Annotated in this window: 58 protein-coding genes, 2 tRNA genes and 1 other RNA gene (1 of these 61 cut by a window edge); 35 read left to right on the top strand and 26 right to left on the bottom strand. The window is 44.3% G+C overall.

Going from position 1 to position 56,908, the window contains the following annotated elements; genetic code table 11:
- The 11 genes in view from rpsQ to rpsJ are tightly spaced (at most 10 nt apart) and all read right to left on the bottom strand, a layout consistent with a single transcriptional unit that may run on beyond the window.
- Positions 1-221: the 5' portion of a 30S ribosomal protein S17 gene (rpsQ, locus tag PHI47_RS13475; RefSeq protein WP_299938473.1), read on the bottom strand. 31 nt of this gene lie to the left of the window's left edge; only the first 221 of its 252 coding nucleotides appear in the window; it begins with the start codon at positions 219-221; its stop codon lies off the left edge, out of view.
- Between the two features lie 10 nt (positions 222-231).
- Positions 232-417, bottom strand: coding sequence for a 50S ribosomal protein L29 (rpmC, locus tag PHI47_RS13470; RefSeq protein WP_015652601.1), 186 nt, complete (start codon positions 415-417; stop codon positions 232-234).
- Complete coding sequence (rplP, locus tag PHI47_RS13465; RefSeq protein ID WP_015652600.1) at positions 404-829, bottom strand: 50S ribosomal protein L16; 426 nt, start codon at positions 827-829, stop codon at positions 404-406. Before rplP ends, rpmC begins: the two co-directional genes overlap by 14 nt.
- Before the next feature lie 2 nt (positions 830-831).
- Complete coding sequence (rpsC, locus tag PHI47_RS13460) at positions 832-1,542, bottom strand: 30S ribosomal protein S3 (RefSeq protein WP_299938470.1); 711 nt, start codon at positions 1,540-1,542, stop codon at positions 832-834.
- A gap of 2 nt (positions 1,543-1,544) precedes the next feature.
- On the bottom strand, positions 1,545-1,862 hold the full coding sequence (gene rplV, locus PHI47_RS13455) for a 50S ribosomal protein L22 (protein WP_295012830.1): 318 nt from the start codon (positions 1,860-1,862) through the stop codon (positions 1,545-1,547).
- 9 nt (positions 1,863-1,871) lie between these two features.
- Positions 1,872-2,153 carry a 30S ribosomal protein S19 gene (rpsS, locus tag PHI47_RS13450; protein WP_295062901.1) on the bottom strand — a complete coding sequence of 94 codons (282 nt, stop codon included), beginning with the start codon at positions 2,151-2,153 and terminating at the stop codon, positions 1,872-1,874.
- A 3-nt stretch (positions 2,154-2,156) separates the two neighbouring features.
- Positions 2,157-2,996, bottom strand: coding sequence for a 50S ribosomal protein L2 (gene rplB, locus PHI47_RS13445; RefSeq protein WP_299938467.1), 840 nt, complete (start codon positions 2,994-2,996; stop codon positions 2,157-2,159).
- Between the two features lies 1 nt (position 2,997).
- The gene (locus PHI47_RS13440; RefSeq protein WP_015652595.1) at positions 2,998-3,279 is read right to left on the bottom strand and encodes a 50S ribosomal protein L23; all 282 of its coding nucleotides are present in this window, start codon (positions 3,277-3,279) and stop codon (positions 2,998-3,000) included.
- 1 nt (position 3,280) lies between these two features.
- Positions 3,281-3,895 (bottom strand): 50S ribosomal protein L4, encoded by a 615-nt coding sequence (rplD, locus tag PHI47_RS13435; RefSeq protein WP_299938477.1) that lies wholly within the window; start codon positions 3,893-3,895, stop codon positions 3,281-3,283.
- Complete coding sequence (rplC, locus tag PHI47_RS13430; RefSeq protein WP_299938456.1) at positions 3,892-4,467, bottom strand: 50S ribosomal protein L3; 576 nt, start codon at positions 4,465-4,467, stop codon at positions 3,892-3,894. The genes rplD and rplC overlap by 4 nt, the downstream gene beginning before the upstream one ends.
- 10 nt (positions 4,468-4,477) lie before the next feature.
- Positions 4,478-4,789, bottom strand: coding sequence for a 30S ribosomal protein S10 (rpsJ, locus tag PHI47_RS13425; protein WP_013459053.1), 312 nt, complete (start codon positions 4,787-4,789; stop codon positions 4,478-4,480).
- Positions 4,790-4,963: 174 nt separating this feature from the next.
- On the opposite strand from rpsJ, the gene PHI47_RS13420 reads away from it, so the two are divergent.
- The gene (locus PHI47_RS13420) at positions 4,964-6,031 is read left to right on the top strand and encodes an ATP-binding protein (RefSeq protein WP_299938454.1); all 1,068 of its coding nucleotides are present in this window, start codon (positions 4,964-4,966) and stop codon (positions 6,029-6,031) included.
- Here PHI47_RS13420 and PHI47_RS13415 read toward each other — a convergent pair.
- Complete coding sequence (locus PHI47_RS13415) at positions 6,028-6,690, bottom strand: TIGR04219 family outer membrane beta-barrel protein (protein WP_299938451.1); 663 nt, start codon at positions 6,688-6,690, stop codon at positions 6,028-6,030. The genes PHI47_RS13420 and PHI47_RS13415 overlap by 4 nt on opposite strands.
- Positions 6,691-6,778: 88 nt before the next feature.
- On the opposite strand from PHI47_RS13415, the gene PHI47_RS13410 reads away from it, so the two are divergent.
- Positions 6,779-7,327, top strand: a complete 549-nt coding sequence (locus PHI47_RS13410; RefSeq protein WP_299938448.1) for a ribonuclease HII — start codon at positions 6,779-6,781, stop codon at positions 7,325-7,327.
- Positions 7,328-7,380: 53 nt separating this feature from the next.
- Here PHI47_RS13410 and PHI47_RS13405 read toward each other — a convergent pair whose 3' ends face one another.
- Positions 7,381-10,065, bottom strand: coding sequence for a M10 family metallopeptidase (locus PHI47_RS13405; RefSeq protein ID WP_299938446.1), 2,685 nt, complete (start codon positions 10,063-10,065; stop codon positions 7,381-7,383).
- A gap of 182 nt (positions 10,066-10,247) precedes the next feature.
- On the opposite strand from PHI47_RS13405, the gene PHI47_RS13400 reads away from it, so the two are divergent.
- Complete coding sequence (locus PHI47_RS13400) at positions 10,248-10,475, top strand: hypothetical protein (RefSeq protein WP_299938443.1); 228 nt, start codon at positions 10,248-10,250, stop codon at positions 10,473-10,475.
- 3 nt (positions 10,476-10,478) lie between these two features.
- On the opposite strand, the gene PHI47_RS13395 is transcribed toward PHI47_RS13400, so the two are convergent.
- Positions 10,479-11,291 carry an HDOD domain-containing protein gene (locus PHI47_RS13395; RefSeq protein ID WP_299938440.1) on the bottom strand — a complete coding sequence of 271 codons (813 nt, stop codon included), beginning with the start codon at positions 11,289-11,291 and terminating at the stop codon, positions 10,479-10,481.
- A gap of 134 nt (positions 11,292-11,425) precedes the next feature.
- An RNA gene (ffs, locus tag PHI47_RS13390) (signal recognition particle sRNA small type) lies at positions 11,426-11,523 on the bottom strand.
- 134 nt (positions 11,524-11,657) lie between these two features.
- Between ffs and fliD the strand changes: the two genes are divergently transcribed.
- From fliD to PHI47_RS13320, 14 genes are read left to right on the top strand one after another with little or no spacing between them, the layout of a single operon-like run.
- Positions 11,658-13,058 (top strand): flagellar filament capping protein FliD, encoded by a 1,401-nt coding sequence (gene fliD / locus PHI47_RS13385; protein WP_299938438.1) that lies wholly within the window; start codon positions 11,658-11,660, stop codon positions 13,056-13,058.
- Between the two features lie 51 nt (positions 13,059-13,109).
- A complete protein-coding gene (gene pseB, locus PHI47_RS13380) occupies positions 13,110-14,117 on the top strand; it encodes a UDP-N-acetylglucosamine 4,6-dehydratase (inverting) (RefSeq protein ID WP_299938435.1) in 1,008 nt (335 codons plus the stop codon).
- Positions 14,114-15,241 (top strand): UDP-4-amino-4,6-dideoxy-N-acetyl-beta-L-altrosamine transaminase, encoded by a 1,128-nt coding sequence (gene pseC / locus PHI47_RS13375; protein WP_299938432.1) that lies wholly within the window; start codon positions 14,114-14,116, stop codon positions 15,239-15,241. Before pseB ends, pseC begins: the two co-directional genes overlap by 4 nt.
- Positions 15,242-15,251: 10 nt before the next feature.
- Complete coding sequence (gene pseF / locus PHI47_RS13370) at positions 15,252-15,938, top strand: pseudaminic acid cytidylyltransferase (RefSeq protein ID WP_299938430.1); 687 nt, start codon at positions 15,252-15,254, stop codon at positions 15,936-15,938.
- Positions 15,935-16,798: a UDP-2,4-diacetamido-2,4,6-trideoxy-beta-L-altropyranose hydrolase gene (gene pseG / locus PHI47_RS13365; protein ID WP_299938428.1), complete on the top strand. Its 864-nt coding sequence runs from the start codon at positions 15,935-15,937 to the stop codon at positions 16,796-16,798. The genes pseF and pseG overlap by 4 nt, the downstream gene beginning before the upstream one ends.
- Positions 16,770-17,231 (top strand): UDP-4-amino-4,6-dideoxy-N-acetyl-beta-L-altrosamine N-acetyltransferase, encoded by a 462-nt coding sequence (gene pseH, locus PHI47_RS13360; RefSeq protein WP_299938426.1) that lies wholly within the window; start codon positions 16,770-16,772, stop codon positions 17,229-17,231. The genes pseG and pseH overlap by 29 nt, the downstream gene beginning before the upstream one ends.
- Positions 17,228-18,262: a pseudaminic acid synthase gene (gene pseI, locus PHI47_RS13355; protein ID WP_299938424.1), complete on the top strand. Its 1,035-nt coding sequence runs from the start codon at positions 17,228-17,230 to the stop codon at positions 18,260-18,262. Before pseH ends, pseI begins: the two co-directional genes overlap by 4 nt.
- Positions 18,244-19,263, top strand: coding sequence for a hypothetical protein (locus PHI47_RS13350; RefSeq protein ID WP_299938422.1), 1,020 nt, complete (start codon positions 18,244-18,246; stop codon positions 19,261-19,263). The genes pseI and PHI47_RS13350 overlap by 19 nt, the downstream gene beginning before the upstream one ends.
- Complete coding sequence (locus PHI47_RS13345; RefSeq protein WP_299938420.1) at positions 19,256-20,206, top strand: Gfo/Idh/MocA family oxidoreductase; 951 nt, start codon at positions 19,256-19,258, stop codon at positions 20,204-20,206. Before PHI47_RS13350 ends, PHI47_RS13345 begins: the two co-directional genes overlap by 8 nt.
- Positions 20,203-21,504, top strand: a complete 1,302-nt coding sequence (locus PHI47_RS13340; RefSeq protein ID WP_299938417.1) for a DegT/DnrJ/EryC1/StrS family aminotransferase — start codon at positions 20,203-20,205, stop codon at positions 21,502-21,504. Before PHI47_RS13345 ends, PHI47_RS13340 begins: the two co-directional genes overlap by 4 nt.
- Positions 21,501-22,040: a GNAT family protein gene (locus PHI47_RS13335; protein WP_299938415.1), complete on the top strand. Its 540-nt coding sequence runs from the start codon at positions 21,501-21,503 to the stop codon at positions 22,038-22,040. Before PHI47_RS13340 ends, PHI47_RS13335 begins: the two co-directional genes overlap by 4 nt.
- Positions 22,041-23,162, top strand: coding sequence for an N-acetyl sugar amidotransferase (locus PHI47_RS13330; RefSeq protein WP_299938413.1), 1,122 nt, complete (start codon positions 22,041-22,043; stop codon positions 23,160-23,162).
- The gene (locus PHI47_RS13325; RefSeq protein ID WP_299938410.1) at positions 23,159-24,496 is read left to right on the top strand and encodes an amidase; all 1,338 of its coding nucleotides are present in this window, start codon (positions 23,159-23,161) and stop codon (positions 24,494-24,496) included. Before PHI47_RS13330 ends, PHI47_RS13325 begins: the two co-directional genes overlap by 4 nt.
- Before the next feature lie 12 nt (positions 24,497-24,508).
- Positions 24,509-26,470, top strand: coding sequence for a 6-hydroxymethylpterin diphosphokinase MptE-like protein (locus PHI47_RS13320; protein ID WP_299938407.1), 1,962 nt, complete (start codon positions 24,509-24,511; stop codon positions 26,468-26,470).
- Positions 26,471-26,526: 56 nt separating this feature from the next.
- Here the strand turns inward: PHI47_RS13320 and PHI47_RS13315 are convergent, their stop codons facing one another.
- Both PHI47_RS13315 and PHI47_RS13310 read right to left on the bottom strand, forming a co-directional pair.
- Positions 26,527-27,978, bottom strand: a complete 1,452-nt coding sequence (locus PHI47_RS13315) for a flagellin B (RefSeq protein WP_299938404.1) — start codon at positions 27,976-27,978, stop codon at positions 26,527-26,529.
- 161 nt (positions 27,979-28,139) lie between these two features.
- On the bottom strand, positions 28,140-29,591 hold the full coding sequence (locus PHI47_RS13310) for a flagellin B (protein ID WP_299938402.1): 1,452 nt from the start codon (positions 29,589-29,591) through the stop codon (positions 28,140-28,142).
- Between the two features lie 156 nt (positions 29,592-29,747).
- Between PHI47_RS13310 and topA the strand changes: the two genes are divergently transcribed.
- Genes topA through PHI47_RS13290 form a run of 4 tightly spaced genes read left to right on the top strand, consistent with a single transcriptional unit; the run spans position 29,748 to position 33,732 of the window.
- Positions 29,748-31,970, top strand: coding sequence for a type I DNA topoisomerase (gene topA / locus PHI47_RS13305; RefSeq protein ID WP_299938400.1), 2,223 nt, complete (start codon positions 29,748-29,750; stop codon positions 31,968-31,970).
- Complete coding sequence (locus PHI47_RS13300; protein WP_299938395.1) at positions 31,967-32,482, top strand: metallophosphoesterase; 516 nt, start codon at positions 31,967-31,969, stop codon at positions 32,480-32,482. The genes topA and PHI47_RS13300 overlap by 4 nt, the downstream gene beginning before the upstream one ends.
- A 1-nt stretch (position 32,483) precedes the next feature.
- Entirely contained in the window at positions 32,484-33,335 is an 852-nt protein-coding gene (locus tag PHI47_RS13295; RefSeq protein ID WP_299938393.1) for a biotin synthase, read from the top strand.
- A gap of 43 nt (positions 33,336-33,378) precedes the next feature.
- Complete coding sequence (locus tag PHI47_RS13290) at positions 33,379-33,732, top strand: AMMECR1 domain-containing protein (protein ID WP_299938390.1); 354 nt, start codon at positions 33,379-33,381, stop codon at positions 33,730-33,732.
- Between the two features lies 1 nt (position 33,733).
- Here PHI47_RS13290 and PHI47_RS13285 read toward each other — a convergent pair whose 3' ends face one another.
- On the bottom strand, positions 33,734-34,681 hold the full coding sequence (locus PHI47_RS13285) for an NAD(P)-binding domain-containing protein (RefSeq protein ID WP_299938387.1): 948 nt from the start codon (positions 34,679-34,681) through the stop codon (positions 33,734-33,736).
- Between the two features lie 76 nt (positions 34,682-34,757).
- On the opposite strand from PHI47_RS13285, the gene PHI47_RS13280 reads away from it, so the two are divergent.
- The 3 genes from PHI47_RS13280 to PHI47_RS13270 all read left to right on the top strand — a co-directional run bounded on the left by PHI47_RS13280 (position 34,758) and on the right by PHI47_RS13270 (position 37,485).
- The gene (locus PHI47_RS13280) at positions 34,758-35,090 is read left to right on the top strand and encodes a hypothetical protein (protein ID WP_299938384.1); all 333 of its coding nucleotides are present in this window, start codon (positions 34,758-34,760) and stop codon (positions 35,088-35,090) included.
- Positions 35,091-35,167: 77 nt separating this feature from the next.
- A complete protein-coding gene (locus PHI47_RS13275; protein ID WP_299938381.1) occupies positions 35,168-36,244 on the top strand; it encodes an OmpA family protein in 1,077 nt (358 codons plus the stop codon).
- 188 nt (positions 36,245-36,432) lie between these two features.
- The gene (locus tag PHI47_RS13270) at positions 36,433-37,485 is read left to right on the top strand and encodes an OmpA family protein (RefSeq protein ID WP_299938379.1); all 1,053 of its coding nucleotides are present in this window, start codon (positions 36,433-36,435) and stop codon (positions 37,483-37,485) included.
- Positions 37,486-37,528: 43 nt separating this feature from the next.
- Here the strand turns inward: PHI47_RS13270 and msrA are convergent, their stop codons facing one another.
- Positions 37,529-38,062 carry a peptide-methionine (S)-S-oxide reductase MsrA gene (msrA, locus tag PHI47_RS13265; protein ID WP_299938377.1) on the bottom strand — a complete coding sequence of 178 codons (534 nt, stop codon included), beginning with the start codon at positions 38,060-38,062 and terminating at the stop codon, positions 37,529-37,531.
- A gap of 104 nt (positions 38,063-38,166) precedes the next feature.
- On the opposite strand from msrA, the gene PHI47_RS13260 reads away from it, so the two are divergent.
- The 4 genes from PHI47_RS13260 to PHI47_RS13245 all read left to right on the top strand — a co-directional run bounded on the left by PHI47_RS13260 (position 38,167) and on the right by PHI47_RS13245 (position 40,655).
- A complete protein-coding gene (locus PHI47_RS13260) occupies positions 38,167-38,292 on the top strand; it encodes a hypothetical protein (protein ID WP_299938375.1) in 126 nt (41 codons plus the stop codon).
- 182 nt (positions 38,293-38,474) lie between these two features.
- Positions 38,475-38,717 carry a hypothetical protein gene (locus PHI47_RS13255; RefSeq protein ID WP_299938372.1) on the top strand — a complete coding sequence of 81 codons (243 nt, stop codon included), beginning with the start codon at positions 38,475-38,477 and terminating at the stop codon, positions 38,715-38,717.
- Between the two features lie 12 nt (positions 38,718-38,729).
- Entirely contained in the window at positions 38,730-39,395 is a 666-nt protein-coding gene (locus PHI47_RS13250; protein WP_299938370.1) for a response regulator transcription factor, read from the top strand.
- A 3-nt stretch (positions 39,396-39,398) separates the two neighbouring features.
- Positions 39,399-40,655, top strand: a complete 1,257-nt coding sequence (locus tag PHI47_RS13245; RefSeq protein WP_299938368.1) for an ArsS family sensor histidine kinase — start codon at positions 39,399-39,401, stop codon at positions 40,653-40,655.
- Here the strand turns inward: PHI47_RS13245 and PHI47_RS13240 are convergent.
- Positions 40,576-43,173 carry an ABC transporter substrate-binding protein gene (locus tag PHI47_RS13240; RefSeq protein WP_299938366.1) on the bottom strand — a complete coding sequence of 866 codons (2,598 nt, stop codon included), beginning with the start codon at positions 43,171-43,173 and terminating at the stop codon, positions 40,576-40,578. The genes PHI47_RS13245 and PHI47_RS13240 overlap by 80 nt on opposite strands.
- Positions 43,174-43,273: 100 nt before the next feature.
- Here PHI47_RS13240 and metH point away from each other — a divergent pair, with 100 nt between their 5' ends.
- The gene (gene metH, locus PHI47_RS13235) at positions 43,274-46,771 is read left to right on the top strand and encodes a methionine synthase (protein ID WP_299938363.1); all 3,498 of its coding nucleotides are present in this window, start codon (positions 43,274-43,276) and stop codon (positions 46,769-46,771) included.
- Positions 46,749-47,534, top strand: a complete 786-nt coding sequence (locus PHI47_RS13230; RefSeq protein WP_299938361.1) for a response regulator transcription factor — start codon at positions 46,749-46,751, stop codon at positions 47,532-47,534. Before metH ends, PHI47_RS13230 begins: the two co-directional genes overlap by 23 nt.
- A 2-nt stretch (positions 47,535-47,536) precedes the next feature.
- Here the strand turns inward: PHI47_RS13230 and PHI47_RS13225 are convergent, their stop codons facing one another.
- From PHI47_RS13225 to PHI47_RS13210, 4 genes are read right to left on the bottom strand one after another with little or no spacing between them, the layout of a single operon-like run.
- Positions 47,537-48,709, bottom strand: coding sequence for a replication-associated recombination protein A (locus PHI47_RS13225; RefSeq protein WP_299938358.1), 1,173 nt, complete (start codon positions 48,707-48,709; stop codon positions 47,537-47,539).
- Between the two features lie 2 nt (positions 48,710-48,711).
- The gene (locus PHI47_RS13220; RefSeq protein ID WP_299938356.1) at positions 48,712-49,110 is read right to left on the bottom strand and encodes a secondary thiamine-phosphate synthase enzyme YjbQ; all 399 of its coding nucleotides are present in this window, start codon (positions 49,108-49,110) and stop codon (positions 48,712-48,714) included.
- A complete protein-coding gene (locus tag PHI47_RS13215) occupies positions 49,107-50,054 on the bottom strand; it encodes a pseudouridine synthase (RefSeq protein WP_299938353.1) in 948 nt (315 codons plus the stop codon). Before PHI47_RS13215 ends, PHI47_RS13220 begins: the two co-directional genes overlap by 4 nt.
- Positions 50,051-51,019, bottom strand: a complete 969-nt coding sequence (locus PHI47_RS13210; RefSeq protein ID WP_299938350.1) for a KpsF/GutQ family sugar-phosphate isomerase — start codon at positions 51,017-51,019, stop codon at positions 50,051-50,053. The genes PHI47_RS13215 and PHI47_RS13210 overlap by 4 nt, the downstream gene beginning before the upstream one ends.
- A 32-nt stretch (positions 51,020-51,051) precedes the next feature.
- On the opposite strand from PHI47_RS13210, the gene PHI47_RS13205 reads away from it, so the two are divergent.
- From PHI47_RS13205 to PHI47_RS13195, 3 genes are read left to right on the top strand one after another with little or no spacing between them, the layout of a single operon-like run.
- Positions 51,052-52,371 (top strand): NAD(P)H-hydrate dehydratase, encoded by a 1,320-nt coding sequence (locus PHI47_RS13205; RefSeq protein WP_299938347.1) that lies wholly within the window; start codon positions 51,052-51,054, stop codon positions 52,369-52,371.
- Positions 52,368-52,922 (top strand): phosphoribosylglycinamide formyltransferase, encoded by a 555-nt coding sequence (gene purN, locus PHI47_RS13200; protein ID WP_299938344.1) that lies wholly within the window; start codon positions 52,368-52,370, stop codon positions 52,920-52,922. Before PHI47_RS13205 ends, purN begins: the two co-directional genes overlap by 4 nt.
- Before the next feature lie 15 nt (positions 52,923-52,937).
- Positions 52,938-53,714, top strand: a complete 777-nt coding sequence (locus tag PHI47_RS13195) for a thiazole synthase (RefSeq protein ID WP_299938341.1) — start codon at positions 52,938-52,940, stop codon at positions 53,712-53,714.
- A gap of 69 nt (positions 53,715-53,783) precedes the next feature.
- Here PHI47_RS13195 and PHI47_RS13190 read toward each other — a convergent pair whose 3' ends face one another.
- Positions 53,784-55,010: an MFS transporter gene (locus PHI47_RS13190; RefSeq protein ID WP_299938339.1), complete on the bottom strand. Its 1,227-nt coding sequence runs from the start codon at positions 55,008-55,010 to the stop codon at positions 53,784-53,786.
- A complete protein-coding gene (locus tag PHI47_RS13185; protein WP_299938337.1) occupies positions 55,007-56,374 on the bottom strand; it encodes an amino acid permease in 1,368 nt (455 codons plus the stop codon). The genes PHI47_RS13190 and PHI47_RS13185 overlap by 4 nt, the downstream gene beginning before the upstream one ends.
- 219 nt (positions 56,375-56,593) lie before the next feature.
- Here PHI47_RS13185 and PHI47_RS13180 point away from each other — a divergent pair.
- Together PHI47_RS13180 and PHI47_RS13175 are read left to right on the top strand one after the other, a co-directional pair.
- Positions 56,594-56,671 (top strand) — tRNA-Pro (locus PHI47_RS13180).
- A 49-nt stretch (positions 56,672-56,720) separates the two neighbouring features.
- Positions 56,721-56,797, top strand: a tRNA-His gene (locus PHI47_RS13175).
- The last annotated feature ends 111 nt before the right edge of the window (positions 56,798-56,908 follow it).

Genomic DNA, 56,908 nt, shown 5'->3' with positions numbered 1-56,908 from the left:
AGGCGGAACGATTTACTTTTAGAAAGTGGACGACACTCGATCGCGATCACTTCATCACCAATGTTAAGTTGGTTGTTTTCGTCATGAATCATGTATTTTTTGAAACGTTTTACCGTTTTGTGGTAACGTGGGTGCATAACACGGCGCTCAACAACGATAGTTGCTGTTTTTTCGCCTGCTTTTGTAACTACGATACCTTGAATTTCACGTTTATGTGTCATAGCTCTGCCCTTACTTCACTGCGTTCATAGCAGTGTTAATGCGTGCAATGTCTTTTTTCGCCGTGCGAAGTTCGCTCGTGTTAGTCAATTGCATCATTTTTTGCTTAATTTTCAAAGTGAAAAGCTCAATTTTTTTCTCTTTGAGCATACCTTGAAGTTCAGCAGCTGTTTTGTCGTTCAAATCAGTATATTTCATTGCTCATCTCCGCAGTTACAATTTTGGTTTTGAACGGAAGTTTTTGCATCGCAAGCGCTAATGCTTCACGTGCAAGAGTCTCTTCAACACCACCCATTTCAAAAATGATACGGCCTGGTTTGATGTTCATTACCCATTGGTCAACAGAACCTTTACCTTTACCCATACGCACTTCAAGTGGTTTGGCAGTCAATGGTTTAGCCGGGAACACGCGGATCCAGATTTTACCTTGACGTTTGATATGACGGTTTGCTGCAATACGAGCCGCTTCGATTTGACGGGAGTTAATACGTCCCGCTTCCGTTGCTTTGAATCCGATAGAACCGAAATCAAGTTTGTTGGCATTAGTAGCGTAACCACGGTTACGCCCTTTCATCATTTTACGATATTTCGTACGTTTAGGCATCAACATGATTAGTTAGCCTTTCGTCGTGGACGACGTTGTTGATCTTCGCCACGCTCTTCTTTAGATTCTTTTGCTTCTGGTTGGATACCTTTAGTGAGAACTTCACCTTTGAATACCCAAACTTTAATACCGATAACACCGTAAGTAGTGTGCGCTTCAGCAAAACCGTAATCGATTTTTGCACGAAGCGTATGCAACGGTACGCGACCTTCAAGGTACCATTCAGTACGAGCGATCTCAGCACCGCCAAGACGACCTGCTACTGAAACTTTAATACCTTTAGCCCCTGCACGTTGTGCATTTTGCATAACTTTTTTCATCGCACGGCGGAAAGCAACACGTTTTTCAAGTTGAGTCGCAACGTTTTCTGCAACGAGTTGTGCAGACGCTTGTGCTTTTTTCTCTTCTTTGATGTTAACGGCTACCGGTTTACCGATAAGGGTTTGAAGAGATTCTTTGATTTTTTCAATGTCAGAACCTTTCTTACCGATGATGATACCAGGACGAGCCGCGATGATCGTAACGCGAAGACGTTTCGCAGTACGCTCGATCACGATGTTGCTCACACCCGCGTAGTAGAGTTCTTTTTTCAAATAGGTACGGATTTTATGATCTTCACCAAGTGAAACCGCAGCTGTTTTAAAGTTAGGGAACCAACGAGATTCCCAGTTGCGGTTAATACCAAGACGAAGTCCGATAGGATTAACTTTATGACCCATAATTATTTACCCTCTACTTCTACCAAAATGTGTGCTGTTGGCTTACGGATTCCAGAAGCGGTACCACGTGCACGTTGAGTGAAACGTTTAAGTACCGGACCGTTATCAACGCGGCATGATTTAACAATACAATCCTGCGCATCGATACCGCTATTAGCTACTGCTGACGCAACCACTTTAGCGATGATTTTAGCCGCTTTGTTTGGAGTAAACTCCAATGCAGCCATTGCTTGCTCTGCATTCATTCCTTGAACTTCGCGAGCGATCAAACGAGATTTAGTCGGAGATACGCGAACGAATTTTAATAGTGCTCTTGCCATATCTCTTCCTTATTTCCCGATTTTCTTTTGTACAGAACCTTTATGGCCCTTAAACGTACGTGTTGGTGCAAATTCACCAAGTTTGTAACCAATGTGGTTTTCCGTTACGAAAACCGGTACAAACTGACGGCCATTATGGACGGTAAACGTCAAACCGATCATATCTGGCAAAATCACACTACGGCGTGACCAAGTTTTGATAGGTTTGTTGCTTTTCGTCTCTTTGGCAGCAATCACTTTTTTCATAAGGTGTCCATCAACAAATGGTCCTTTTTTTACTGATCTAGCCATTATCTACCTCTTCGGATTGGATTTACGGCGAGTAATAATAAGTTTATCACTTGCTTTCTTCTTACGTGTTTTAGCACCTTTAGTCGGTTTACCCCATGGAGTAACCGGGTGACGTCCTGAATTCGTTTTACCTTCACCACCACCATGCGGGTGATCGATAGGGTTCATCGCAGAACCACGCGTTTGAGGACGGATACCCATATGACGTGTACGACCCGCTTTACCGAGAACGATGTTGATATACTCTTCGTTACCAACAGTACCGACAGTCGCCATACATTCACCAAGAACATAACGCATTTCGCTTGATGGAAGACGTACGGATACATACTTACCTTCACGACCCATGATTTGAGCAGATGTTCCAGCTGAACGGACGATTTGTCCGCCTTTACCCGGTTTAAGCTCAAGGTTATGAACAGTGGTTCCCACTGGGATATTCATCAATTTCATAGCGTTACCCGCTTTGATATCCAATCCGCTCTCAGCAGCCATAACGCTGTCACCGACAACCATACCTTTTGGTTGAAGGATATAACGTTTGTCACCGTCAACGTAGTTAATCAATGCGATACGACAGTTACGATATGGATCGTATTCAATCGCTGCAACAGTTCCGGCAACACCGAATTTGTTACGTTTGAAATCGATGATACGGTAAAGCTTTTTAGCTCCCGCTTCTTTATGACGTGATGTGATACGACCATTGTTGTTACGTCCAGCAGCTGCCGGAAGTTTAATCAACAAAGAACGAACAGACGCTTTTGCCGTGATGTCCGAGTTGTCAACGTTAGTATAAAAACGTCGGCTCGGGGTGGTTGGTTTATACGTTTTGATCGCCATATTACACCGCCAAACTATCGATTTGTGCGCCTTCTGGCAATTTCACATAGAACTTTTTAAAGTCATTTTGTTTGCCAGCAAGACCACGGAAACGTTTAACTTTTCCGCTTTGGTTTAATGAGTTTACGCGAGCCGGAACGATTCCGAAATACTCTCTAAACACCTCTTTAAGAGCGTTCTTTGTCATACGTGGAGACGTTTGAACAACGATAACACCCTCTTCTTGAAGACCAAGGGTCTTCTCTGTATACAGGATTGATTTGATATCAGTAATATCTGCCATCTTAGCTCTCTTTAGTCAGATTTTCCCATACCGCTTTTTCGATAACCACCGAACGGTATGTCGCAGCCAAAAAGGCGTTGAGTTCATTCTCTTCTACAACGTATGTAGAAGCAATGTTACGGAATGCAAGATAGGTATTCTCATCGAGAATCTTTTTCACCAACAACGCATCACGAACATTCAATGCATTGAACAACGCCAATGCGTCTTTTGTTTTACCAGTTGGAACTTCAATCGAATCAACGATGAACAATTTTCCAGCTGTAGCCAAAGCATCCAATGCACATTTAAGTGCAAGTTTCTTTTGCTTTTTATTGATTTTTTGATCGTAGTTACGACCTGTGTTTGGACCATGTGCAATCGCACCGCCAACAAAGATTGGTGAACGACGTGAACCGGCACGTGCGCCACCTTTACCTTTTTGAGCCCATGGTTTTTTACCACCACCGTTAATAGTCGAGCGAGTTTTTACAGACGCTGTATTAGAACGGATACTTGCTTGATACGATTTAACGTACAAGTATAGGTTGTGGGTATTGATACCGCTGAAGCTCTCAGGCAATGCCAATTCAGAGGCTTTTTCGAATTTTTCGTTCAGTACAATCGCGCTCATTATTTAACAACCTTTACTCGACCTAGTGCACCGTTAGCGCCTGGGATTGAACCCACAACAACCAACACACCGTTTTCTGCGTCGTATGACATTACTTCATTTTTAACAGTAACTTGCTCGTTACCGTAGTGACCTGACATTTTACGCCCTTTTTGGACTTTACCAGGCCATTCGCGGTTACCGATAGATCCACCAGTACGGTGAAAACGGTGACCGTGTGCGCCAGGTCCGCCGGCAAAATTCCAACGTTTCATAACGCCGGTAAAACCGCGACCTTTAGTGTTGAAAGACGATTTAACCGTTTTAGCGTCTGCCAAAGGAGCCATATCCAAATCACCGGCTTCGGTGTTTGCAACTTCCAATGTAGCGAATTTGTTGAATTCAGCAGAAAGATTATATTTCTTTTGTTGACCTTCAACCGGTTTGTTCATCGATTTGCCTTGGCTGTATGCAACAAGTGCAACGCCATCATTCACTTCACAAACTTTCATCTCTTTTACTTTTAAAAGAGTTACTACTTTGCTCGGAACGCTGATAGTTCGGCTCATGCCGATTTTTTCTACAATGTATTCCACACCCTACTCCTTACTTGTCCATAGAGCGAACTTCTACGTCCACTTCCGGAGCCAAGTCAAGCTTCATCAACGAATCAACTGTATCTGGCGTAGCCGACACGATGTCGATCAAACGTGCGTGCATACGAATCTCAAATTGCTCACGAGAGTCTTTATTGACGTGCGGAGATTTAAGAACCGTATATTTACGAATCTTGGTTGGCAAAGGGATTGGGCCGCGAATTTCCGCACCCGTTCGCTTTACAGCTTCAACGATAGAGGCAACTGAACGATCAAGTACACGATGATCGTAGGCTCTAAGTTTTAAACGAATTTTTTCCATAATGTTTTCCTTAGATAAAAGAACTCGTCAGATCTTGTCTGACTATATAAGGCGGCGAAATTATACTGACATATCCGCTCAGGGTCAAGGATTTTAGGGGTAAAAAACATATCAAGCGTTAAATTTACTTCCTTATAACAAGGAAGCTATATTTTTTAGGGTATCATTTCAGGTATGAATACCTTATTAGACGAGTACTATCGCTATGATTTGCACAATAGTGGATTTATTGAACGCAAGCAATCGATTCATGAAGAAAATACCCTTATATGCGGTATAGCACAATCCGGCAAAACCGCTCTCATTAAAAGCTATCTCCTCACGCATAAGAAATCAATCTACCTATATCTTGACTGCCGGGACTGCCGTCTCGATGTCAAAGAGCTAAATGCCTCCTTAAAAGTATTTTGTCGAGAGAATAAGATTTCTATCCTCGCGCTGGACAACTACTATGATGCCATAGACCTTTTTGAGATCGATCAAATTATCCTCTCATGCGAAGAGCCGCTCGAATTTCCTTATCGTATTATTAACCTTGGATTGCTCGATTATGAAGAGTTTTTGGCGTTTGAAACCAAATTCGACGGTACAGCACTCAACCATTTTTTTCAGCTGGGTGGATTTCCGGCAATGCACAAAATAGCAAGTGAAGATCGAGTTCTTTACCTCCAAAGTATTTTAAACCGTGCATTGGAACCAATCGAGTTCTCTATTCTTTCACAAGCTTCCAAAATGGTAACGCAAAAAGTATCTGCATTTAACCTGTACGAACGACTCAAGGGTGAGCGTAAAATTTCCAAGGACAAACTCTATATCCACCTGCAATCACTCTTTGATCGCGGCTACCTAAAATCACTGGGTAAATTCAACCATCCCAGTGCCGTTAAAAAACTCTACTTGTGCGATATCGCCATCAAACATGCCCTCGTCATACAAAAACATTTCGGACGTATTTTTGAGAATCTCGTTTTCTCAGAACTTGATAAACACCATCTTGAGTGTTATTACGATGAAGGGATCGATTTTTACCTTCCGCAGCGGGGGCAAATCATTATAGCCTCGCCGTTTGCAAATGAGCATGCACTCTTTAAGAAGGTAGAATCATTGGAGGGATTTATCGTCTCGAACCGCGTTCGTGAAGTGATCGTCGTGACGATGAATCTAGAGAGTACCCTCTCTCATCCGGTCTCACGCATTGAGATGATCCCGTTTGAGCGATGGGCATTGGGAGAAGATACTTAGAAACGATAATTCAAACCGACGAACGGTCCTTGAAAGGTTGTATCGGCATTTATATTAAAATGATCGCTGATTTGAAGAGATTCATAGCGATACCCAGCTTGAGCAGCAAATCCTTGCGCAATCTTCCAACTGGCTTTAATCCGCGCATCGGTCAATGAATCCCCATTGTATTCCATATATTTCATACTCCCTTCCAATGAAAGAGGAGAGAGTGGAGGGGTGATACCCACACCCAAGTAACCCATCGGGATCACCTCTTTGAAGGATTGATTGTCGGTTCCTTCAATTTTCCCCTCCAGAACTTTAAATGTCATACCGATATCCAGATCGATTACATTATCCACAAGTTCATAATATGGCGTAATATCAACTTGATCCAGCGACACTTTACTAACCGTAGCACCATCCAAACCGCTAAATGAGATTTCAGGGGTTAGATCAACCCGTAAATTTGGAATCAACGGGGCAGGATGTTCAAAATAAATTCCCACTTGATACCCTGATTCTTCATCGCTTCCAAAATGAGTCTGGGTTGTTTTATAGTTAAAATCTCCACTTGCGGTAGGGTTATAATAATCAACCTCTGCACCAAAACCCAAAATGGTGGCGGCTGATGCCGTAACTGATGCCAAACACAGCGCTAAAAATACTGATCTCATCCTTGTAAAATCCTTTTTTTGAGAATGATACCCTATTTAGTATGAACGCTTTCGCTACAATATCAATAATTTTAACGATGGACGGATTATGAATCTTTGCGGAATCGATGAAGCAGGACGCGGACCTCTGGCTGGACCGCTTACCATCGCCGGAGTTATTTTACATCAACCGATAGCCGGTCTGAATGACTCTAAAAAGCTCACTGAGAGAAAAAGGGAAGCCCTCTATGATCTTATTTGTGAAAACTCTACCTATCATATTGCAAGGTTCACTGCGGAACAGATTGATGAACTGGGGCTATCGGCATGTTTGGCAGCAGGACTGCGTGAAATTATGGCAACAATCGGGAAAGCCGATTATCTGTACGATGGAAATTCAAAATTCGGGGTAAGCGGGATTCGGACGATGGTAAAAGCCGATGCCACTATTCCCGAAGTCAGCGCCGCATCGATTTTGGCCAAAGTAACACGTGACCGTGAAATGGTGAAATTAAGCACCCTCTACCCTCAATTTGGATTTGAAGGACACAAAGGGTACGGCAGTGCAGCCCATATCGAAGCAATTCGTCAATATGGGTATTGTGAAATCCATCGTAAAACATTTAAATTAAAAGCGCTGCAGCCTTCGTTGTTTTAAGAAAGTTATTATCACAATTTACATTTCCCTTCTTTGCGTAGGCATATCCTTAATCACGAAACCATAAAATCGGCATTGCTGATAGAAGAGTGTGAGAGTGTACCTAGTATAGCGAATTGAAGGGCAGCAATGCTTCCGATTCCATCAGCATCATAGTACAAGGCACCGGTAGAGGTATTGTATAGGATGTAATCATTGGCATCAACAGCGGCACCTGAAGCACTAGCGACAAAGTTGCTTGCCGAGAGTGTACCTGTAGAGGTTAACGCAGTGAAGATTGCATTTTCCAATTGGATCGTATCATCAACTGCTGAGAAGTCGGTGATGGTGTCTTTATTGGTAGTTGCATTTAAGGTCGTGGTAAAGATAAAAATATCTTGCCCTGAGCCACCAATGAACGTATCATTGCCTAAACCGCCGTTGATAGTATCGTTACCGTTGAGTCCTCGAATTGAGTTGGATCCGCTATTGCCCAACAGCGTGTCGTTATGGTTTGAACCATCAAGGTTTTCAATCCCGACAATGGTATCGGTTCCGGCACCGACAGTGTTTTGGGCGGATGTTGTAGAAAGATCAACAGTGACACCTGAAGTATTGTAATAGTACGAGAGTCTATCTGCTCCACTTCCTCCATCGTAGAAGTCATTAACCGCTCCGCCACCTGCTAAGAGGTAGTCATTGCCATTCAATCCGTTTATTACATTACTAAAGCCATTGTCCCGAAGGGTGTCATTGTAATTAGAACCGTCAAGGTTTTCAATACTGACAATGGTATCGGTTCCGGCTCCGACGGTATTTTGGGCAGAGCTTAGGTAGAGGTTGACGGTTACACTGGCTGTCGAATAAATATAAGAGAGTGTATCGATTCCACCTCCAGCATCGTAACTGTCGTTGACTACACCACTGCCGGCTAGGAGTGTGTCATTGCCGCCTAGACTGCGAATAATATTGGAAGAACTATCGTCCCGGAGTGTGTCGTTATAGTTTGAACCATCAAGGTTTTCAATCCCGACAATGGTATCGGTTCCGGCACCGACAGTGTTTTGAGCAGATGTTGTAGAAAGATCAACAGTGACACCGGCTGTTGAATAGAGATAGGAGAGCTTATCCATTCCGCTTCCACCATCGTAACTGTCGTTGACTACACCGCTTCCGGCAAGGAGAATATCATCGCCATTGAGCCCTTTGACAACATTGGCTCCTCCATTGTCCCGAAGGGTATCATTATAATTGGAGCCATCAAGGTTTTCAATACCGACAATGGTATCGGTTCCGGCTCCGACGGTATTTTGTGCAGAGCTTAGCCAAAGATTAACTGATACACCGGTTGTAGCTGATGCAAATGATACAGTATCAATTCCTGTCCCTCCGTTAAGGGTATCATTACCCAATCCACCGTCAATAATATCGTTACCGTCTCCGCCGTTTAAAGTATCGTTGCCTATTCCGCCGTTGAGCATATTATTTCCATTATTCCCCGTAAGCGTGTCATTGTAGCTTGAGCCGATAATATTTTCAAAGTTTATAATCGTGTCCGTTCCTGCCCCTCCGGTAGCTTGAGCCGTGGTTAGGGCAAGATTTATAGTGATTCCTGAAGTTGTACCGGCGTAAGAGAGGTTATCATTTCCCAAACCGCCATCCATAGTATCATTACCTGCACCACCGTAGAGGGTATCATTACCGTCTCCGCCATCAAGGGTATCATTGCCTTCATTACCAGTCAACGTATTATTGACATTGTTACCGATAAGAATGTCCGCGCCAGAACCTCCAGTAGCATTTTCAATAATTGCTCCATACGCGATACCAAGATTATAGGATCCGTCAACCGTACTACTAATACCGTTTTGACTATAAAAACGAGTGGTTTGGATACTTGATAAACTCCCCTCATTGAGGTTAATCAGTGATCCACGGGTGGAATTAAAGACTGAAATGGTATCCGTGCCGCCGGCATCCCAAATAGTTGTTAAAAATGGCGCATAGGTATCAAAGGTATATATATCATCCGTTACATGGTAGGTAGTATTGGCTCCGTACATATACTGAATCGCTGCGATGTCATATATCATAGGTGTACTAGCAAATGGTTTAACCCAAGAAGAAGTTTGTGTGTCATACCACCAGTTGTTAGTTGGCTCGTTATACGACATAATAGAATATAGATTATTATCTAATGCACTCGGTAAAAAAGGACCTGTCTCTGATCCACTATAATTGCCAGGATGTTTTAATCCTAAACCGTGCCCTAGCTCATGTATTAATGCAGAAAAACCATATCCCTGCACAGAAAAATCCATATTGGTGCCTGATAAATTTGTAGAGATCCACACATCACCTCCATCAGCCCAATAAGCATTAGGATAGTAGCACCACCCCCACGTACCGGGAGAGGCTGCTACTTCCGATGAAAAACCAAATCGAATATCACCAACTTCTGTCCCAGTTTCAGCGATTTGCGTAAACTGAATGTTCGCAACATTCGCCCAGATTTTAAGTGCGGCGATTGCCGCTGTCTGCTGAGTTGCATTGAAACCATAATGGGTTGTTGCGGTAGGTTCTGAATACCCATAATCCCATAGTGCCGTCGTATTGGTTGTCCATGGAAAGCTAAATGTCAAAGAAACGCCATTTCCAATACTTCCTCCCCATTTTGTGCCACTAAGAAGCGCGTTTAGATTGGCATTACCCGATGCACCAACCGAAGAGACAGAAAAACCAGACAGATAACTGCTCATAGAACTATTCCTAAATAAAAAGAGATGTAATTCATAAGGAGTTATTTTATCACAAAGAGTGAAAAATAAATATTATTTAACACTTAAAATTTAAAATATAACCAAAAATATTTCAACTTAGATCATTTCAGCCAAGTTTATTTTAGAACCTCATTGTTATAATGGTTTAAAAAGAGAATAGTATGGTTTCCCTCACTCATATAGAAGCGGCTCTTGCTGCCGTCGATGCCGAAGTTAAAGTACTGCTGTACAATCAATCCCTATCGCTCAGTGAAAAAGATGAAAAGATGTTGCCCTTATTACGAGAAAGCAAGGTATTGAAACAAGCACATGAAGACTTATGTTATTTACGGGATAATCCGCCCAGCAGCCCAACTGGCTGCAAAGCGGGAAGTTATAGAGAAGATTGATTTTTAAGCGGCACTGCGGATTTTATCCACCGCTTCATCAAAGAGGTTCTGATTCATTCCATACTCTTCGATCAATTCACGGGCGTTTTTAAGTGTCGCGTCTGTGATCGTTCCTTCCAAACTGATCGCTTCTTTCGCTACTTTAAGGAATTTTGCCATCTCCTGAGTTTCAGGGTCTGATGCATCTTCAGGCTCATTCGCGAAACGGATCAAATGAACCAAATCAGGATCAAAATTCCAGCGGAAAAACAATGTCGCCGTCACATCTTCCGATTTGCTTCCGCAGGCGGCAATTTCAGATTTTTTTATGGATGTACCCTGTTGTAAATTATCACTCAACAGTGCACTTTGTTTTGACTCGATCAAATAACGGCTTATGACCACTTTGCCCAATTCTAATAAAAAAGAGGCCAAGGAGAGATGTCCTAACATGGAGCGATCTACTTTAGATACCCATCGGCTCACCAACGCATTTTGCAGTTGTGAACGTGCCAAATAGGTCTCTTTGGTCATTCCGTACGGAGAGAGATCAATATCCATACATGAATTTGCCGCAGACGCAATCGTAAATGTACGCACCGCTTCTTTTCCCAAAAGAGAAATCGCATGTGCAACATCCGTCACCGTTCGACTTAGCCCGTACATCGGCGAGTTAGCTGTTTTCAAAATATACGCAGTGATGATCGGATCATTTTTAATCGCATTTGCCATATCATCCACCCCGCCCTCAGGATCATTAAAAACGGCTTCCACCTTTTTAACCGTTTCGGGCAGCATCGGGACATGCTCAATTTGTTCCATTAATTCAGATCTCATACGCTTCTCCAAAAATAAAAGTTTGTGACTATATTGAGATTATTATAGGGTAATGTACGCTAAATTTATTCTTTAAGTAGTCAATTTAAAATAGAATGTGATGAAAGTGTGAGAAAAAGGGGTAAAAAAAGGACTCCCCCCCAGATACCTGCGGCACAAAGCACATATAGGTGTGCTGCTGTATTCCTACCCTGACACGATGTCTGCATGCACTCTTGCACAGGTCTAGAGGAGAGAGGCGGAATTATACCAAACTGCGGACTTAAATGCAAGATGGTATCTTTTTTGCTTTTTACTATGAACCACTAAAACTTTAACAATTTCAGTCGATATTGTGTGTACCTAATAGAAGTAAAAGGATTTACTATGTCAGTTAGCTCATTGGGAGCGGGGTCTGGTGTACTTACAGCTACAGTTATTGATCAGCTTAAAGCTGCCGATACAAAAGCAATCATCACTCCAATCGACAATAAAATTACTTTGCAAAAACAAAAAGACAGTGCCCTAAGCCTCTTAAGTAGCCTCTTAACAACGTTTAAATCGAGTGCCAGCAGTTTAGGAGACACCGCACTTTATCAAGAGCGCAGTGTAAGCGGGAATACTTCATCGGTGAGTGTTACGGCTAACTCAGGGGTAGCGGTACAATCATTTTCGGTTTCTAATACTCTAATGGCTTTAAACAATGTCAAAGAGTCAGGGCAATTTAGTTCTGGAAGCAACGCTATTGCGACAGGAACAGGAACTATGGCCCTTTCTGCGGGAGGGGTATCTTATTCAATCAATTATACTGCTTCAACCACCTTGGATTCTCTCAAAGATTCTATAAACAGTGTTGCCGGAGGGAGTGTAAAAGCATCCACATTGCAAGTGGGTGCCAATGATTATCGTCTCGTTCTGACATCGGTAAAAACAGGAGCAGATCAAACCATCAGCCTTACTGACTCCGTAGGTGGAGCGCTCGATACAAAATTGCTCGCCTACGATGTAACAACCAATCCAACAGGAATGCAAGAGATACAAGCTGCACGCGATGCAACGTTTAAATATAATGGTATCAGTATGACAAGAAGTAGCAATACTATTACCGATATTGTCCCGGGTATGACACTCAACCTGCTCGAAGACAGCGGGAGTGCCAATATTTCTATCGATCAGGATACGCAAGCGATCAGTGATGCATTGAGCTCATTTGTTTCCAGTTACAATACATTGACATCGCAGTTAACCAGCATGACAACTACCGATGTAGAAGCCGGAACCGTTGGTATCTTTAACGGGGATAATTCCATTAACACTATTACCCGTGAAATCAATCGGGTTGTTACCTCTGTCAGCAGCAGTGGGTTATCTCTCCCGCAATTTGGAATCGATCTGAGTGAAACGGGAACCATGAGTTTTAACTCCAGTACTTTTCTGACAAAATTCAAAGCAGACTCATCTGCATCAGAAGCTTTTTTCGCCGGTACCACTACAGTCGATAGCTATAATAACACGAACACCACGGATGGCGTTTTCACAAGTATGAATAATTTAATAGCACGATATACAGATTCGAACGGTATTATTAGCACACTAACAACCGGGTCAGCTACTGAGCTCAAAGCACTCAATACTAATAGAACACGTTCACAAGCGCTATTAGATGCACGATATGAAGCAATGACCGCGCGATTTGTTCAATACGACACCATCATGACTAAATTAACCAATCAATTTGCATCGCTAAAAACACAAATCAATATGGCAATCAACGGTACCAATAGTTAAAACTGGTATTAATTTTGCTTAGTTCTATCATCTAGGTTGATAGGACATGCAATGCTTAATGGGAAAAATATCCTCATCACCGGTGGAACCGGTAGTTTCGGCAAACAATTCGTCAAAACAATTTTAAAACACTATTCCCCCAATAAAATCATAATTTATTCCCGTGACGAACTGAAACAATATGAAATGGCGCAACGCTTTAACGATCCTTGTATGCGCTATTTTATTGGGGATGTTCGCGACCTCTCACGGCTAGAAAGTGCTATGAATGGAGTTGATTATGTCGTCCATGCCGCTGCACTTAAACATGTACCTATCGCCGAATATAACCCTATGGAATGTATCAAAACCAATATCAATGGCGCTCAAAATGTCATTGAAGCGTCGTTGCATTGCGGTGTCAGCAAAGTAATAGCCCTCTCCACCGATAAAGCCGCAAGCCCGATCAATCTCTATGGAGCTACAAAACTCGCATCCGATAAGCTCTTTGTCGCAGCCAATAACATCCGTGGAGGCAAAGACATCCGTTTTGCGGTCGTCCGTTACGGTAATGTTTTAGGCTCTCGCGGGTCTGTCGTCCCATTTTTCCAGAAACTGATTGAGCAAGGTGCGACTGAACTCCCGATCACCGATGATCGGATGACAAGGTTTTGGATTACCCTCCAAGAAGGGGTCGATTTTGTCCTCAAAAATTTCGAGCGTATGCATGGGGGAGAAATTTTTATCCCAAAAATCCCCTCCATGAAAGTAGTGGATGTCGCCAAAGCAATTGCTCCGCATCTGCCTCATAAAAATGTGGGGATTCGTCCGGGAGAAAAAATGCATGAAGTGATGTGTCCACGGGATGATTCCCATCTCACCCTCGAATTTCACGACCATTACGTCATTAAACCCTCTATCCAATTTACCGAAAATGCTGATTTTTCCAAAAATAATTGTGAAGAGATTGGAAAACTTGTGGAGTATGGATTCAAATACAGTTCCGAAACCAATCTCGATTGGCTGACTCCCGAAGCATTACTGGAAAAAATTGCTCTCACTCAAAGCGAAGAGAAATGATCCCCTACTCGACTCAATTTATCGAAGAGGATGATATTACCGCCGTTGTTGAAATTCTAAAAGGTTCTCATTTGACACAGGGTGCCAAAGTCGAGGAGTTTGAGGAAGCAATAGCCCATTATGTAGGAGCTCGATACTGTATCACTTTTAATTCGGCAACGTCCGCTTTATTAGGCGCGTATGCTGTCGCGGATCTCAAAGAAAACAATGAAATCATCACCACCCCGATCAGTTTCGTCGCTACCTCCAATATGGCCGTTGCATTGGCGGCAAAACCAATCTTTTGTGATGTAAAAATGGATGGAAATATCGATGAGACCCTCATCGAATCGCTCATTACTCCACAAACCCGTGCTATCGTTCCTGTTGATTTTGCCGGTAAACCGGTTGCGGTAGAGTCGATTAAAAGTATTGCAAAAAAACACGGACTTCTTGTCATTGAAGATGCTTCACATGCGCTGGGAAGCGACATCAACCACCAAAAAATCGGTTCGTTTGCCGATATGACCATTTTTAGTTTTCATGCGATCAAACCGATCACTACCGGTGAAGGTGGGGCAGTCGTTACAAATGACGAAACGTTTGCGTCGCGACTAAAACTCTTTCGTTCTCACGGTATTATCAAAAAGCAGTTATGGAACTCCGATATGGTCAGTCTTGGGCATAACTTCCGCCTAACCGAGTTCGCCGCAGCATTGGGGCTATCACAACTTCAGAAACTCGATCGCTTCATAAACGTACGGGAGCATATCGCTCGCTATTACGATGAACGATTCGAAAAGCATCCCCTTTTCACAACAATTACAATCCCTGATAACGAACAAAGTGCACGCCACCTCTATCCACTACTGCTAAACCCTGAACTTCACTGTGTCAAAGAGGAAATATTTACGGAGTTACAAACGCGTGGATTAGGGGTACAGGTTCACTATAAACCGATTTATCAAAACAGTTTTTATAAAGAGCGGTTTGGAGAGATCAGACTTCCCACTACCGAACTTTTTTACAAAAGCGAACTCTCCATCCCCTGCCATCAGAAAATGTCAATGGACGATGCTGTGAATGTCGCTGATATCGTACTCAATGTGATTGAAAAATATTCCTATCGCGGATGCAGTTTTTAAAGGAGAATAGATGCGTGTAGCTATCATCCCTGCTAGAGGCGGGAGCAAACGGATACCCCGTAAAAATATCAAACCTTTTGCCGGTTTGCCTATTATTGCACACAGTATCAAAGCAGCTCAGGAATCGGGGCTGTTTGATCGTATCATCGTAACGACGGATGATGAAGAGATCGTTGAGGTTGCCAGATCATTTGGCGCAGAAGTTCCTTTTATCCGTCCTAAAGAATTAAGCGACGATCACACTGCGACTATTCCCGTTATTGCTCACGCCATCCAAACACTTCAAAACGATTCGGTTATCAATTACGCTTGTTGTATCTATGCAACAGCGCCATTTATCCGCGCAGAAGACATTCTTGATGCCTATAACGCCCTTATCACTCATAACAAACAGTATGCTTTTCCTGTTACGACGTTCCCTTTTCCGATTCAGCGTGCGGTTATGCGTGACGAGCAAGGGAATATAGCGATGTTTTATCCGGAACATTTCGCAACGCGTTCTCAAGATCTCGAAGAAGCGTATCACGATGTGGGGCAATTTTACTGGGGAACGGCGGATGCATGGCTGGAGGGAAAACCTATTTTCTCTGATGCGGCGACAACGATTGTATTACCGCGTCATCTGGTGCAGGACATCGATACGTTAGAGGACTGGACGCGCGCCGAGTTGATGCACAAAGTGCTCCAAGCGCTATGAATCTCCTTATCCGTGCCGACTCTTCGAGCACTATCGGATTGGGTCACATTATGCGGGATTTGGTGTTAGCCCAGCAATACAGCGATGATAACGTAATGTTTGCATGCCAAGCATTGAGCGGGAATATCATCGATCAGATCCCCTATCCCGTCCATCTCCTCAGCTCCAACGATCCCGAAGAACTGATTGATCTTATCCGCACCTGCTCTATTGATTTGCTTATCATCGACCATTATGATATCAATGCAACCATGGAGAAGCAGATCAAAGAGCAAACGGGTGTTAGTCTCTTGTGTTTGGATGATACCTACGAAAAACACTACTGCAACATTCTCCTAAACCACAACATTTCGGCGGATAAAAGCCGCTATACTGGATTAGTTCCAGAGTATTGTGAACTTCGATGCGGCGCGGAGTATACGCTGATTCGAGATGAGTTTAAAACCGAAAAACAGATCAAACGAGAAAAGCTCTACGATCTTTTTATCTCCATGGGGGGAACCGATCCTACCAATATGACACTTCGTATTCTTAAAACATTGAGTAATAAGTTAGATATCTGTATTGTAACAACATCGGGAAACCCCCATCTGAGTGAACTGGAAACCTTTGTGCAAGAGAAAAAGAATATCTCGTTGCAGGTAAACTCAAGTCTCATCGCTCAACTGCTCAACCAAAGCCGCTTAGCAATTATCACCCCCAGTGTTATGGTACATGAGGTTCTTTTTATGGAAATCCCCTTTATCGCCATCCAAACAGCTTCTAATCAAAAAGATATGTTTGAGTATTTGCAAAAAAAGAACTATGTCGTTTTAAAGGAGTGGGATGCCGATGCAATTAGTCGATTTCACAACGCTTGACACGCAACTGCTAACATTAGTGTTATCGTGGCGTAACCATCCCGATATTCGTCATTGGATGCTAAATGACGATGTAATTTCGATGGAAAATCATCTGCAATTTATCGAATCGCTCAAACAACGATCCGATAGACGCTATTTTTTAGTTCAGCGAGAGGGTGAGTATATCGGTGTAATCGATTTGACTGATATAACACAAACCTCAGCCGAAATCGGGATTTATACGAATCCCGATATACGCGGTGTCGGGGAGTCCCTAATGTGTGTGCTGATCGAGTATGCGTTCTCAACGCTCAAACTGATGACCCTGATAGCCAGTGTTTTTGCCGACAATGATAGGGCTAAACATTTATACGAAAAATTCGATTTTACCGAGACGAACCGAACTCTCTATAACGGGAGAGAAATGATCACAATGGAGCTGCACAAATGATAATAGGTAACCATAATACAAGTGAAAAGGTCTTTATCATCGCCGAACTCTCCGCCAATCACAATGGCTCTTTGGATATCGCACTCGAAACGATAAAAGCAATGAAAGAATCCGGTGCCGATGCTATAAAGCTCCAAACCTATACACCCGATACGATTACTCTCGATTGTGACAGTGACATGTTTACGATTTCACAGGGGACCCTCTGGGACAAACGAAAATTTCACGATCTCTACGCAGAGGCAATGACACCGTGGGAGTGGCACCCTATCCTTTTTGAGCATGCTAAAAGCCTTGGAATGGAAGCTTTTTCTTCTCCATTCGATACAACAGCCGTCGATTTTTTATCCGAGTTGGAGGTTCCGGCGTATAAAATTGCGAGCTTTGAGATCACCGATATTCCTCTCATCGAGTATACAGCTGCAAAGGGGAAACCGATCATCATCTCCACCGGTATCGCGACATTGATAGATATTGAAGAGGCACTCGATGCCTGCCGACGGGTTGGGAATGATCAGATTACTTTGCTCAAATGTACCTCCGCCTATCCTGCCGCGCTGGAGGAGATGAATCTCCTCACCATAGACGATATGAAAAATCGATTTGGGGTGAATGTGGGATTGAGCGACCACACCATGAGCCTTGCTGCACCTGTCACGGCTGTCGCTTTGGGCGCTCGCGTCATTGAGAAACATTTTATTTTAGATCGGGAAATGGGGGGTGCCGACAGTGTGTTTAGTTTGGAACCCCATGAGTTTAAAGCGATGGTGGATGCGGTGCGCGATACCGAAAAACTTTTGGGGCAAGTGACCTACGAGTTAAGTCCGAAAAGTTTGAAATCACGTGAATTTTCGCGCAGTCTATTTATCGCCGAAGATGTAAAAGCAGGTGGAATAATCAGTGCTACTAACGTCCGCTCTGTCCGCCCCGGATTTGGATTGTCGCCCAAACATCTCAAAGAGATTATAGGGAAAAGTTTTACAACTGATGTGAAAAAAGGAACCCCATTGTCATGGGATTATATCGGATGAACATCGCGGTCGTATCCCATGATGCGGGAAGTTCGGAGATACTCTGCGCGTTAATACGCAAATATTTCGAGCACGCTTCATGGCATATTTTTGCGATACCACAAAGCCCTATGGGGGATATTTGTAAGCGATATAATCTCCCATTCACCCCTATCGATGATCCTCAGAAACAACTTCCCTCTATCAAACCCGACATGCTGTTGTTCGGAACCGGATGGCAGGATAAAATTGAACGCCCGTACGTCACTTATTGTAAAAAACACACTATCCCTACGGTTGCCTTTTTGGATCATTGGAGCAATTATCGTGAACGGTTCGGATTTCCGGATGTCGGTTGGAAGGATAATCTAGGGGATTTTACGGCTGTTTCGGATGGAAAAGCACTCTCGCTTGCCCAGTCATTTAATCTCCCTAATCCAATAGCGCTTCCGAACTTTCATTTACGTGATATGATCAATCAAGCTCGTCAAAAAGAGCTTCACCCAAACAACAACCTCCTCTTTTTGAGCGAACCGACTGATGTGGTAGCCCTTCGAACCTATGGAGATAAAAATTACTGGGGATTTACCCAATACAGTGCCCTAGAGGATATTCTCAAAAATTTTGATCAATTCGAATGTGCAGCTCTCACGATTCGCCTCCATCCCAGTGACAACGGATCGGGGTATAAAAAGATTTTGAAATCCTATCCTCACATCCGCGTCCAAATCAATGAAGCGACAGTGTTTGATCTTAGCGATCAGCTTTTGAATGCAAAAATGATCATTGGATTCGATACGATGGCACTTTATATCGCCGCACTTTTAGAGCGGCCTGTCCTCTCGTACCTCCCTTCAAAAAACAGAGAATTTTTACTTCCCCTCCCTCGGGAGCGGCAAGTTCGCACGCTATCAAAAATTCCTTCAGAACTTCTCTCCCCTTCACCGTTGCACATAGATGATTTCGGTATGGATTTTGCTTTATTTTTAAAAACTATATATGTAAAAGAGCTAAATGTATAAAGCACTGATTATTGGCGCAGGCAGTATCGGCGGACTCATCGATTTTCCATCATCAAGCGCTATTGCCAGTCACGCTCATGCCTATGCATTATGCCCCGATACGCAGCTAAAAGCCATATGTGAGCCCTCCGAGCTCAATGTTTTCGCCTTTATGGAACGATGGGGTGAAATACAACGGTATTATTCGGTCGATGATATTGGAGAAGATGATCACTATGATATTGCTTCCATTTCCTCATCCACCTCAGCACATTTTCACGATCTCGCGACGTTGATTCAGCGGAGTGATTGTTCCATGATATTGTGCGAGAAACCGATTGTTGCTACCAAAGAGGAGTTTCATTCTCTCGTTAGCATGCTCCAACATACCCATAAAAAAGTTCTTATTCATCTCATGCGCCGATATAACAGTGCGTTTATTGCTCTCGCTTCACGAATAAAAAATGGGGAGTTTGGAAAAGCACTCGGCTTTCAAGGGGTATGCACCAAAGGATTGCTCCATAACGGCTCGCATCTGCTAGGAGTTTTGAGCCACTTTTTAGGAAGTTTGAATGCCATTAAACCGTTTGGAGCATCGCATTGCAACGGTGATCTGTGCGGTGAGTTCGGAATATCCTTGAAAGAGGGGAGCGGAACCATATCGGTTTTGCACTCTCCTGAATATTCGTTGTTTGAGCTCACTCTATGGTTTGAAAAAGGGGTTATCAAAATCCTTGATGGAGGTGAAAAAATCGAAATACACGCTCGTGTTCCATCAAGCGTATATGAGGGGTATTTTACCCTTGCTTTGCAAGAGGACATCACCACCGACCTTAGCCACTATGCACTCGATTCATTGGAATTTTTACTCCGTGAGAGCAACCAAACCTGCAGCGAAATTTTCAAAGAACACCTTCATATCCACAAATTGATTTTTCAAACTTTCACAAAGGTATACCGATGAAGAAACTCGCCATAAACGGCGGAGAAAAACTCCGTACGACTCCGTTTCCCGCGTATAATACTATCGGTGCCGAGGAAGAAGAGGCGGTTCTGCGTGTTTTACGCAGTGGAAAACTCTCTACGTTTTTAGGGACATGGCATGATGATTTTTACGGTGGACCCGAAGTACGCACGCTCGAAGCGGAGTGGTCAGAGTATTTCGGGGTCAAACACGCCATCAGTGTGAACTCCGCGACATCGGGGCTTTATGCCGCCGTCGGAGCCTGCGGAATCAGTCCGGGAGATGAGGTGATCGTCAGTGCGTATACTATGAGTGCATCGGCAACCGCTGCATTGGTGTACGGGGCTATCCCGATTTTCGCCGATATCGAAGAGGATTTTTATTGTTTGGATATCAAAAGCATCGAAGCTAAGATCACCTCCAAAACCAAAGCGATCATTGTCGTCGATATTTTCGGTCAACCTTATGATGCGGACGCGATTAATACCCTCGCTAAAAAACATAATCTTTTTGTCATCGAAGATACGGCGCAAGCCCCCGGAGCGATGTTGGACGGTAAATACGCAGGAACATTGGGGGATATCGGTGTGTACTCGCTAAACTACCATAAACATATCCACAGCGGTGAGGGGGGAATTATCGTCACCGATGATGATACCTTAGCCGATAAAATCCGTTTGATCCGAAACCATGCCGAAGCGGTTCTCTCCGCACGGGGAATAAAAGACAAATCAGAACTGATCAACATGGTCGGTTATAACTACCGGATGACTGAGATCGAAGCGGCCATTGCCCGTTGCCAGTTGAAGAAGCTCCCATCTTTGTTGAGCCAACGATTGGACAATACCACCTATCTGAATGAAAAATTAGCCCAAATCCCTTGCATGAAACCGACCAAAATCCGCGAGGGGGCAAAACACGCCTTTTACGTCCATCCGTTGCAATTTGATGCGGAGGTTGCACTAATGCACCGCAACCGTTTTATCGATGCAGTAAAAGCCGAACTCCCTCCGACACTGTTACGCGAAGAGTCGGTTGTACTGCTGGGCTACGGCTATGTCAAACCGCTCTACCTCCAGCCCCTTTATCAGGAGAAGATTGCATTCGGACGGGATGGATACCCGTTTACCCTCAGCGATGTTACCTACCCCAAAGGGCTCTGTCCGATAACCGAAGAGATGCATTTTAATCGTCTCGTTACCCATGAATTTATGCGTCCGGGGATGACTCGCAACGATATGGATGATGTTATCCGAGCCTTCGCCAAAGTATGGGAAAACAAAGCGGAGCTTTTATGAGATTAGAGGGGGAACGGATTTATTTACGACCGCTTGAACTGCGTGATGCAGACGGCGCATACCCTGCATGGCTGAATGATCCTGAAGTGTGCCTCTATAACTCACACGGTGATACTCTTTACACGCGTGAAATGGCACAATCTTATATCGAGAGTGTCACCGATAATCCGAGTTATGCCGTTTTTGCTATCTGTTTACGGGAAAATGACCGCCATATCGGCAATATTGCTCTTCAACAAATCTCAGCTAAAAACCGCAATGCCGAATTTGCCGTTTTGATCGGCGAACCTTCTGTTTTCGGCCAAGGAATTGGGTATGAAGCGGGAGCACTGTTGGTCGATTATGCGTTTAGCACATTAAAACTTCATCGCCTCTACTGCGGTACTCATGCGGAAAATATCAGCATGCAGCATCTTGCACTCAAACTTGGCATGAGCGAAGAGGGACGTCGGCGTGATGCTCTTTTCAAAAATGGACAATTTGCCGATATAGTGGAATATGGATTAATCAACTCTACTTCTAAAAAAGGAGCCTAAATGACCAAACAAATGACTTTTACCGATACGTATGGCGAACCTCTTTACAAAGATTATCTTCAATACTGTACCCGTTGCTGTATGCCAAGTTCCAACGAAGGGATGCAATTTGACGAACTTGGAATCTGTTTAGCCTGCCGCGCTCAAGAGCAAAAAATGCGAATCAATTGGAAAAAAAGTGAAGCGGTTTTACGCGAAACATTAGAAGGGTACAAAGAGAGAGCCGGGGACAATTACGACTGTATTATCCCTATCAGCGGAGGAAAAGACAGCGTTTTCCAGTTACATGTGCTCAAAAAAGTATACGGTATGAAACCCCTTGCCGTCACTTTCAATCACAACTGGTATTCGGAAACAGGCAAATACAACCTCGAAAATGCCCTCGAAAAACTTGAAATCGACCATATTATGTTCACCCCTAACAAGGCGTTGGTCAAAAAACTGTTTGTCAAATCATTTTACAAAATCGGAGATTCCTGCTGGCATTGTCACGCGGGTGTGGGCGCATTTCCCCTCCAAATTGCCGTAAAATTCAATATTCCGCTCCTCATTTGGGGAGAGTCGGTATGCGAAAGCAGCGGTCGTGCCGATTTTAGAGATAACGTCCAAAAATTCGATCGTGACTATTTCACAAAAGTCTCTGCGAAACTCTATCCCGAGCAAATGATTGATGACGAGATCACCCGCAAAGACCTCAAACCGTTTGAGCTCCCTAGCTTTGAAGATATCGAACGGGTCGGAGTGGTCGGTTTGCATCTGGGGGATTACCTCTTTTGGGATGATGAGCGGCAGATGGAATTTATCAAAAAAGAGTATGACTGGCGTGAAGAACACCGTCCGGGTCACTACAAAGGGTTCAAAGGAAACGAATGCAAATTCGAAACCCTCCACGATCATATGAAGTATGTTAAACGGGGATTCGGACGGGGAACCGATCAAGCCAGTGCCGATGTACGAGCAGGATTACTCACCCGCGAAGAGGGTTTTGAGATTGCCAAAAAATACGATCAACAGCGCCCTGCATACCTAGACGAATTTTTAGATATGGCCAACATCACCGAAGAAGAATACACCAATGTCCTCAAAGCGATGCGCCAAGGAAAATTTAGAGAGAGCCGATGAGATTGACCGATTGCACTGCGACCGAATTATTAGAACAACTCAAATCAAATGCCGTAACACCCGAAGAGATTGCTAAAGCTTGTATTCAACGAATCCGCGAGATTGATCCCCTCGTTAATGCTTGGGAGTATTTTGACGAAGAGGCGATTGAGGCACAGCTCACCAAAATCGCTACCTACAAGCAAGAAGATTATCCCCTTTTTGGTATCCCTATCGGGGTCAAAGATATCTATAATACCTTCGACATGCCGACGCAAATGGGCTCACCGTTGTGGAGTGATTTCACCCCCGGTAACGATGCCCGTCTAATCCATTATCTTCGCCGCTCGGGTGCCCTCATGTTAGGAAAAACGGTAACGGCGGAGTTTGCTGTCCATTATCAGGACAAAACACGCAATCCCCATGATCTTAGCCGATCTCCCGGAACCTCTTCGAGCGGTTCAGCCGTTGCTGTCGCTACGGGGATGGTTCCTCTGGCCTTGGGATCGCAAACCGCTGGATCGATCAGCAGACCTGCCAGCTATTGCGGTATTTACGGATTTAAACCGACATTCGGCGTATTGCCCCGTATCGGTGTTCTCAAAACAACCGATTCTCTGGATACCCTTGGATTTTTTAGCCGAAGTGTCGCCGATTTGGATTTGATGTTTGAGGCTTCGCGTGTTCACGGAGAGAATTACGAGTTTGTTCATCGCTATATTGATAATTACGTCTCTGTTCCCGATAAAGTTTACCGTATCGGTATTGTCAAACATCCGAGATGGGATGAAGCCTCCCCTTATGCCAAAGAGCAATTTACCCAATGGTGTAATCGTTTGCAAGACCCGAGATTCGTGATCGAAGAGGTCACCCTTCCACGATTTTGCGATACTATCCACGCAACCCACCAATGCATTTACGACAAATCCCTCGCCTACTATTTTAAAGAGGAATATGCCAAACATGAACTGATGAGTCCGATCTTTTACGACATTATCCAAGAGGGGCTGCATATATCCAAAGAGGAGTACCAAGAAGCTCTTGAAAAACAATCCCGCGAAACACGTGAATTTGACACATGGATGGATTCCTACGATATTTTAATCACCCTTGCTACTGCCGATGAAGCTCCTATCGGGCTAACCACTCCTGACATCCCGGACGCTAATCTGATTTGGACCTATTTGGGGCTGCCAATTGCAACTCTCCCGGTTTTAAAAGGTGCCCATGGATTGCCGATCGGAGTGAGTGCTGTTGCAGGTAAATACCAGGATAAACTTTTATTGGATTTTTTAACATATCTCGCTTCTTGTGAGATACTCCCTACCGTAGCTCCTAAAACGCCGAAACATTAACCAAGGATACTCATGAACGAATCTTCCCCTGAACTTAACCCCATTTTTGAAAAAAATTTACAGGCTCTTGCCAAAAATAATCCTCCGCTTGTCATAAAACTGTTTGCTATAACGACCAATCAGCGTTATGAAGTTTTTCAGGGAAAAGATCCTGTTGATATCAATTTTCTCGATACCGAAAAACAATGTTTCGTTTACTCAAAACCCGTTGAAGATGTCGTTGAAGCATCTAAAATGATCGAAGATCGTACCCATATTCCCTACCGCTATATGTTCGGAATCGGTAATGGTATTTTACTAACGATGCTGCTGCATGATCCGAAATTAAAACGTATTTTAGTCATTGAGCCCGAACTTGAGCTCCTTTATATTGTTCTCAATATGATTGATTTTTCATCTTATCTTGATTCAGGAAAACTACTGTTTGATACTACCTCTCAAATGGATTTACCCCGCGCTGTACACTACCTCTCCCACAGTGAAGGGAAAATTTATGCGAAACTCTTTGATATCGAAATAAACAACAGCTATTACGACCAATATTTTGCCGAAGAGATCTCTAAATTGTTTCAGCTTATGGCGGATTCGTTTCATTCCGTCATCATAGGACATGGGAATTGTTCTATCGATTCACTCATGGGAATCGAGCATCACGTTCGAAATCTACCGCGTATGGTAGCAGGTCCGAAAGTACGTGATTTACCCAAAAATGCCTACCCGGATACAGCGATCGTTGTCTCTACAGGTCCAAGCCTCACAAAACAACTTCCTTTACTGAAAAAAATCCAAGACTACGTCACTATCATCTGCGTGGATGCCAGCTTCCCTATTCTTGAGAAATACGGTATCAAACCTGATTTTGTTACGGCATTGGAACGGATCCCCGAAACAGCGAAATTTTTTGAAAACAACAGCCTCGATTTTCAAAAAGATGTTACCTTTGTATTCGTTTCTATTGTTCATCAGAAAGTGATCGATGCCGTGCGTGCCGGTACCCTCATGCTCTCCATGCGTCCTCATGGATATACCCAATTTTTTGATCTGGACCAGTACGGCTACATCGGAATGGGAATGAGTGCGGCGAACCTTGCGCATGAGCTGGCTATCGCTCTGCATTTCAAGCAGGTTTTTCTTATCGGACAAGATTTGGCTTTTGGAGATGATGATACCTCTCATGCCGAAGGACACGTTTATGGCGAAAACGAAGAAAATGCTTCCGGACACAAAATATACGTTGAACGCTGGGGAGGCAACGGCACTATTCGAACAACTGAATATTGGGTCTTGTTTAACAACTACATTCAACGTGCGATAGCCAACAGCCGCGATATCTCCACCATCAATTGTACCGAAGGCGGTGCTCGTATTCCCGGTGCAACAGAACTCACATTTCAAGAAGCAACGGATCGTTATGTCGATTTAACATCGCCAAAAACACCGTTTCATCCAACATTAACTTCTGATTCAGAGCTTGAAACTTTGTATGCATCCATTATCAAAAAAACGAATCTTTGGATTGCCGATTCTGTTCGAAAACAAGAGATCGTTGAAGAAGTTTTCATTAAAGTCCAAGAAGCTTCTGAAGAGTTTGTAGCATTAAAAGATGCTAACAACTTGCAAGATATATCATTAGAATGGCTATCAGAGTTAACGTCAGATATCGATAAAGTTAAAGCTTTTTTTGATGATGCGCTCTTTACCAATCTGTATGTTGATACGGTTCAGTCCTACATTCTACATTTTGAACTTGATTTGGCACAAATTCAAATTCGCCCGGTCTATTCAGAAGAAGAGAAAATTGCAAAACTTGTGGAGTGGGTGATGCAGCATCGTTATTGGCTATTTTCATTAGCAGGCGGATTAAACGCAATTCGTGACACTATTATCCGGGCAACCGAGGGGTGGCCTGATGAACTAAAAAATCAAATTGTAATACCTGAAAAAAAAGAATTTGAAGTCAATGTAATCGAATAAGCGCGTTTTCACAGAAACGTATTAGGCAACCAAAAGGTTGCTATACGATCTTGTTACTATTGTAACAATTTCAATACGTTTTGTTGTACCGCATTCGCTTGAGACATAGCATAAGAGCCAGACTGAGCAAGAATGTTGTATTTAGAGAAGTTAGCCGATTCTGCCGCAAAGTCAACATCACGGATGTTAGACTCAGCCGCTTTAACGTTAACCTGAGTAACTGAAATATTATTGATCGTTGATACCAATTGATTTTGTACCGAACCGAGGTCAGAACGGATACTATCCAATAGTTTTTGAGCCGATTCCGCAATATCCATAACAGCCATCGCACCTTTGAGAGTCGTAACCCCTACACCGATACCGCCCGCTACGTCCGCACCGTTACTCGAAACAGACAATGCTCCGATTGCTTCGGCTTGTGAACTCGTAATATTTGCCAATGAATCAGAAAGGTTCAATACTTCATTCACCGATGTTGATACGATTAAGGTAGCACCTGCACTGACTCTGATATCACCCGCATCCAAACGGCTCAATGTCAAACGACCGAAGTTATCGGCTGAAAGAGCTCCACCTTCTGAACTGATGTGAATCCCGCGTCCGTCAACTGACTTAAGAACCAATGCACCGTCTGAACCGATAGAAGCTTCAACTCCGGTTTCAGTTTTTTGCGCATTGATAGCCGCAACCAAACGACCGTCTGAATCCGCCGCTAAAACACCACTAACCGTACCGATGTTAACCCCGTTGATTGAAATCGCAGAGAAATCGCCGGCTGCTACTTCCGCAGCATATTTTTGCTCAACAACATAACTCGCACGTACACCGGTTACGTCTGAATTTTTGTTGATAACATCCGCCAATTTACCGATCCCGCTTCCTGCAGAATAATCCACTTGAACCGTCTCCAGCGTTATCGTACGTCCGGCAACACTGAAGGTCATTACGGCAGCACCCGCTTGAGTAAAGGTATTCGCTGTTTCATAACGTACGTTACCGATTTTCTCCGCATTGGTAGCACCGATTGACGCGGTTACGGTTTGGTTCGAATACGCACCGATTTGGAATTGTTTGTTGGTAAATGAACCTGCCAACATATTCTGACCGTTGAATGAGGTTGTATTTGCAATCGTATTCAAAGACTCAACCAAACGTGCAATGTCTTTTTGAATTGCTTGACGAGATTGTGTTGTTTGACCGTCTTGTGCCGCTTGTGTCGCTTTCGTTTTGATCGTGTCGAGAATTTTGAGTTGCTCATCCATCGCCTTATCGGCAGTTTGAATCATCCCAATCCCGTCATTCGCATTTGAAATCGCTTGTCCAAGCGCATTTGATTGTGAACGAAGACTATCCGCAATCGCCATTCCTGATGCATCGTCCGCCGCAGTATTAATACGAAGACCTGATGATAATTTGGAAAGTGAATTGTCCAAATTACGGTTATTTACATTCGCCGCAGTATGCGCGTTCATCGCTGCAATGTTTGTGTTAATTTTGAAACCCATGATAAATCCTTAGGAATTTTTTTGCATCCGTGCAATTCTAAAGATATATGAAAGCAAAAAATATTCCAAAAAAAATTATTTGTTATAAGAAAGAAATCAAATTAGGTGAAAAAAGAGTAAGAAAGACAATACCCGCCAAAAGGCGAGCATTAAGAGAGAGACTATTGAAGAAGTCTGAGAACGTTTTGTTGTACCGCATTCGCTTGAGACATAGCATAAGAGCCAGACTGAGCAAGAATGTTGTATTTAGAGAAGTTAGCCGATTCTGCCGCAAAGTCAACATCACGGATGTTAGACTCAGCCGCTTTAACGTTAACCTGAGTAACTGAAATATTATTGATCGTTGATACCAATTGATTTTGTACCGAACCGAGGTCAGAACGGATACTATCCAATAGTTTTTGAGCCGATTCCGCAATATCCATAACAGCCATCGCACCTTTGAGAGTCGTAACCCCTACACCGATACCGCCCGCTACGTCCGCACCGTTACTCGAAACAGACAATGCTCCGATTGCTTCGGCTTGTGAACTCGTAATATTTGCCAATGAATCAGAAAGGTTCAATACTTCATTCACCGATGTTGATACGATTAAGGTAGCACCTGCACTGACTCTGATATCACCCGCATCCAAACGGCTCAATGTCAAACGACCGAAGTTATCGGCTGAAAGAGCTCCACCTTCTGAACTGATGTGAATCCCGCGTCCGTCAACTGACTTAAGAACCAATGCACCGTCTGAACCGATAGAAGCTTCAACTCCGGTTTCAGTTTTTTGCGCATTGATAGCCGCAACCAAACGACCGTCTGAATCCGCCGCTAAAACACCACTAACCGTACCGATGTTAACCCCGTTGATTGAAATCGCAGAGAAATCGCCGGCTGCTACTTCCGCAGCATATTTTTGCTCAACAACATAACTCGCACGTACACCGGTTACGTCTGAATTTTTGTTGATAACATCCGCCAATTTACCGATCCCGCTTCCTGCAGAATAATCCACTTGAACCGTCTCCAGCGTTATCGTACGTCCGGCAACACTGAAGGTCATTACGGCAGCACCCGCTTGAGTAAAGGTATTCGCTGTTTCATAACGTACGTTACCGATTTTCTCCGCATTGGTAGCACCGATTGACGCGGTTACGGTTTGGTTCGAATACGCACCGATTTGGAATTGTTTGTTGGTAAATGAACCTGCCAACATATTCTGACCGTTGAATGAGGTTGTATTTGCAATCGTATTCAAAGACTCAACCAAACGTGCAATGTCTTTTTGAATTGCTTGACGAGATTGTGTTGTTTGACCGTCTTGTGCCGCTTGTGTCGCTTTCGTTTTGATCGTGTCGAGAATTTTGAGTTGCTCATCCATCGCCTTATCGGCAGTTTGAATCATCCCAATCCCGTCATTCGCATTTGAAATCGCTTGTCCAAGCGCATTTGATTGTGAACGAAGACTATCCGCAATCGCCATTCCTGATGCATCGTCCGCCGCAGTATTAATACGAAGACCTGATGATAATTTGGAAAGTGAATTGTCCAAATTACGGTTATTTACATTCGCCGCAGTATGCGCGTTCATCGCTGCAATGTTTGTGTTAATTTTGAAACCCATGATAAATCCTTTTATCGCAAGAGCTTTTGCTCTTAAGTTAGTTCAGCGTCCTTGCTGTTACAGACTATATCGGGACATAAACAAAAAACTTTAACGGTTTTGACAATTTTTTTGTTACACTTTCGAAATTCATCCATATATATAGGATACGCCCCTTTGAAATTAATTATTGTAGAGTCTCCGGCCAAAGCCAAGACCATCAAAAACTTCCTCTCTAAAGACTACGAAGTAATCGCCTCCAAAGGGCATATTCGTGATCTCCCTAAAAACCGCTTCGGTATTAAAATTGATGACGAGAAAATCGTTGCCGAATATCGCATCAGCGAAGACAGTACCGCTACCGTCAAACAAATCCAAGAGTTGGCTAAAAAAAGCGATACCATCTACATCGCGACCGACGAAGACCGTGAGGGAGAAGCGATCGGATGGCATATTGCCCATGCGATTGATAAAGACCCCGAGTCACTGCCGCGTATCGTGTTTCATGAGATTACGAAAAACGCCATTATCCATGCGCTAGAAACCCCTCGCACAATCGATATGGATCGGGTCAATGCCCAACAAGCACGCCGTTTACTCGATCGTATCGTAGGATATAAACTTTCTCCGCTGCTTGCTTCAAAAATCCAAAAAGGGTTATCGGCAGGACGGGTACAATCTTCAACCCTCAAAATCGTCGTCGATCGTGAACGGGAAATCCGCGCATTTATCCCCGAAGAATATTGGACAATCGATACACTGTTCAAAAAAGACATTGAAGCTACTCTCGTAAACTTTGAAAATGAGAAAATCGACAAACTCACCATCAAAACGGGCGATGAGGCTAAACGGATCGTAGAGACTTTGAAAAAAGAGGCGTTTAAAGTCGGTGAGATTGAGACGAAAGAGCGTAAAAGTTCTACCCCTCCGCCGTTTATGACATCAACACTCCAACAAACGGCTTCCTCTCAGCTTGGATTTTCTCCGAAAAAGACGATGATGGTAGCGCAAGCACTCTATGAGGGGGTCAAAACTCCAGAGGGAACCAGCGGGGTTATCACCTATATGCGTACCGATTCTTTGAACCTCGCAACCGAAGCGGTCGAAGCGGCTCGCGAGCTTATCCTAGAGCGCTACGGCAAAGCATATCTCCCCGAGAGCGCAAAAGTTTATACGAAAAAATCCAAAGGGGCACAAGAGGCGCATGAAGCGATCCGCCCGACAATGCTCGCATTTACTCCCGAAGTAGCGGCAACGTATTTAAAACCTGACGAGATCAAACTTTATCGCCTTATCTATAATCGCTTTATTGCCTGTCAAATGAACGATGCCCGATTTGAACAACAAAGCATTACCTTTGAATCCTCCAATGCACAATTTCGTGCTACCGGGCGCAAACTCTTATTTGACGGTTTCTACCGTGTAATGGGAAGTGATGATAAAGATAAACTACTCCCATCACTCACAACCGGTGATGCGATCGATATTCAAAGTATTACCCCTGAACAACACTTTACCGAACCTCCGGCACGCTACTCCGAAGCAAGTTTAATTAAAAAACTCGAATCCGAGGGAATCGGGCGTCCATCGACGTACGCTCCGACGATCAGCACTCTTCAAGCACGTGATTACATCACTGTAGAAAAACGGCAAATCATGCCAACCGAGATCGCCTTTACCGTCACCGAAATGTTAGAAACCCATTTTAATGAAATCGTAGACGCTTCATTTACCGCGACAATGGAAGAGACCCTCGATGAAATCAGCGAGAGCGGCAAATCGTGGCACAAAATTTTGCTTGATTTCTATTATCCGTTTCTTGAGCAAATCGAAGCGGGGAAAAATAATATCGTCAGCCTAAAAATGGCAAAACCGCTCGGACGTAACTGCCCGCAATGTGGCAGCGAACTACTTCTTCGTTCCGGACGTTTCGGAGAGTTTATCGCGTGCAGCGGTTTTCCGAAATGCAAATATACCGAACAAACCGAAGAGAACCAAAAAGAAAATCCAACCACTCCTGATGAAGTAAGTGAAGAGGTATGTGATAAATGCGGCAGTGCCATGGTGGTTAAAAATGGCCGTAACGGGAAATTTTTAGCGTGCAGCGGCTATCCGAAATGTAAAAATACCAAAACGCTTAATCAAGAAACAAAATTTTCCGAAGTTCCTTGTCCAGAATGCGGCGGGAAACTATTGTGGAGACAATCTCGACGCGGTGCATTTTGGGGATGTGAACATTATCCGAAATGTAAATTTATCTCCAAATTCGAGCCCTCAGATAAAAAATGTGAAGTCGAAGGATGCGGCGGTGCACTTGCCCCTCGTACTTACCGTAATAAAGAAGTATACGAGTGTGTCAAATGTAAAGACCGTACACCGCGAGAGGAAAGTGGTGAATGAAAATCGGATTGCTTTCCGACACCCATTCCAAAAAAGGGCGCTCCCAAAAAATAATTGACCATCTGGTTGCACAGGGTGCAGAATTTTTGATCCATGCAGGGGATATTGTCAAACCCGAGATCCTCGAACAGCTCAAAAACAGCGGATTGCGTTACGTAGCTGTCTATGGCAATAACGATGCCAGTCTTATCGAATATCATGACCGTTTTAATCTCGTCCAAGAGCCCCACTATTTTAAACTCGCGGGGGTGAATTTCAAACTGATGCACCTTCCGTTTTATATGAACGCCGATGCCGAAGTGATTATTTTTGGGCATACGCATGTATTTGAATGCGATTTTAAAAATCGAACCCTCTTTCTTAATCCGGGTGAAGCATGTGCACGCGATAAACCGTTTTCAAACTGTGCAATGCTTGAAACCAGTGACACAAATCTTACTGTCACCCATTATTCCCGTGCAGTCGGAAGCGATATCTTCGAAGAACGACACTATTCGTTTGAAAGGTCTTAATATGACTAAAAAAATCTTTTTGTGCTCCATCTGCAATATCAATAGCGGAACCTGCAACGAAGATTGCAAATTTTGTAGCCAAAGCGTCAAATACAAAGCTGACATTGAGCGCTATAAGCAAAAACCGATGGATCAAATTCTAGAAGAAGCACGCCGACTCGAAGGGCTGGGTGCATTAGGATTTTGTCTCGTAACGGCGCAAAAAGGGCTGGATGATAAAACCCTCGAATTTGTCTGTAACGTTGCCTCTACCCTTAAACGTGAAGTACCCCGTCTCCGTCTTATCGCGTGTAACGGTACCGCATCATTAGAACAGTTAAACGAACTGAAACTCTCCGGAGTCAGCGCCTATAATCATAATCTCGAAACGAGCCGTGCCTTTTATCCGCAAGTCTGCACGACCCATCCGTGGGAAGAGCGCTATGAGACCTGTGAAAACGTCAACCGCTCCGGGCTCAAACTCATCACCGGCGGGATTTTCGGGATGGGAGAGACGCACGAAGACCGTCTCAGTATGCTGTACTCACTTAAGGAACTAAATCCAGTTTCAGTGCCGCTAAACTTTTATCATCACAATCCGGCATTGCCGCTGAGCCCTAATCCGCTCACTATCGATGAATCACTAAACCTCATCACATTAGCTCGAAAAATTTTGGATAAAGCAGATCGGATTATGATCGCCGGTGGGCGGGAAATTACGTTCAAAGAGCGTCAAGATGAGATTTTTGAGGCCGGTGCAAACAGTATCGTAATCGGAAATTATCTCACTACCGCCGGACGAGAAGCCCATAGTGATCTAATGATGCTCCAAAATCTCGGATTTGAAATTGCTTCTTCACCTGAGGATAAGTAAGTTATAATAACACCATCAAGCAAGGCGAAAAGGAGATAGACAGATGTCACAATCCGTATTATTAACCATCGCCAGAGCCTCTATCGAAGAGGTACTGCAAGCGCAAAACAGCATCAACCGCACTGAACTTCTCGAAAATTATCCCATACTATCTCAACCGATGGATTGTGAAATCAACCTCTATCTGAATAACAAACTTCGCGGCTCGGCACGGACAGATAAACTGGAGCGTTCACTTCTCGAAGAGATCATCCATAACGCCAAAATTGCCGCCTTTCAGGATGAAAACTTCAATCCCCTTGTCACTTCCGAATATCTTCATACGACTATCAAACTCACCCTCTTTACCGCTGATGGAGAATTAAGCCATCAGAGCGACCCGATCCTAAAAGGGTAATCTATAACGATTGTATGTAATTGGCAATCGCAAAACCGTGATTAAGCCCAAGAGCAATCGAGCCACCTGATTCTTGGGTAATGTCTCCTGCAACAAACAGTCCCTCTACATTGGTCTGATAATTTTCATCATGTACCGGTTTGCCATCCTCTTCACGAATTCCGCTGCTTTGCAAAAAGCCGCTTGGAGTCGTCCCGCCGATCGCATACACGAGGCGGTCAAATAATTCGGATTCTCCGTCACTGAAGATCACTTTTACTTTTCCGCTCTCACTCTCCAACTCGACAATTTCGGTATTCAACATTGCCCGCAATGAACTTTCTACCATTACTTTGTAAATGTCGGCTTGGTTGGTTGGGTTTGCGCGGCGAAATGTCCCGCGACGATAACAGATGGTAACATCATTTCGAACGCATAATTCCACTGCGTATTCGATTGCGGAATCGCCGCCTCCGACAACCATGACTTTTTCTCCATGCGAGCACCCATCCAAAGTATAGTGTATTTGATTTTTAATGGAAGGTGGAATTTTGTAATCCGGTTTGTTGGGTTTTCCCATCCGTCCGATCGTAACTACAACGTATTTGGCACGGACACTCCCTCCGGCGATAAAGACTTCAAACCCTTCTTTTATTTTTACTATTTTTTGTACTTCCGTATGGGTTTTCAACTCCACTGCTTCATTATCCAGCAGTTGGTCAAAAAAGTCCAATGTAGATTCTTTGGTTCCATCCATAAAGTAGATGCTTCCGTCCAGCTCGACCTTCTGGCCTTTCCAGTCTTTATCCACCCGCTTGTTGTCTTTGTAAAACTTTCGGATTGTTGCATTATGGTTTTCATCTTTTTCCAGTACAACAATATCACGCATTCCTAATGCATAACTTTCAATTGCCGTCGCTATTCCAGCCGGACCGGCACCGATTATTGCCAATTCATAAACATGTTCCATCCGAACTCCTGCATTTTCTAATCTAAATACTCTAGCACAAAGAGGGATAAAATTCGATTTATGTTATCATTCTTCTATGTACTATGTCATCCAACGTCACCAAGGTGACCCTAAAAAGCATTATCTCGCTTACAGTGTCCCCAAATATATCAGTTCTGACAATAGCCAAAATATTATTTTTGAATTTCAGCACAACGGGGTTGTAAAACGAAAATGGGCTCCAAAAGAAGAAATTATTCTCCTCACCGATGACCAAAAACTGTTTCAAGAAACCTTACAAAAGCTCGAAACCCTAAAATCTTCTCATCTCGAAAAAATTGATGCAGCTGAAACACAATTAAATCATGAAATTTCATCCATGCTAAATGCCATGCAGTCGGCGTTTAAAACCATTAAAAAAAATACTTAATGCCCCTTTAATAACATTTCAATCACATTCTTGTGCTATACTTTGTTATTCTCAAATGTCTTAAGGAGACTAATATTATGAAAAAAATAGCATTTTCTTCTTTGCTCGCTGCTACATTACTTAGTGCAAGCAACTATAACTATGAAGTGTCACCAATGGCCGGATACGTATTCCCATCAAGTCAACGTCTTGACGATCACGCCGCATACGGTGCAGAATTTCAATACAATGCCGTTGACTCACTTCTAAAACCGGAACTTTCCGTATTATGGAGTGATGCAGATTATGAGTATATCAAACCACATGCAACCGATATCTGGCGTACAGCGATAAACGGTGTATACGATTACACAACCAGCAACGGCATCACTCCGTTTGCTAAAGTAGGTCTTGGCTATGAGCACATTAATGACCGTGGGAACGGTACTGAAAACCTAAACCATAACGGTGCGTTTGCTGATGCCGGTGCCGGTGTAAAAGTAGGTATTACCGATCAACTCGCACTTAAACTTGAAGCGATCGAAATGCTTAAATTTAACCATTTTGATTGGGACAACAGCTTGCTCCTTATGGCTGGACTTAACTTCGCCTTCGGTGAAAAAGCACAGCCGGCTGCGCCTGTAGCAGTTGCTCCTGTTCTTGCTCCTGTACCTACACCGGCACCTGCCCCTGCACCAAAACCAGTTGTCGCTGCTCCAGCACCGAAACCTGTCATAGTAGCAGCTCCGGTTGATAGTGACGGAGACGGTGTATTTGATCCTCAGGACAAATGTCCTAATACACCAAAAGGGTTCAAAGTAGATTCTGAGGGCTGCCCATTAAAAGCGACGCTTCATTTGAATTTTGCTACCAATTCAAACAAAGTTGATGCGGAAGGAACGGCTAAAGTCGATGCATTCGCTGCATTCATGAAAGAAAGCACTGCCTATAAAGCCAATATCGTCGGACATACAGACAGTACTGCATCAGATACATACAACCAAAAACTCTCTGAAAAACGTGCAGAAATGGTTAAAGCCATGCTCATCAAAGATGGTGTAGCTGCTGATCGTTTAACGTCAGAAGGGATGGGTGAAAAAATGCCGGTTGCTTCTAATAAAACAAAAGAAGGACGTGCTGAAAACCGTCGTATCGAAGTGGAACTTTGCAAATAAGCTAAGATTCTCTCCCCTTGCTTCTTTTCCCGCAAGTGCGGGAAACATTATTCTGCTTTTTAATTTTCCCTATCAATAAACATTTAATAAAAAATTCTTCTTAAAACACTTAATCTATATATAACTTTTATTGATTTATAGTACCAACCTTCGCTAACGCTTTTAAACTTTCTCAAGGAGCTTAGGTTATGAAAAAAGTACTGCTTTGTGCACTGTTGTTCTCCAATATCATTAGTGCAAGTGATTATAATTATGAAGTTTCGCCGATGGCCGGATATGTATTCCCATCAGGTCAACGACTTGAAAATTACGCCGCATACGGTGCAGAGTTCCAATATAATGCACTCGATTCACTGTTAAGACCGGAACTTTCCGTATTATGGAGTGATGCGGATTATGAGTATATCAAACCGCATGCAACCGATATCTGGCGTACTGCGGTCAATGGTGTTTATGACTTTACCACCAACAATAGCATTACTCCGTTTGCTAAAGCCGGTCTTGGTTATGAACATATCAACGACCGCGGAAACGGTACTGACAACCTAAATCATAACGGTGCCTTTGCGGATGTAGGTGCCGGTGTAAAAGTGGGGATTACCGATCAAATCGCTCTTAAACTTGAAGCGATCGAAATGCTTAAATTTAACCATTTTGACTGGGATAACAGTTTGCTTCTTATGGCAGGGATTAACTTCGCCTTCGGTGAAAAAGTACAACCAGCTGCACCAGCCACCATAGATGAATCGAAACCGGATACGGTACCTGAAGCTGAACCTGAGACTAAACCTGTAGCAGCCATCCAGCCTTCTCCGGCAGACAGTGATAATGACGGCGTACTCGATTCTCAAGACAAGTGTCCTAACACTCCGGCCGGATTCAAAGTGGGCGCGGACGGATGCCCGCTCAAAGCGACACTTCCTGTCCACTTTGCATTCGATTCAAGCGAAGTGGATGAAAAAGGGATGGTGAAAATAAACGAATTTGCACTATTCATGAAAGAGAGCCCTGCATACGATGCCATTATTATAGGTCATGCCGACAGCACCGGTCCAACCGAGTATAATCAAAAACTCTCCGAAAGACGTGCCATGAAGGCTCAATCATTATTAATAGAACGGGGCATTGCCGCAGACCGCTTGAGCATACGGGGTGAAGGTGAAAATATGCCTATCGCAACCAATAAAACGAAAGCAGGACGTGCAGAAAATCGCCGCATCGAAGTTGATCTTCGCGAATAAGCTACCCTCTCCTATTCCCGCCTGAGCGGGAATCTATATTCTTCTATTTTTTAACTTTATTCCCAAATTTATTCATAAATTTATCAATCTTCGGTGCAATCACCACACTGCAATACCCTTGCGTCGGATGTTCCGTATAATAATTTTGATGATACGATTCAGCCGGATAAAATTCAGGGGCAGACGAGAGTTCCGTAACGATTGGATCATCCCATTCCTTTTGGATCTTTTGAATCGATAGAAGAGCTTTCGCTTTTTGTTCTTCATTATAATAATAGATCACCGAGCGGTACTGAGTCCCTCGATCCGCCCCTTGGGCATTCAATGTTGTCGGATTATGAATGCTCCAAAAAATATCAAGTATCTCTTCATAACTAATAATGGCAGGATCGTAAGTGATTTCAACCACCTCGGCATGGCCAGTCGCTCCACTGCATACTTGTTCATAACTGGGAGATTTACGTGTCCCCCCTGCATAACCGCTGATAGCCGAACAAACACCATCCACACGATTATAGACCGCTTCAATACACCAAAAACACCCGCCGCCCACAAGGGCTTTTTCAACACATCCCATAACAGCTCCTACTTTTTGGGTGATTATCGGCTGAATCAACTGTAGAGATGATTAGCCCTTCTATCTAATAAAATCCCTTTATCCAACGTTACCATTGAGTAACGTTGAAACGGTACGATGCCATCATAACATTAGTAAAGGAGACCCAAATGGAAAAAATGACACCGTTGGAAAAAATGATCGTCAAAAAACTTCGCCGATCCAAACGCGCCAGCTGGATGGTAGACTAAAACACGTTTTGCCTATCCAGGCATAATTTTTCAATCCCCCCCCTCTTCTTATTAACTCTTTTTAACGTTATAATTTGCTTTACATTCATTTAAAGTTCTTTTGCCCTTCGTTAACATCGCTACGTCATACTGTTGAATATGCCCCTCAAAAGGAGGCCATATTTATACCTAAGGAGTATTTTATGATTCGATCCATCATCCTCCCTCTCTTGAGTTGCACCTATCTATCGGCATCTACCCCCTCACCTATTGATATGGCATCTGATTTGAATCTCTCTACCAATCAAATCAAACAACTGCAACAGATCGATACAACCGTTGAACAGGTAAAACGTCACTCTCATGCAAAACAAATCGAAGTTCTCAATCCACAACAGCGTAAGCTTTTCTTTGCGCGGTATAAAACACTCTGCACTAATGATTAAAAAAGGGTAATAATGCTTCAAGCACTAATGGTCGAAGATGACCCGGATATCACGACACTGCTCGTTAACTATTTGAAAAACTACGGTATTGCCGTGAACGCCGTCTCCACCCCATCTGCAGGCCTTAATCTTTTAAATACGGATCATTTCGATCTAATCATTTTGGATTTGACCCTGCCCCAAATGGATGGACTGGAGCTGTGTAAAGAAATCCGTCTTATAACCGATATCCCGATCCTGATTTCAAGTGCCCGCAGTGACATCAACGATAAAATTATCGGGCTTGAATACGGGGCAGACGACTACCTCCCAAAACCGTATGAACCGCGTGAACTGATTGCACGTATCAAAAGCGTCTTACGCCGTTATCGTCCTTCACTGGAAAAAAAAGACAAAGCATTTGTCTTGAATGAGAATGAACAAACGATTCTTTATAACGGAGATTCTCTTTCACTGACACGTGCCGAATATGAGTTGTTATCGCTCTTTATTCTCCATCCCAATCAGACATTAAGCCGTGATTTTCTCTCCAACAACTCCGAAGCGATTTCTTGGGAAAGTTCCGTTCGTACTATTGATGTCATTATCAGTCGTTTACGCCAAAAAATTGAAAAAGATCCTAAAAATCCCCGTTTTATCCACTCCATACGCGGCAGCGGATATCGGTTTTCCGGTTAAACGATGCGTCATAGTATTTTTCTTCGCATCACCCTTTTTTTCCTCATTACGTTTATCGGTATGGGTGTAGGATTTTACGCTATTCACAAAAAACTCACTCAGGAATATGAACATCATTTAGAAATAGAAGCAGGAAATCTCCTTTTGGTTTTACGCAAAAGTATTATCCTCTCACCGCCTATGCGTCGTTCTTTTTTGCAAGCGCAGGGATACAGTATCACCGAACCTCATCCCGATCTTATAAAAACACTCCGTAATGCCCTCACAACGATTCCGGAAGATTATCCTGAAGCAATCAAAGACTCCCTCAAAGAGGGGCGTATACAGATCCTAAAAGATGACAACCATCTCTATATCTACCTGACGAAAGCGACTCCGCCGTTGCTAGTTCTTAAAACCGATGCAGCCAAACAATCCCTTTGGCTCGAAACGCTCTTTGTAAGCTTAATGATTGCCCTCTTGCTATTGTATTGGCTCATTATTAAAACCCTGTTTCCTCTTAAACTTTTGATTCAATCGATAAATAAATACGGCAAAGAGGGAACATATACGCCGATCAAAAGTACCCGAAAAGATGAAATCGCCCTTGTATCCTATGCGCTCGATAGCGCTATGCATAAAAACCAAACGCTCCTCGAAGCACGCAGACTTTTTTTACGCAACATTATGCATGAACTCAAGACCCCTATTACCGTGGGAAAACTATCACTTCCATTTCTAAAAAAAGGGGAAGAAAGATCTATTTTGGAGAGAGCTTTTTCCCGGATGGAAAATCTGATAGCGGAATTGGTTCGGGTGGAGCAAATTACTTCGGGAGCACTTTCTCCTCATTTACAAACGTGTGATCCGAAACTTTTAGTAGATAAAGCCAAAGAACTATTATTTCTCAACGATGAAGCCATCGAAGCAGTATTTGACGGGGAAATGGTTTATGCCGATTGCGATGTTTTTGTAACGGTGTTTAAAAACTTAATCGATAATGCGATCAAATACAGTGATGAAGGAAAAGTTCGTATTGTCCAAAACCATGCACGAATTCTTTTTTACAATAAAGGGGCACCATGGCCATCAGGCTATACACTGAAATCGCTCAGTGAGCCTTTTTTTCATTCTAATGAGAATCCGAATAGCTTTGGATTAGGGCTCTATCTTGTTAAATCCATTATTGACGCTCACAATTTCAATCTCTTCTATCACTATGCGGCAGGGGAACACTGCTTTGAGCTAGAGTGCCAGATCCCTCTTTCGGTGATCGATTAAGGCGTATTTCAAAACATGCACCCTGCGTCGTATTGTAAACACTCAGCTTGCCCAAAAAGTGTTTTTCGATAATCGTTTTGGCCATATAAAGACCGATCCCCGTCCCTTGTGACTCGAATTTAGTGGTAAAATATGGGTCGAAAATTTTATCGATAATCCCGGATGGAATGCCTCCTCCAGTGTCTTCGACACTAATCGTGCAATAGCGATTATCATTTACACATCGGATATAAATTATTCGATTCTCGCCCCGATGCTGTTCAATCGCTTCACGTGCATTATTGATGAGATTAATAAGAACCTGCTTCAACTCATTGGGATATACTAACACTTCTATATCCAAATCAATTTCTCTCTCAATAACAATTTTCTTTCGCATCAATAAAGGGCCTAACAAGGCTTCTACATCATTAATCAACAAGTTAATATTGACCGAAACTTGACTCCGGTCATGCTTGAAAAAATTACGGAAATCATCAATCGTTTGAGACATGTATTCGATTTGTGCTTCTGCAATCTCTATAACCTTTGCCGTTTCATCATTTCCTGAAATCGAACAGCTCAGATTTAAACGTGTCATGGTGAGGCCCAGAATATTGAGAGGCTGACGCCATTGATGGGCGATTGATTCAAGCATAGACCCGATTTCTGCCATTTTGGCTTGCTGCATCAGCAATTTTTCCTGCTTCCGATTTTTTTCAACCGCTTTCTCAATCTCCTCTTGGAGGCGCTGATTAAACGTTTCCAATTCATCGGTACGTTGGCGTACCAATACGTCCAATCGACGATTTTTATAGGCGATCAAGATGAACAATATCACCATAAAAGCAACTACAGCCCAAGCCAACCGATAATTAATCGGGTCATTTCGCTCCATAACCAACCAACGACCGTGGATTTCCTGATACTCCGATGGGGTAATAGAGCCTAATACCTTATCTGACATAGAAGCCAGCATTCCCCAGTCCTTACGAAAAGCAAAGGCAAGTTCATAACGATAGGGCGTCTCTCCGACTACTTTGAGACGTTTCAGACCATGACGCTCGATGAGATAGCTTACGACTCCCAGCCCTTCGACGCAGGCATACGCTTCACCGGAGGCAACTTTTTGGAGGGCTTCCAACGATGTATCCGCCATTACAGGAATAATTTTGGGATAATGGGAGCGTAAAAAATCCTCACTCGCGTAGGAACGGACAACGGCTACTTTTTTACCGTTTAAATCATTCAGATCATTAACATATCCGACATGCGAATCCGCTACTACAACCATTGACTGCGTTAAGTACGAACGGCTAAAGACAAGACTCTCTCGTCGCTTTTCGGTAATGGCCGCACACGAGAGCATATCAAGTTCTTTGTTCTGAACCGCACGTATCGAATCACTCCAGAATCTTCGGCTGTAATCAATTTCGAAATGGACTCCCAACCGCTTTTCCAGAAGATTCAGATACGATGCACTAATGCCGGTATATCTCCCTTTTTCATCGATAGACTCCACCGGAGCCCAATTTTGATCGATCCCAACCCGTATCACCGGATGTGCTTTTAGCCACGCTTTCTCTTTATCACTCAGATTCAATACGCTGTGTTTATAAAGCAGAGATTCAAAAGAAGGGATTGCTTGAACCGCACCCATCAGACGATACCCTTGTGCAATCATCTCCAACCGTACCGGGTCAATTGAACCAAATGAAGTGTTAGGGCGGAATGCGAGTTCTTTTAAGACTCTCCCCTCATAAATCAATGCATCCAACGATTTATGCTGAGGATTGTAGTTGCGATAGATCAGTTCTGCCGTCTCTTCGATATGATCAAAGGCCCAGAGCCATCCCCGCATCGAGGCATCATAAAAAGCTTCCGCTCTCTGAGGGTTTTGGAGCGTTTCGTTTTTGGTAGTAAATAAAATATCGCTGTAAAAATCAAACCCGTACTCTTTGGGATGAAGTGCATGGGTTTCAACCCCCACTTTTTGGAGAATGTACGGTTCATTGGAGAGATATGCGATCATAGCATCGGTTTCACCGCGAGCCAACGACATCGGATCATACGAATGTTCCTGTATCCGTAAATCTGACGAGCGCAGACCGACACTTCGGAGCATCATCTGCATCTCAGCGCCCTCGATTGTGTCGCTTGTGAGCATTACCCGCTTATTTTTTAAATCTTGGGCAGTTCGGATGTTGGAGTCTTTACGGGAAAGCAGTACCATTGGAGAGGATTGAAATACAGCCGCCATCAATACCAGCGGAGCGCCGTTGACGTAATCAACTATCAAGGATGAACGCCCAACCCCGTATTGCGCTTTTCCTTTCATCACGGCACCAAAAGGATCTTGTTTATTGTGCGCATCCAAAATCGTGACATCCAACCCTGAATCCGAGTAATACCCTTTTTCTTTGGCAATATAATACCCTGCAAATTGGAACTGATGCATCCACGGTAGTTGAAGGGTTACTGATTCATTCGACCAGGCAAGTGTAATAAAAAAGAGTAATAAAGGTAGCAGCTTTTTCATGGCTAAGAGTGTATCGAAAGAATTATATTTTCATACTTAGAACCCTTTAGGCTACTCTTGGATAAAATCGCAATACTATTTATCACACAAGGTCTCTACCATGTCGGTCAAAACAATACTGCTTGAAACTATCTCCCGTCGCCCACTCATCATCGACGGTGCCATGGGGACTCAGCTTCAAGAGCGTGCCGATATGATCCCGGAAAGTGCATGGGAAGGGCTAGAGGGATGTAATGAGCTCCTCAACGTCACCGCACCTGACGTGATGAGCAATATTTTTCACGCCTATCTAACCGCAGGAGCTGACCTCATTACCACCAACACCTTCGGCTCTTTCAGCTGGGTTCTCGATGAGTACGGGATTGGTCACCGCGCGTACGAGCTCTCGCGTGCAGGAGCCGCAGTCTGTAAAGCAGAGTGTGATAAATTTTCCACTCCTGCACACCAACGTTTTGTTTTGGGTTCTATCGGACCGGGAACCAAACTTCCCTCGCTCGGACATATTCACTACGATGAGATGTACGCAGGGTACCTAGAGTGTTGTCTGGGACTCATCGACGGCGGATGCGATATTTTCCTCCTTGAAACCTGCCAAGACCCACTCCAGATCAAAGCCGCACTCCATGCCTGCGAAGCGGCTAACCGCGAACGCGGTTCTGAGCTGCCTATTATGGTATCCGTTACCATCGAGCTGGCAGGGTCTATGCTCATCGGTACCGATGCGGCAACCATCGCCACGATTTTGGAGCCCTTCGACATCATCAGCCTTGGATTCAACTGTGGAACCGGACCTGAGCAGTATGGAAAACACGTTAGAACCCTCAGTGACGTGTGGGGGAAACCGATCTCGGTTCATGCTAATGCGGGCTTGCCTCAAAACCGAGGCGGACACTCCTACTATCCAATGGGACCCGATGAATTTGCCCAACTTCAATGTGACTTTTTAAACTATGACGGCGTCAGTTTCCTCGGCGGATGCTGCGGAACGACCCCTCAGCATATCCGTGCACTTGTAAATAAAGTTTCTTCCATTACTCCAAAAAAACCAAGCGGAGAAACACAACCCTCTATCGCATCGTTGTTTAACACCGTCGAACTGATCCAAACACCCGCTCCGCTACTCATCGGAGAGCGCTCCAATTCAACCGGATCGAAAGCATTTCGTGAACTGATCATCGCGAGCGATTACGAGGGAACGCTCAGTGTCGGTCAAGCGCAAGTGCGTGACGGGGCACACTGTCTTGATGTCAACGTCGAGTTTGCCGGACGGGACGGAGCCATCGATATGGCACACGTCATGAGACTCTACAACCAAAAAATCTCCATCCCCCTTATGCCCGATGCTACACGGGTCAACACGATGGAAGAGGCACTTAAATGCATCGGCGGTAAACCGATTATCAACTCCGTCAACCTCGAAGACGGAGAAGAGAGACTTGATGCGATCTGTTCACTCGCCAAAAAATTTGGAACAGCGCTGGTATGTTTAGTAATCGATGAAAAGGGGATGGCGAAAACCACGGCGGATAAAATGCGCATTGCCGATCGTATCTACGATCTGTGTGTCAATCGCCACCATATCGATCCGCGCAATCTAATGTTTGACATGCTCACCTTTACGGTGGGAAGCGGGGATGTGGAGTACCGCGACGCTGCCATCCAGACATTAGAGGCAATCCGCCAACTTCATGCGAAGTACCCGAATGTCGGCTCTACGCTGGGGCTGTCCAATATCTCTTTTGGTCTGGGCATGAATGCCCGTGTCTTTTTAAACAGTGTATTTTTACATCACTGTATTGAAGCAGGTATGACATCCGTCATCATCAATGTCAAACATATCGTCCCGCTCTCAAAAATGTCCGAAGAGGATCGTTCTATCTGTGAAGAGCTCCTCTTCTCTCCTGATGACCAGTCCCTCTTTAAATTTATCGACCATTTCAGTGATAAAACCATTGACAACGGTAAAAACGATGAAGCCTATGATGCAATGAGTGATGAAGAAAAAATCGCTAAACTTCTCATCGACGGTGACAAAGAACGGATGATTCCACTTGTAGAAAGTGCTCGTCATACGATCAATCCTGACCGAATCGTAAATGAAATCCTCATTGATGCGATGAAAATCGTCGGAGAGCTTTTCGGATCGGGCAAAATGCAGCTGCCGTTTGTATTGCAAAGTGCCGAAACGATGAAGACTACGGTCGATTATCTCAACCCGTATCTTTCAAAACAGGAAAAAGATACTGATACGACCCTTGTCATCGGAACCGTCAAAGGAGATGTTCACGACGTGGGAAAAAATCTCGTAGACATTATCCTCTCCAACAACGGCTTCAAAGTGATCAATGTCGGGATAAAAACGGAACTTGAAAAGTATCTCGACGTTATGAAAGATCAAGATATTCACGCCATCGGGATGAGTGGGCTTCTCGTAAAATCAACCCAAGTTATGAAAGACAATTTGGAGACAATGGCGAGTATGGGAATTACCACTCCGGTACTGCTAGGCGGTGCGGCACTAACCCGTAGCTTTGTCGATGATTTCTGCCGACCGATCTACAACGGAGCAATTTTTTACTGCCGCGACGCGTTTGACGGAGTTATCGCGATGAGCCGAATTGAAAAATACAATGCTGACCCGAGCATTGGACTCGATACCCGTCTGAGTGGCGATATGGTTGAACGTACTGTCAAAGAAGTTGTCGATATTGTTATTCCACCGTTTCATGAGTTAAAAATGCCAAGCGTTGTCAAAATTCCAACCCCTCCTTTTTGGGGGCGTCGTGTATTACGTAAAGAGCATCTTGATTTTGACATGGTATGCGAATGGGTTAACAAACGGAGTCTTTTCAAAATGCACTGGGGGTACAAACGTGCAGGAATGCCGGTGGATGAGTACAAAAAACTTCTCGAGACCAAAGTCTATCCGGCGTATGAACGGATCAAACGCGAAATAATCAAGCGCGGGTTATTTGATCCTACGGTGATTTATGGATATTACCCTGTCCGAAGCAGTGAGCAAGAGCTCCTCATTTTTGATGAGAGCTATGGATGGAACATCGATGAAAACGCGAATCGCCAGCCGCTTGATGAAGTGATCGGAAATGCTAAATACGTATTTGAATTTCCACGCCAGCGCAAGGCACCTCATCGCGCTTTGAGCGATTTTTTCAGGCATACACGCGACGACGTATTGCCTCTCAGCTGTGTCAGTGTCGGAGATAAATTCAGCGAGTATGAAAAAGAGCTGTACGCTGCAAATGAGTATCTCGAATACAACATGGTGCACGGGTTTGGGGTAGAGCTTGCCGAAGCATTGGCCGAAGTGGCACACAAACAAATCCGGTTGGATCTCAATATTGCACACGATGATGAGGGTTTTAGTCTCCGTGATGTCCGCCTAAACCGTTATGCAGGGGCTCGATATAGCTTCGGGTATCCAGCGTGTCCCGATTTGGAACAAAGCCGAATCATCTTCGATTTGTTGCGTCCTGAAGAATTTGGAATTACCCTCTCTGAAACCTTCCAAATTCATCCGGAGCAAAGTACCACTGCGCTGGTCGTGCATCATAAAGATGCAACGTATTACAACATTTAGGACTAAGAAAGCTATTGTTATGATGGATAATGAGCACTTGATCATAGAACAGACAAAACGTTTATCTCTTCTATTTGTTGAAGATAATGAGCCTTTTCGAACGCGAATCGTAAAAGTGCTCGATGATTATTTTTATCGGGTTGATACTGCTGTCGATGGACAGGAAGGGCTCGAAAAATACAACAATTATTATGACGCAAAAAACAAGCATTACGATCTTGTTATCTCCGATATTCGAATGCCTCGGATGAATGGAGTGGAACTTGCTACTGAAATTCGTACCATCAATGAAATGCAGTCCATCATTATCCTCTCCGCTCATACGGAAGCCGATTATTTACTTTCACTCATAAATCTCGGTGTAGCGCAGTTCATCACCAAACCGGTTCAATACCCTCAGATGTTTGATACCCTCTATAAAGTATGTCATAAAATCAACCAGGCGCCCATTACCCCTCTTCACCCCAACCATATCATTTCTCTAACAAACACTATCTTTTGGGATATGGATAAAAAACTGCTCTCAGAACAAGAGAATACCATCACGTTAACAAAATATGAAATTCTCCTTATGGAGCTTTTAACGAAAAAGTTCGAGCAGGTATGCAGTACCGATGAAATCTTAAGTCACTTTTATCTCAACAATATCGATGTAAGTTCGGATAATCTACGCGGAATGATGATGCGTTTACGGAAAAAGCTTCCCGAAAAAGCTCTCAACAGTATATATGGAATGGGTTATCGTTTATCGTCAGTGCACTAAGATTACTTTTTACCCCACACTTTTTCTATCCACTCTCCCATTTTCGCTTCATATCCGCTGTTTTTAAACTCGACAAACTTGAGCGGTTTTGAGAGGTATTTTTGCTCCACCCAACCCCCGAAATCATGCGGGTAAAGATACCCTTTGTGCTGTTGGCGCAAATGTTCCGGAATATCGAGAATTACCCCGTTTTTTACCGCACTCTGTGCAGCATTAATCGCCGTGTATGCTGTATTGGACTTTGGAGAAGCGCACAGATAAATCACCGCTTGGGCAAGGATAATCCGTGCTTCGGGATAACCGATCTGCTTTACGCTCATCATCGCTGATGTTGTCAGTGTCAACGCCTGAGGATTGGCATTCCCCACATCTTCACTGGAGAGGATAACCAAACGGCGAGCGATAAACTCCGGTGGTTCTCCCCCCTCGATCAGACGGGCGAGATAATAGATAGCCGCATCAGGGGCTGAGCCTCGGATACTTTTGATGAGAGCCGAAGCTAGATCGTAATGAACACCCGCTTCCGAACTCCCAAGCGACTGTGCCGCAGGGCGGAGCGATTTAAGCAGTGATAGCGTAATCGGTTTGTTCAATGCCGTAGAGACTTCAAGAAGTTTCAGCATAGAGCGTGCATCGCCCCCCGAACTGGCAATCAAATATTCTCGTGCCTCTTCGTCCATTTCCACCGCCGTTCGGACTAACAAATCCGCTAACGCATCATAACCGATGGAATGAAGTTCAAACAACAATGAGCGTGAACGCATCGCCGCAGTTAAGCTAAAATAAGGGTTTTCTGTCGATGCACCGATGACTAACACACTGTTTTTTTCCATAACCGGCAGTAACACTTCCTGCTGATTCTTTGCCAAACGGTGAACCTCATCGATGAAGATGAGCGGCTTTGTCAAAGAACCTTCGTATTGATCAAATATTTTACGAAGCTGTTCGACTTTAAGCGACGTAGCATTGAACTCATAAAACGGGGTATCCATCACATCCGCGATGATTCGTGCCAATGTTGTTTTTCCGCAACCGGGAGGACCGTAAAAAAAAGAGTGGGTAAGATTCCCCCCTTCGCATAGTGAACGCAAAGGGGCATCGGGAGAGCATAAGTGAGATTGTCCTACGACATCGTCAAACGCTTTGGGACGGAGGAGATAGGTAAAGTCTGCCACTTTTAGCCTGCAATAACCTTGATAACGACTTCCCGCACTTGGCGAGGTCCGTCAAATTCACCGAAGAAAACACCTTGCCATTTTCCGAACATCGGACGCCCCTCATAAACCGGTATACTAACCGATGCACCCATGCGAGACGATTTAAGATGTGCCGCAGCGTTATCCCCGACATGAGAATATTTTGCATCGCTCGGGATAACCGTAGAGAGTGCCGCTAACAAATCCCGTCGAAGGTTCTGATCGGCATTTTCAAATAAAAAGACGCTTCCGGTCGTATGCGGAGTAAAAACAACACAAATTCCCTCTTTGATTCCTGATTTGATTACCGCCTCTTTCACCTCGGCACTGATATCCATTAACTGTGTTTTATGACTGGTTGGAAATGTAAGTGTTTTCATTTTTTACCACCTTTTGAAAATTTAGAGTCAGGTTTATATTTATTCGTACCGAAAGGTTCGTTGGAAGGCTTTGGTTTGACCTTTGCCTTATCTTTAACAAACGTCTTTTTCACGGGTTTGGATTCTGATTTTTCGAATACTTTCGGAGCTTTTTTCTCATTTTTTTGTTTCTGCTTCTCCGCTTTTTCTACGGCATCCAAAAATTCACGTAAATTTGAATACTCACTTCGCTCTAAAAAGCGTACCTTCCCCGTAGGGAGATTGTTGAGCTCGATCCCTCCGAAACTAAGACGTTTCAAATCCACGATTTCAGCACCGAAATGGGCGAAAAAGCGGCGGAGTTCACGGTTTTGCCCCTCTCCGATAGCTACTTTTAAAATCGAGTAGTCCCCTTGGTCTTTTTGCACCTGATAGGCATAAAAGGGGGCAAAACTCATCGGACCCGCATCCGCATGCTCATGCGCTCCGGCACTGGCATCTTCGAGTTCTAATCCCTCACCCATGGCGATTTTCATCCCCTCAGACACAGGCCCTTTGATTTTGATCTTATAGACCCGTTCCATTTTAGAGGTCATGAGTGCCGTTGCGACACGAGACGCATCAGTGAGGAGCAATAACCCCTCAGAGGCGAAGTCGAGCCGTCCGACAGGGATATAGTGGCGGTATTGTTTCGCGAGAGAATCGTAGATCGTTTTACGACCCTGAGGGTCTTTTTTAGTTACCAGCTCCCCGCGCGGCTTGTTGTAAACGATAACGGTAAATTGGTCATTCGGAACGATCTTATTGCCGCTGATCATAACATTGGCATTGCGCTCATCTACCTGAATGGCGGGATTGGTTTCGACTTCACCGTCGATACGGACATATCCGTCGAGAATAGCCTGATCGGCTTCACGACGCGAGTACGTCGAGTAGTGGGCGATATATTTGTTTAAACGCATCATGAGATACCTGCTTCCACGAGTGTATGAAGGTGCAAGGCACCTTGGATTACGCCGTTAGTGTCGGTCACTACCAGCAACTGGATTTTTTTTGTTTCGATCAGAACAAGCGCGTCACTGGCAAGCATTGTCGCATCGTTTATTACGAGAGGATTTTTAGTAGCATACACTTTGGCAGGGGTATCCAGCGAGAACGTATCACCAAGCAGGGCTCGGCGGATGTCACCGTCGCTAAGCAATCCTGAAAGTTTCCCCTCACTGTTTGTAAGCATCACCGTGCCCAAACGCCCTTCGCTGAGTTTTAAAATTGCCTCTTTGAGCGGAGTCTCTTCATTTACAATCGGAAGATCCGCCGTACGCATCAAATCGCTTACTTTAACAAACAACCGTTTTCCCAATGCTCCTCCGGGATGAAATGAGGCAAAATCCTCTTTTTGAAAATTACGTGCCTTCATTAAACAAACCGCTAACGCATCCCCCATCGCAAGAGTGAGAGTCGTTGAACTGGTAGGGGCAATATCGAGTGGGCACGCTTCCTGCTCCACATTGATATTGATCACTTCATCGCTGTAGCGTCCGAGTGTTGATGCGGCATTTCGGGTCATTCCGATCAACGGAATATCAAAGCGCTTGATATGAGGGAGGATAGAGCTGAGTTCCGGGCTCTCACCGCTGTAGCTGATCGCCAAAACAGCATCCTCTTTACCGATCATTCCCAAATCACCGTGCAGCGCTTCAGTCGGATGGAGGAAAAAACTCGGTGTTCCGGTAGAGGCAAACGTTGCGGCAATCTTTGCCCCGATAAGCCCCGATTTTCCTACTCCGGTAATGACCAGTTTCCCTTTGCATGCCAAAATCATTTCTACGGCACGCGTTATCTCTGATCCGAGCGTTTCAGCACCTTCACGGAGGGCTTGTGCTTCGATTTCAAGTGTGTTTTTGGCTATTGCGATATAATCATTGTTCATAAATACAATTATAGCCGAAATGGACTTTATCCATGCAAAACCTTTACCGAGAAGTAAACACGCTAGACCGTCGGGCCGTCGAAAAATTTGCCCTCAGCGAGACAATCATGATGGAGCATGCTGCATTATCCATGGCTCAACTCATTCGTACACGTTTTGAGCCAAATGCATCCATACTCATCGTCTGCGGCAATGGTAACAACGGGGCAGACGGACGCATCCTCGCACGACAGCTCGAAGAGGAGTATTGTATTTCTCTCCATTATCAGAGTGATACCCGTTACGATGTCATCGTGGATGCTCTCTTTGGAAGTGGTCTTAACAGAGCAATCGATCGTGCCACAGGCAACCTGCTCGATCTCCTCAATGCCTCGGATGCCTTTAAAATAGCCTGCGATGTCCCTAGCGGTTTATTTGCTGAGGGTACGCTCGATCCCCATACGTTTAAAGCGGATATTACCATCACCATGGGAGGGCTCAAACGAAGCCTCTTCAGTGACGCAGCAAAAGAATACACAGGGGAGATACACGTCGCCAATCTGGGAATTTCACGTTCACGATATGAAATACCCTCATCATGGCAATTGCTCGATCCCACCGATTTGTCCCTGCCTCTTCGGACAAAAGCTTCTACTCACAAAGGGAGTTACGGACACTTGGCCCTCATCTGCGGTGAAAAAGTCGGTGCTGCCGTTATCGCCGGTTCAGCGGCACTCCGTTTTGGTACAGGGCTAGTGAGTCTTCTCAGCAATGAAAACGTCTTTATCCCTTATGAACTCATGCAAAACCATTCCCTTCCTGAGACTACCACTGCTATTGCGGTAGGGATGGGTCTGGGAGTGGAGTTTTGTGACGATGAGCTTACCTGCTTACTCGACAACACACTCCCGCTGGTTTTAGACGCCGATATTTTTTATCATCCGTTATTTGTTAAATTACTCAAACGGGGCAGTATCGTCCTCACTCCGCATCCTAAAGAGTTCACTCAAATATTACGCATCTGCGGCATTGCCGATATCAACACCGAAACATTGCAAAATGACCGTTTTGGCTATGTCGAGCAATTTTGCAGCGCATTTCCCGATATCGTCTTACTCCTCAAAGGTGCCAATGTCATTATCGGCTCACAAGATAATTTTTACATCAATCCTCACGGTACCGTAGCATTAGCCAAAGGTGGAAGCGGCGATGTTCTCAGCGGTCTCATCGGTGCACTTTTGGCACAAGGGCACACGCCCCTGGAAGCCGCGATCCAAGGATCGCTTGCCCATACCCTTGCCTCACAAAAATTGGGCAAAAACAACTATGCCCTCAGCCCATTTGATTTAATAGAAAGAATTACCCACTTATGAAAAAAATCGTTGCCCTCTTTAGCGGCGAGGGGACCAACCTCGCTAATCTGATCGAAAAAATCCATCGTAAGCACGCCATTATTACCTGTGCTATCACGAACAATCCCGATGCGGCTGGAATAGCCAAAGCACGTGCAGCGGGCATTCCCGTTGAAGTATGCGACCATAAAGAGTATGAAACGCGAGAAGCCTACGATGCGGCACTGGTCGAAATGATCCGTGAGTACGATCCGGATCTAGTCGTACTGTGCGGTTTTATGCGGATACTCACGAGCGTATTTACCTCCAATATCCGCTCTATCAATCTTCATCCCTCACTCCTGCCTGCCTTTAAAGGCTCGCGCGCCATTGAACGAAGTTTTGAAAGTGACGAGAAAACATGCGGTGTGAGTGTCCATTGGGTTACCGATGAACTCGACGGCGGTGAGATAATCTTGCAAAAAAGTTTTACTAAAAATTCCTCCGATACTTTAGAAGAATTTTCGGCTAAAATTCGCCAGATTGAGCATGAGATACTTCCTCTCAGCGTACTAAAAATTCTACATGATTGATTGAAAAGGATAGCAATGCATACATTACAAATCGGAAAATATACTCTCGGCAGCCGCCTCATTGTCGGAAGCGGTAAATATGATTCATTTGAAACGACCAAAGCCGCTACATTAGCGAGCGGTTCGGAGCTTATCACCGTAGCCGTTCGCCGTCTCAATATCACCAACCCGAATGAACCGAATCTTCGTGATACCTTTGCGGGTACCAATGTTAAATTTTTACCAAACTCGGCAGGTTGTACGACCGCGGAAGAGGCCATCACCCTCTTCCGTCTCACCCGCGAAGCGACAGGAATCGATCTGATCAAACTCGAAGTAATCGGCGATACCCAAAAAACACTCTATCCCGATGTTTTGGAAACGATCAAAGCGTGTGAAGTGTTAGCACGTGACGGTTTTACGATCATGGCGTATACCTCGGACGATCCGATTATGGCGCGACGTCTCGAAGATGCTGGGGCTCACGCGATCATGCCGCTAGCCGCTCCGATCGGCTCAGGGCTGGGAGTCCAAAACCGTTATAACATCGTGTTTGTACGCGAGGCGGTAAAAGTGCCGATTATCGTCGATGCGGGGATCGGATGTGCCAGTGATGCGGCGTTAGCAATGGAGTTGGGTGCTGATGGTGTTTTGACGAATACGGCGATAGCGCAAGCGCAAAATCCGATGTTGATGGCAGAAGCGATGAAGAATGCGGTAATCGCAGGACGTTTGAGTTATCTCGCTGGACGCATACCCAAACGTCCGTATGCGACTGCCTCATCTCCGATTGATGGAATGATTCAGTTTTGATTTCCGTCATTCCCGCGAAGGCGGGAATCCAGCTAGATCTCCGGATCAAGTCCGAAGATGACGACACTCTTACGCCTCGATATAATCCAAATCCTCATGAAACGTCTCACGGGTAAAATACAATGCCACCAAAGCAATCGTAAAGACTACCGCACCTACCACGGCAGCTGAACCTAAAACCCCCATACTCCCTTTAAGAAGCATAAAGCTTGACGTAATCGGAACCACCGAACCGCGAACAAAATTGGGAACCGTCGTTGCAACGGTCGCTCGGATATTGGTTCCGAACTGTTCCGCCGCCATCGTGATAAAGAGCGCCCAATAACCGCAGAATACGCCGAGTAAAAAGACCGCACTATAAAACGATTGCGCACTTGCACCCGATAATGTGAAATAATAAAGGACACTTACAACCGAGAGAACCATAAAAATCGTATAAGCACGTTTACGGCTTTTCATCCGCTGCGAAAGATAACCGCTCGCTAAATCCCCCACAGAGAGTCCTATGTAGGTATACATCAATGCCGTACCCGCAGTTACCTCTCCATTAATTGCAAGCGCTTTTGCGAATTCAGGAGAGAACATCACCAAAATTCCGACGACATACCACAGAGGCATCCCGATAACAATCGCTTTAATGTATTTACTGAAAAGCTTTTTGTGTGTAAACAGGGCAAAGAAATGCCCCCTTTTCACATCATCCGAAGCATGATGCTCAAACATCGCCGATTCTCTGACCCGAAGTCGGAGAATCAACAGGGAAAACCCGAGAATACCACCGATAATATAAGCATTACGCCATGCAAATTCCTGTGCGACAATGTTTGCCGCAACAACCCCGAGAACGCCGAATGCGGCGATACTCATCACCCCATATCCGCGCAGCTCTTTGGGGAGGATTTCAGCCACCAGCGTTACCCCGGCACCGAGTTCTCCCGCCAAACCGATACCGGCAATAAAACGCAGCAGTGCGTACTGTTCAACATTGGTGACAAACGCATTGAGCAGATTCGCCACAGAATAGAGGATAATAGAGGCGAAGAGTACTGATAACCGCCCTTTTTTATCCCCGAGTATCCCCCAAAGAATCCCTCCGATCAGCATCCCGCCCATTTGAGCGTTAAGGATGTACGATCCCCACAGGGTAATCGCCTCTTTATCGAGTCCCAGTTCGCTCAAACTATTAACACGAACCACCCCAAAAAGGATCAAATCGTAAATGTCAACAAAATACCCCATCGCAATAACGATAACAGGGAGCGTCAATACCTGACGCCATACCGATACCGACATCATTCTGCCTTTGCACGTTTAGTGCTGTAATAAGCGTAAATCAACATTCCGATGATCGACCATCCGATAAAACGCAACCACGTCTCAAACGGCAATCCCGCCATCATAAAAATAATCAAAATGAAATTGAGCGGCATAAGGATTTTAAACGCAGGAACTTTAAAAGAGGGCTGAATGATATTTTGACGTCGTAATACGATAATTGCTACCGCTACCATCAGATAAGCGAACAGTGTCCCGATATTGACCAATTCCGCTAACGTTTTAAGAGGAATTAACCCTGCCATTACACTGAGCATAACCCCCCCGATAAGCGTTGCTTTATACGGTGTATTAAACTTCGGATGAATTTCGCTCAATGCTTTCGGTAAAAGCCCATCCCGTGCAAGGGCGAAAAAGATACGGGTAAATCCAAGTCCCATAACGATCATAACCGTTGTAATCGTAATGACCGCACCCAATGCGATAACATTAGCGGCAAACGGCTCATTGACTTTATAGAGGGCAAAGGCAAGAGCATCCGGCACGTTGAGTTCTTGATACGGAACGATTGCCGTAAGGGTAAAGCTTACAAGGATAAAAAAGACGACAGAGAGCGCCAGAGAGAGGATAAGCCCTAAAGGAATATTACGTTCCGGATTTTTTGTCTCTTCCGCAACTGTACTGATCGCATCAAACCCGAGATACGCAAAAATAATCAATGAAGCCCCGTGCCAAACCCCTTCCCATCCGAACGGGAAAAAGTTGGAGAGGTTATGGAAATCAACGTGCGGCAGACCGACGACGACAAACGTTACCAGTACCGCCAATTTGATCATTACGATTGCCGTATTGACTTTGGCACTCTCTTTGATACCGATCGCCAGAAGGACAAAAATCGCCAAAATGATCCCGAACGCACTGATATCGATATACGTACCGGCAGTCGGATTATACGCACCGCTAAGAGCTTGCGGAATATGAATATTCATACTGTTTTCTAAAAAACGGCGCAGATACCCCGACCACCCTGTGGCGACTGCAGCAGTAGCCACCCCGTATTCGAGCAGTAAATTCCACCCGACAAACCATGCAAACACTTCACCCAGCGAAGCAAACGTAAAACTGTACGCACTCCCCGCTACCGGAAACGCTGAACTAAGCTCCGCATAGATCAAGGCAGTAATACCGATCATCACGGCACCGAGTAAAAATGATAAAACAATTGCAGGCCCGGCCATCGTCGCCGCCGCTTGACCCGTAATGACAAAAATCCCCGCACCGATGACAGCACCCACACCGATAAACGTTACATCCATTAGTCCTAAGCTACGTTGAAACTCTCCCGTAGCACCGGACATATCTTTTTTCCGAAAAATACCTTTCATTCACCCTCCTCAACTCGATCTCATACTATGCATAGAACCTTGCTTACAATAAGACTCAATTATACATTATTTCTATACCCTTTGTAAGTTTTCGTCTCGTCATAGTTAAAAAAGAATCTATTTTTTCACACTCTTACGCATATCTCTTGACAATCTTTGGTTTTTCAACTATAATTTCGCCTCACTAATTAGCTCACTCGGGTTAGATTAGATGAAGGTCGGGGCGTAGCTCAGTCTGGTTAGAGTACTTGGTTTGGGACCAAGGGGCCGGAGGTTCGAGTCCTCTCGCCCCGACCATGTTTTTTTCTTTTTCGTATCATTTCAAACAGATTCTTTATTACAGATGGTGGGTGTAGCTCAGTCGGTTAGAGCATCAGGTTGTGGTTCTGAGGGTCGTGGGTTCGATTCCCATCACCCACCCCATTTGTTTCTGGTTTGAAACACCTTTGATACACGATGTTTTAGAAGGCGATTGTGCGTTCGTAGCTCAACTGGATAGAGTAACGGACTTCGGATCCGTAGGTTATAGGTTCG

The organism is Sulfuricurvum sp. (assembly GCF_028713855.1).
GTDB lineage: Bacteria > Campylobacterota > Campylobacteria > Campylobacterales > Sulfurimonadaceae > Sulfuricurvum.
The sequence above is the reverse complement of the archived record's forward strand: the minus strand, read 5'-3'. Positions and strand labels throughout refer to the sequence as shown.

What these genes read in the sequence shown, in the direction of transcription:
- rpmC (WP_015652601.1), bottom strand. Translation starts at nt 417, where the DNA reads ATGAAATATACTGATTTGAACGACAAAACAGCTGCTGAACTTCAAGGT.
- rplP (WP_015652600.1), bottom strand. Translation starts at nt 829, where the DNA reads ATGTTGATGCCTAAACGTACGAAATATCGTAAAATGATGAAAGGGCGT.
- rpsC (WP_299938470.1), bottom strand. Translation starts at nt 1,542, where the DNA reads ATGGGTCATAAAGTTAATCCTATCGGACTTCGTCTTGGTATTAACCGC.
- rplV (WP_295012830.1), bottom strand. Translation starts at nt 1,862, where the DNA reads ATGGCAAGAGCACTATTAAAATTCGTTCGCGTATCTCCGACTAAATCT.
- rpsS (WP_295062901.1), bottom strand. Translation starts at nt 2,153, where the DNA reads ATGGCTAGATCAGTAAAAAAAGGACCATTTGTTGATGGACACCTTATG.
- rplB (WP_299938467.1), bottom strand. Translation starts at nt 2,996, where the DNA reads ATGGCGATCAAAACGTATAAACCAACCACCCCGAGCCGACGTTTTTAT.
- PHI47_RS13440 (WP_015652595.1), bottom strand. Translation starts at nt 3,279, where the DNA reads ATGGCAGATATTACTGATATCAAATCAATCCTGTATACAGAGAAGACC.
- rpsJ (WP_013459053.1), bottom strand. Translation starts at nt 4,789, where the DNA reads ATGGAAAAAATTCGTTTAAAACTTAGAGCCTACGATCATCGTGTACTT.
- PHI47_RS13420 (WP_299938454.1), top strand. Translation starts at nt 4,964, where the DNA reads ATGAATACCTTATTAGACGAGTACTATCGCTATGATTTGCACAATAGT.
- PHI47_RS13415 (WP_299938451.1), bottom strand. Translation starts at nt 6,690, where the DNA reads ATGAGATCAGTATTTTTAGCGCTGTGTTTGGCATCAGTTACGGCATCA.
- PHI47_RS13410 (WP_299938448.1), top strand. Translation starts at nt 6,779, where the DNA reads ATGAATCTTTGCGGAATCGATGAAGCAGGACGCGGACCTCTGGCTGGA.
- PHI47_RS13405 (WP_299938446.1), bottom strand. Translation starts at nt 10,065, where the DNA reads ATGAGCAGTTATCTGTCTGGTTTTTCTGTCTCTTCGGTTGGTGCATCG.
- PHI47_RS13400 (WP_299938443.1), top strand. Translation starts at nt 10,248, where the DNA reads ATGGTTTCCCTCACTCATATAGAAGCGGCTCTTGCTGCCGTCGATGCC.
- PHI47_RS13395 (WP_299938440.1), bottom strand. Translation starts at nt 11,291, where the DNA reads ATGAGATCTGAATTAATGGAACAAATTGAGCATGTCCCGATGCTGCCC.
- fliD (WP_299938438.1), top strand. Translation starts at nt 11,658, where the DNA reads ATGTCAGTTAGCTCATTGGGAGCGGGGTCTGGTGTACTTACAGCTACA.
- pseB (WP_299938435.1), top strand. Translation starts at nt 13,110, where the DNA reads ATGCTTAATGGGAAAAATATCCTCATCACCGGTGGAACCGGTAGTTTC.
- pseC (WP_299938432.1), top strand. Translation starts at nt 14,114, where the DNA reads ATGATCCCCTACTCGACTCAATTTATCGAAGAGGATGATATTACCGCC.
- pseF (WP_299938430.1), top strand. Translation starts at nt 15,252, where the DNA reads ATGCGTGTAGCTATCATCCCTGCTAGAGGCGGGAGCAAACGGATACCC.
- pseG (WP_299938428.1), top strand. Translation starts at nt 15,935, where the DNA reads ATGAATCTCCTTATCCGTGCCGACTCTTCGAGCACTATCGGATTGGGT.
- pseH (WP_299938426.1), top strand. Translation starts at nt 16,770, where the DNA reads ATGCAATTAGTCGATTTCACAACGCTTGACACGCAACTGCTAACATTA.
- pseI (WP_299938424.1), top strand. Translation starts at nt 17,228, where the DNA reads ATGATAATAGGTAACCATAATACAAGTGAAAAGGTCTTTATCATCGCC.
- PHI47_RS13350 (WP_299938422.1), top strand. Translation starts at nt 18,244, where the DNA reads ATGGGATTATATCGGATGAACATCGCGGTCGTATCCCATGATGCGGGA.
- PHI47_RS13345 (WP_299938420.1), top strand. Translation starts at nt 19,256, where the DNA reads ATGTATAAAGCACTGATTATTGGCGCAGGCAGTATCGGCGGACTCATC.
- PHI47_RS13340 (WP_299938417.1), top strand. Translation starts at nt 20,203, where the DNA reads ATGAAGAAACTCGCCATAAACGGCGGAGAAAAACTCCGTACGACTCCG.
- PHI47_RS13335 (WP_299938415.1), top strand. Translation starts at nt 21,501, where the DNA reads ATGAGATTAGAGGGGGAACGGATTTATTTACGACCGCTTGAACTGCGT.
- PHI47_RS13330 (WP_299938413.1), top strand. Translation starts at nt 22,041, where the DNA reads ATGACCAAACAAATGACTTTTACCGATACGTATGGCGAACCTCTTTAC.
- PHI47_RS13325 (WP_299938410.1), top strand. Translation starts at nt 23,159, where the DNA reads ATGAGATTGACCGATTGCACTGCGACCGAATTATTAGAACAACTCAAA.
- PHI47_RS13320 (WP_299938407.1), top strand. Translation starts at nt 24,509, where the DNA reads ATGAACGAATCTTCCCCTGAACTTAACCCCATTTTTGAAAAAAATTTA.
- PHI47_RS13315 (WP_299938404.1), bottom strand. Translation starts at nt 27,978, where the DNA reads ATGGGTTTCAAAATTAACACAAACATTGCAGCGATGAACGCGCATACT.
- PHI47_RS13310 (WP_299938402.1), bottom strand. Translation starts at nt 29,591, where the DNA reads ATGGGTTTCAAAATTAACACAAACATTGCAGCGATGAACGCGCATACT.
- PHI47_RS13300 (WP_299938395.1), top strand. Translation starts at nt 31,967, where the DNA reads ATGAAAATCGGATTGCTTTCCGACACCCATTCCAAAAAAGGGCGCTCC.
- PHI47_RS13295 (WP_299938393.1), top strand. Translation starts at nt 32,484, where the DNA reads ATGACTAAAAAAATCTTTTTGTGCTCCATCTGCAATATCAATAGCGGA.
- PHI47_RS13290 (WP_299938390.1), top strand. Translation starts at nt 33,379, where the DNA reads ATGTCACAATCCGTATTATTAACCATCGCCAGAGCCTCTATCGAAGAG.
- PHI47_RS13285 (WP_299938387.1), bottom strand. Translation starts at nt 34,681, where the DNA reads ATGGAACATGTTTATGAATTGGCAATAATCGGTGCCGGTCCGGCTGGA.
- PHI47_RS13280 (WP_299938384.1), top strand. Translation starts at nt 34,758, where the DNA reads ATGTACTATGTCATCCAACGTCACCAAGGTGACCCTAAAAAGCATTAT.
- PHI47_RS13275 (WP_299938381.1), top strand. Translation starts at nt 35,168, where the DNA reads ATGAAAAAAATAGCATTTTCTTCTTTGCTCGCTGCTACATTACTTAGT.
- PHI47_RS13270 (WP_299938379.1), top strand. Translation starts at nt 36,433, where the DNA reads ATGAAAAAAGTACTGCTTTGTGCACTGTTGTTCTCCAATATCATTAGT.
- msrA (WP_299938377.1), bottom strand. Translation starts at nt 38,062, where the DNA reads ATGGGATGTGTTGAAAAAGCCCTTGTGGGCGGCGGGTGTTTTTGGTGT.
- PHI47_RS13255 (WP_299938372.1), top strand. Translation starts at nt 38,475, where the DNA reads ATGATTCGATCCATCATCCTCCCTCTCTTGAGTTGCACCTATCTATCG.
- PHI47_RS13250 (WP_299938370.1), top strand. Translation starts at nt 38,730, where the DNA reads ATGCTTCAAGCACTAATGGTCGAAGATGACCCGGATATCACGACACTG.
- PHI47_RS13245 (WP_299938368.1), top strand. Translation starts at nt 39,399, where the DNA reads ATGCGTCATAGTATTTTTCTTCGCATCACCCTTTTTTTCCTCATTACG.
- PHI47_RS13240 (WP_299938366.1), bottom strand. Translation starts at nt 43,173, where the DNA reads ATGAAAAAGCTGCTACCTTTATTACTCTTTTTTATTACACTTGCCTGG.
- metH (WP_299938363.1), top strand. Translation starts at nt 43,274, where the DNA reads ATGTCGGTCAAAACAATACTGCTTGAAACTATCTCCCGTCGCCCACTC.
- PHI47_RS13230 (WP_299938361.1), top strand. Translation starts at nt 46,749, where the DNA reads ATGCAACGTATTACAACATTTAGGACTAAGAAAGCTATTGTTATGATG.
- PHI47_RS13220 (WP_299938356.1), bottom strand. Translation starts at nt 49,110, where the DNA reads ATGAAAACACTTACATTTCCAACCAGTCATAAAACACAGTTAATGGAT.
- PHI47_RS13215 (WP_299938353.1), bottom strand. Translation starts at nt 50,054, where the DNA reads ATGATGCGTTTAAACAAATATATCGCCCACTACTCGACGTACTCGCGT.
- PHI47_RS13210 (WP_299938350.1), bottom strand. Translation starts at nt 51,019, where the DNA reads ATGAACAATGATTATATCGCAATAGCCAAAAACACACTTGAAATCGAA.
- PHI47_RS13205 (WP_299938347.1), top strand. Translation starts at nt 51,052, where the DNA reads ATGCAAAACCTTTACCGAGAAGTAAACACGCTAGACCGTCGGGCCGTC.
- purN (WP_299938344.1), top strand. Translation starts at nt 52,368, where the DNA reads ATGAAAAAAATCGTTGCCCTCTTTAGCGGCGAGGGGACCAACCTCGCT.
- PHI47_RS13195 (WP_299938341.1), top strand. Translation starts at nt 52,938, where the DNA reads ATGCATACATTACAAATCGGAAAATATACTCTCGGCAGCCGCCTCATT.
- PHI47_RS13190 (WP_299938339.1), bottom strand. Translation starts at nt 55,010, where the DNA reads ATGATGTCGGTATCGGTATGGCGTCAGGTATTGACGCTCCCTGTTATC.
- PHI47_RS13185 (WP_299938337.1), bottom strand. Translation starts at nt 56,374, where the DNA reads ATGAAAGGTATTTTTCGGAAAAAAGATATGTCCGGTGCTACGGGAGAG.